The 57671-nt window shown below is 68.5% G+C and carries 53 protein-coding genes (2 of these 53 running past the window's edge); 35 read left to right on the forward strand and 18 right to left on the reverse strand.

Features of this window, described 5'->3' with window-relative positions; genetic code table 11:
- The 28 genes from JNW91_RS00560 to JNW91_RS00695 form a co-directional block, all read left to right on the forward strand.
- Window positions 1-600, forward strand: the end of a protein-coding gene (locus JNW91_RS00560; RefSeq protein ID WP_203172965.1) for a ParB/RepB/Spo0J family partition protein. It extends 1167 nt beyond the left edge of the window; only the last 600 of its 1767 coding nucleotides appear in the window; its start codon lies beyond the left edge, outside the window; the stop codon is at window positions 598-600.
- 1187 nt (window positions 601-1787) lie between these two features.
- On the forward strand, window positions 1788-2477 hold the full coding sequence (locus JNW91_RS00565) for a winged helix-turn-helix domain-containing protein (RefSeq protein ID WP_203172966.1): 690 nt from the start codon (window positions 1788-1790) through the stop codon (window positions 2475-2477).
- Between the two features lie 59 nt (window positions 2478-2536).
- The gene (locus JNW91_RS00570; RefSeq protein ID WP_203172967.1) at window positions 2537-2899 is read left to right on the forward strand and encodes a hypothetical protein; all 363 of its coding nucleotides are present in this window, start codon (window positions 2537-2539) and stop codon (window positions 2897-2899) included.
- 581 nt (window positions 2900-3480) lie between these two features.
- Entirely contained in the window at window positions 3481-4407 is a 927-nt protein-coding gene (locus tag JNW91_RS00575; protein WP_203172968.1) for a PP2C family protein-serine/threonine phosphatase, read from the forward strand.
- 124 nt (window positions 4408-4531) lie between these two features.
- Window positions 4532-5071, forward strand: coding sequence for a hypothetical protein (locus JNW91_RS00580; protein WP_203172969.1), 540 nt, complete (start codon window positions 4532-4534; stop codon window positions 5069-5071).
- A gap of 264 nt (window positions 5072-5335) precedes the next feature.
- Entirely contained in the window at window positions 5336-5527 is a 192-nt protein-coding gene (locus JNW91_RS00585) for a hypothetical protein (protein ID WP_203172970.1), read from the forward strand.
- Between the two features lie 12 nt (window positions 5528-5539).
- The gene (locus tag JNW91_RS00590) at window positions 5540-5860 is read left to right on the forward strand and encodes a hypothetical protein (RefSeq protein ID WP_203172971.1); all 321 of its coding nucleotides are present in this window, start codon (window positions 5540-5542) and stop codon (window positions 5858-5860) included.
- Window positions 5861-6117: 257 nt separating this feature from the next.
- Complete coding sequence (locus JNW91_RS00595; RefSeq protein ID WP_203172972.1) at window positions 6118-6705, forward strand: hypothetical protein; 588 nt, start codon at window positions 6118-6120, stop codon at window positions 6703-6705.
- 484 nt (window positions 6706-7189) lie between these two features.
- Complete coding sequence (locus tag JNW91_RS00600; RefSeq protein WP_203172973.1) at window positions 7190-7573, forward strand: hypothetical protein; 384 nt, start codon at window positions 7190-7192, stop codon at window positions 7571-7573.
- A gap of 359 nt (window positions 7574-7932) precedes the next feature.
- Window positions 7933-8589 carry a hypothetical protein gene (locus JNW91_RS00605; RefSeq protein ID WP_203172974.1) on the forward strand — a complete coding sequence of 219 codons (657 nt, stop codon included), beginning with the start codon at window positions 7933-7935 and terminating at the stop codon, window positions 8587-8589.
- A 724-nt stretch (window positions 8590-9313) separates the two neighbouring features.
- Complete coding sequence (locus JNW91_RS00610; RefSeq protein ID WP_203172975.1) at window positions 9314-9859, forward strand: hypothetical protein; 546 nt, start codon at window positions 9314-9316, stop codon at window positions 9857-9859.
- On the forward strand, window positions 9856-10569 hold the full coding sequence (locus tag JNW91_RS00615; RefSeq protein WP_203172976.1) for a hypothetical protein: 714 nt from the start codon (window positions 9856-9858) through the stop codon (window positions 10567-10569). Before JNW91_RS00610 ends, JNW91_RS00615 begins: the two co-directional genes overlap by 4 nt.
- A 76-nt stretch (window positions 10570-10645) precedes the next feature.
- On the forward strand, window positions 10646-13117 hold the full coding sequence (locus tag JNW91_RS00620) for a hypothetical protein (protein ID WP_203172977.1): 2472 nt from the start codon (window positions 10646-10648) through the stop codon (window positions 13115-13117).
- Between the two features lie 82 nt (window positions 13118-13199).
- Window positions 13200-14096: a phosphoadenosine phosphosulfate reductase domain-containing protein gene (locus tag JNW91_RS33380; RefSeq protein WP_203172978.1), complete on the forward strand. Its 897-nt coding sequence runs from the start codon at window positions 13200-13202 to the stop codon at window positions 14094-14096.
- Complete coding sequence (locus JNW91_RS00630) at window positions 14093-15025, forward strand: Mom family adenine methylcarbamoylation protein (RefSeq protein ID WP_203172979.1); 933 nt, start codon at window positions 14093-14095, stop codon at window positions 15023-15025. Before JNW91_RS33380 ends, JNW91_RS00630 begins: the two co-directional genes overlap by 4 nt.
- 197 nt (window positions 15026-15222) lie before the next feature.
- Window positions 15223-15792 (forward strand): hypothetical protein, encoded by a 570-nt coding sequence (locus tag JNW91_RS00635; RefSeq protein ID WP_203172980.1) that lies wholly within the window; start codon window positions 15223-15225, stop codon window positions 15790-15792.
- 140 nt (window positions 15793-15932) lie between these two features.
- Window positions 15933-16241, forward strand: a complete 309-nt coding sequence (locus JNW91_RS00640) for a hypothetical protein (protein WP_203172981.1) — start codon at window positions 15933-15935, stop codon at window positions 16239-16241.
- 268 nt (window positions 16242-16509) lie between these two features.
- On the forward strand, window positions 16510-16671 hold the full coding sequence (locus JNW91_RS00645) for a hypothetical protein (protein ID WP_203172982.1): 162 nt from the start codon (window positions 16510-16512) through the stop codon (window positions 16669-16671).
- 642 nt (window positions 16672-17313) lie between these two features.
- Entirely contained in the window at window positions 17314-18528 is a 1215-nt protein-coding gene (locus JNW91_RS00650; RefSeq protein WP_203172983.1) for a DUF932 domain-containing protein, read from the forward strand.
- 134 nt (window positions 18529-18662) lie between these two features.
- Window positions 18663-19163, forward strand: coding sequence for a hypothetical protein (locus JNW91_RS00655; RefSeq protein ID WP_203172984.1), 501 nt, complete (start codon window positions 18663-18665; stop codon window positions 19161-19163).
- Window positions 19164-19235: 72 nt separating this feature from the next.
- Window positions 19236-19460, forward strand: coding sequence for a hypothetical protein (locus tag JNW91_RS00660; RefSeq protein ID WP_203172985.1), 225 nt, complete (start codon window positions 19236-19238; stop codon window positions 19458-19460).
- Between the two features lie 321 nt (window positions 19461-19781).
- The gene (locus JNW91_RS00665; RefSeq protein ID WP_203172986.1) at window positions 19782-20672 is read left to right on the forward strand and encodes a hypothetical protein; all 891 of its coding nucleotides are present in this window, start codon (window positions 19782-19784) and stop codon (window positions 20670-20672) included.
- A 647-nt stretch (window positions 20673-21319) separates the two neighbouring features.
- Window positions 21320-21745: a hypothetical protein gene (locus JNW91_RS00670; RefSeq protein ID WP_203172987.1), complete on the forward strand. Its 426-nt coding sequence runs from the start codon at window positions 21320-21322 to the stop codon at window positions 21743-21745.
- A 133-nt stretch (window positions 21746-21878) separates the two neighbouring features.
- Complete coding sequence (locus JNW91_RS00675; protein ID WP_203172988.1) at window positions 21879-22523, forward strand: GGDEF domain-containing protein; 645 nt, start codon at window positions 21879-21881, stop codon at window positions 22521-22523.
- Between the two features lie 66 nt (window positions 22524-22589).
- Complete coding sequence (locus JNW91_RS00680; RefSeq protein WP_203172989.1) at window positions 22590-23039, forward strand: hypothetical protein; 450 nt, start codon at window positions 22590-22592, stop codon at window positions 23037-23039.
- Window positions 23040-23187: 148 nt separating this feature from the next.
- On the forward strand, window positions 23188-23589 hold the full coding sequence (locus tag JNW91_RS00685) for a hypothetical protein (protein ID WP_203172990.1): 402 nt from the start codon (window positions 23188-23190) through the stop codon (window positions 23587-23589).
- Complete coding sequence (locus tag JNW91_RS00690) at window positions 23586-23987, forward strand: hypothetical protein (RefSeq protein WP_203172991.1); 402 nt, start codon at window positions 23586-23588, stop codon at window positions 23985-23987. Before JNW91_RS00685 ends, JNW91_RS00690 begins: the two co-directional genes overlap by 4 nt.
- Before the next feature lie 206 nt (window positions 23988-24193).
- Window positions 24194-24871, forward strand: a complete 678-nt coding sequence (locus tag JNW91_RS00695; RefSeq protein ID WP_203172992.1) for a hypothetical protein — start codon at window positions 24194-24196, stop codon at window positions 24869-24871.
- Between the two features lie 31 nt (window positions 24872-24902).
- Here the strand turns inward: JNW91_RS00695 and JNW91_RS00700 are convergent, their stop codons facing one another.
- A complete protein-coding gene (locus JNW91_RS00700; RefSeq protein WP_203172993.1) occupies window positions 24903-25319 on the reverse strand; it encodes a hypothetical protein in 417 nt (138 codons plus the stop codon).
- 236 nt (window positions 25320-25555) lie between these two features.
- Here JNW91_RS00700 and mobF point away from each other — a divergent pair, with 236 nt between their 5' ends.
- Window positions 25556-29815, forward strand: coding sequence for a MobF family relaxase (gene mobF / locus JNW91_RS00705; protein ID WP_203172994.1), 4260 nt, complete (start codon window positions 25556-25558; stop codon window positions 29813-29815).
- Window positions 29815-30882 (forward strand): hypothetical protein, encoded by a 1068-nt coding sequence (locus JNW91_RS00710; RefSeq protein ID WP_203172995.1) that lies wholly within the window; start codon window positions 29815-29817, stop codon window positions 30880-30882. Before mobF ends, JNW91_RS00710 begins: the two co-directional genes overlap by 1 nt.
- Window positions 30883-31581: 699 nt before the next feature.
- Here JNW91_RS00710 and JNW91_RS00715 read toward each other — a convergent pair.
- From JNW91_RS00715 to JNW91_RS00725, 3 genes are all read right to left on the reverse strand, one after another.
- The gene (locus tag JNW91_RS00715) at window positions 31582-32520 is read right to left on the reverse strand and encodes a hypothetical protein (protein WP_203172996.1); all 939 of its coding nucleotides are present in this window, start codon (window positions 32518-32520) and stop codon (window positions 31582-31584) included.
- Entirely contained in the window at window positions 32477-32788 is a 312-nt protein-coding gene (locus JNW91_RS00720; protein WP_203172997.1) for a hypothetical protein, read from the reverse strand. The genes JNW91_RS00715 and JNW91_RS00720 overlap by 44 nt, the downstream gene beginning before the upstream one ends.
- A gap of 154 nt (window positions 32789-32942) precedes the next feature.
- On the reverse strand, window positions 32943-33398 hold the full coding sequence (locus JNW91_RS00725) for a helix-turn-helix domain-containing protein (RefSeq protein ID WP_407664222.1): 456 nt from the start codon (window positions 33396-33398) through the stop codon (window positions 32943-32945).
- Window positions 33399-34222: 824 nt separating this feature from the next.
- On the opposite strand from JNW91_RS00725, the gene JNW91_RS00730 reads away from it, so the two are divergent.
- The 5 genes from JNW91_RS00730 to JNW91_RS00750 all read left to right on the forward strand — a co-directional run bounded on the left by JNW91_RS00730 (window position 34223) and on the right by JNW91_RS00750 (window position 44067).
- Window positions 34223-35497 (forward strand): hypothetical protein, encoded by a 1275-nt coding sequence (locus JNW91_RS00730; RefSeq protein WP_203172998.1) that lies wholly within the window; start codon window positions 34223-34225, stop codon window positions 35495-35497.
- Window positions 35498-35959: 462 nt separating this feature from the next.
- Complete coding sequence (locus JNW91_RS00735; RefSeq protein ID WP_203172999.1) at window positions 35960-37321, forward strand: protein-L-isoaspartate O-methyltransferase family protein; 1362 nt, start codon at window positions 35960-35962, stop codon at window positions 37319-37321.
- A gap of 394 nt (window positions 37322-37715) precedes the next feature.
- Window positions 37716-40229, forward strand: a complete 2514-nt coding sequence (locus JNW91_RS00740; RefSeq protein WP_203173000.1) for a helicase C-terminal domain-containing protein — start codon at window positions 37716-37718, stop codon at window positions 40227-40229.
- Between the two features lie 216 nt (window positions 40230-40445).
- On the forward strand, window positions 40446-42809 hold the full coding sequence (locus JNW91_RS00745) for an nSTAND3 domain-containing NTPase (RefSeq protein WP_203173001.1): 2364 nt from the start codon (window positions 40446-40448) through the stop codon (window positions 42807-42809).
- 403 nt (window positions 42810-43212) lie between these two features.
- Complete coding sequence (locus JNW91_RS00750; RefSeq protein ID WP_203173002.1) at window positions 43213-44067, forward strand: hypothetical protein; 855 nt, start codon at window positions 43213-43215, stop codon at window positions 44065-44067.
- Window positions 44068-44227: 160 nt separating this feature from the next.
- On the opposite strand, the gene JNW91_RS00755 is transcribed toward JNW91_RS00750, so the two are convergent.
- The 14 genes from JNW91_RS00755 to JNW91_RS00815 all read right to left on the reverse strand — a co-directional run.
- Window positions 44228-44575 carry a PLP-dependent aminotransferase family protein gene (locus tag JNW91_RS00755; protein WP_203173003.1) on the reverse strand — a complete coding sequence of 116 codons (348 nt, stop codon included), beginning with the start codon at window positions 44573-44575 and terminating at the stop codon, window positions 44228-44230.
- A gap of 207 nt (window positions 44576-44782) precedes the next feature.
- Window positions 44783-45940 (reverse strand): MFS transporter, encoded by a 1158-nt coding sequence (locus JNW91_RS00760; protein WP_203173004.1) that lies wholly within the window; start codon window positions 45938-45940, stop codon window positions 44783-44785.
- An 85-nt stretch (window positions 45941-46025) separates the two neighbouring features.
- A complete protein-coding gene (locus JNW91_RS00765; RefSeq protein ID WP_407664223.1) occupies window positions 46026-47375 on the reverse strand; it encodes an APC family permease in 1350 nt (449 codons plus the stop codon).
- A 47-nt stretch (window positions 47376-47422) separates the two neighbouring features.
- Window positions 47423-47953: a MarR family winged helix-turn-helix transcriptional regulator gene (locus tag JNW91_RS00770; RefSeq protein ID WP_203173006.1), complete on the reverse strand. Its 531-nt coding sequence runs from the start codon at window positions 47951-47953 to the stop codon at window positions 47423-47425.
- Between the two features lie 194 nt (window positions 47954-48147).
- Window positions 48148-49230, reverse strand: a complete 1083-nt coding sequence (locus JNW91_RS00775; protein WP_203173007.1) for a M23 family metallopeptidase — start codon at window positions 49228-49230, stop codon at window positions 48148-48150.
- Complete coding sequence (locus tag JNW91_RS00780) at window positions 49227-49529, reverse strand: hypothetical protein (RefSeq protein ID WP_203173008.1); 303 nt, start codon at window positions 49527-49529, stop codon at window positions 49227-49229. Before JNW91_RS00780 ends, JNW91_RS00775 begins: the two co-directional genes overlap by 4 nt.
- A 197-nt stretch (window positions 49530-49726) precedes the next feature.
- The gene (locus JNW91_RS00785) at window positions 49727-49951 is read right to left on the reverse strand and encodes a hypothetical protein (RefSeq protein WP_203173009.1); all 225 of its coding nucleotides are present in this window, start codon (window positions 49949-49951) and stop codon (window positions 49727-49729) included.
- Entirely contained in the window at window positions 49948-50196 is a 249-nt protein-coding gene (locus tag JNW91_RS00790; protein ID WP_203173010.1) for a hypothetical protein, read from the reverse strand. Before JNW91_RS00790 ends, JNW91_RS00785 begins: the two co-directional genes overlap by 4 nt.
- Window positions 50193-50792 carry a hypothetical protein gene (locus JNW91_RS00795; protein WP_203173011.1) on the reverse strand — a complete coding sequence of 200 codons (600 nt, stop codon included), beginning with the start codon at window positions 50790-50792 and terminating at the stop codon, window positions 50193-50195. The genes JNW91_RS00790 and JNW91_RS00795 overlap by 4 nt, the downstream gene beginning before the upstream one ends.
- Window positions 50792-52645, reverse strand: a complete 1854-nt coding sequence (locus JNW91_RS00800; protein WP_238423979.1) for a type IV secretory system conjugative DNA transfer family protein — start codon at window positions 52643-52645, stop codon at window positions 50792-50794. The genes JNW91_RS00795 and JNW91_RS00800 overlap by 1 nt, the downstream gene beginning before the upstream one ends.
- A complete protein-coding gene (locus tag JNW91_RS00805) occupies window positions 52645-53661 on the reverse strand; it encodes a hypothetical protein (RefSeq protein WP_238423980.1) in 1017 nt (338 codons plus the stop codon). Before JNW91_RS00805 ends, JNW91_RS00800 begins: the two co-directional genes overlap by 1 nt.
- Window positions 53661-54218, reverse strand: coding sequence for a type IV secretory system conjugative DNA transfer family protein (locus JNW91_RS31580; RefSeq protein WP_238423981.1), 558 nt, complete (start codon window positions 54216-54218; stop codon window positions 53661-53663). The genes JNW91_RS00805 and JNW91_RS31580 overlap by 1 nt, the downstream gene beginning before the upstream one ends.
- Complete coding sequence (locus tag JNW91_RS00810; protein WP_203173012.1) at window positions 54215-55711, reverse strand: SCO6880 family protein; 1497 nt, start codon at window positions 55709-55711, stop codon at window positions 54215-54217. Before JNW91_RS00810 ends, JNW91_RS31580 begins: the two co-directional genes overlap by 4 nt.
- A 13-nt stretch (window positions 55712-55724) precedes the next feature.
- Window positions 55725-57671, reverse strand: the 3' portion of a protein-coding gene (locus JNW91_RS00815; protein ID WP_203173013.1) for an ICP22 family protein. The gene runs 102 nt beyond the window's last position; only the last 1947 of its 2049 coding nucleotides appear in the window; its start codon lies off the right edge, out of view; its stop codon occupies window positions 55725-55727.

Raw genomic sequence — 57671 nt, forward strand, 5'->3', positions numbered from 1 at the left:
ACGTACGGCAACGCCAAGGCCGCCAAGGTGCTGTACGTCCACGCTCTTCGCGCTGCGTTGACGAACCCGGCGCTGATCAACGGGGCGCGGGACGAGCACGAGCTGCTGACTGGGCTCGTCGGTATCGATCCAGAGAAGATCGACGTCAACGACGCAGGCGAGGCACGACTGATCCGCCTCCTGGTCGGTCGCTGGATCGCCGCCAACGAGGGCAACCTGAACGACTTCTACGCCGCCCGGTACCGCTTCCGCCGCGATGTGGCACTGAGCTGGCTCAACCGACTCGCTGATGCCGGCTACGGCCTGTCGGATGCCGAGAGTGAACTACGCGATCTGCTGACGCCGAAGCCCACCGATCAGGCCGACAGCGACATCGAGGATGACGAGGACGAGGACGCCGGGGAAGACGGCGACGAGGAAGACGAAGATGACGACACGCCGCGCCTGCAACTCGTGCCGGATGGCGAGCAGGCGGAAAGCGCGGCCGAGGACACCCTGACGCCGGTGCCCGCCCGATCCCGGCCCGACGTGACCGTCCAGCACCAGAGGCCCGACGATCAGTCGATCGAGCCGGCGGCTCAGGACCGCGCCGCCGCGTGACGAAGGTGAGGGTGCCCGGCTCGTCCGGGCACCCTCACCGGCTCGCCCTCACGCTTCACCACGCCCGACCCGTCGCCATCGCGGCGGACCGTCACCTCACGCGAGGAACACCATCGTGGCCTCCAACACTCGTTCAACGCACCCGCAATCCGACGCCAACGAAGCAGTGACCGAAGCCATCGCTGACGCCCGCCTCCGACTGAAGCGATCGTCGGGCCGATGCGCCCACGACTTGCGCGAACTCGCCGCTCATCTCATCAGCGCGCACCTTCCCAGCGCGCGCACCGCCCTGCTGTCGAAGGGGCATAAGCCGATCACCTTCGACACCGTCATCGCTCTCGTCGCTGGTTCGGCAGGTGGAGGGGACAGGAGCCTGGGGAGCGAATTCAGACACGCAGCTGTCCCCGGCAGGCGTCGGATAGCGTCAACCGGATCCACCCTCGCGCCTCGGGTCTACGAACCATCACCGCTGGCAAGTCGGCGCTGAGCTCTGGCGTCGAAGGCCTCTTCTATAGCGCCGTCGACCAGTCCGGCTGGCTGGCGCCGCACCTCGCCGACGTGGTACCCACCCCGCCCCCGCAGCCGCTCGAGGGCGGGCAGGGTAGCCGATCGCCGTCAGCGACCAGGCCGACGAATACACAGACGGCCGGATCGGACCCCAGCCGGCGGGCCGGTGACCGAACGTCCCAGGTCGTGACGGTCGGCCCGGACGCTGCTGTGCTCTTCGCCGACCACTACGTCGACGACGGCCAAGCCCACGCCGCGACGCTCCCGCTCAACGTCGAGCGATCACCGCCCAGTCGAGGGGCCAGGGCCCCCCGCGCTCACCGGAGACGCAACCGAGCAGCACCGCCACCAGCACCACGAGGGGCAGGCCACCGCCGGGTGACTTGCCCTTCGTGGGTCGACGTCAACATCGTCAGGCAGCAACCAACCGCCACCAGTCCAGCAGGAGAGCCATGACACCCGCATCGGGAACCCACGGCAGCAGGAGAGCGTCAAGGCGCACCGCTGTTACACTCGGCACCAATCTCACGCCGAGCACTCGCTCGTTGTCGAGGTTGTTGGTTGGCGGCCGGGGTGCTGCTGGCACCCGTCCGCGGGTGCATATCCCCGGCCGCCGCACACTCTGGCCCCCCACCCGAGCAGGAACAGACGTGAGAATTCGGGTTGTCGACGGACGCCGGATGACCGACCGCGCCGGCGCAGCCGAGTTCACCGGTCGCAGCGAGCACACCATCACGATCCAGACCAGCCCGAAGGCCCGCGCCGACGGATCCGGCTGGCCCGCCCCAGTCGAAGGCCCCGACGGCGGCCTGCTGTATCCCCTCGACGAACTCGCCGCCACGATCGAAGGCATCGCCGAAGCCGCCCGGGCGCGCGTCCATTCGATCACGCTCGACGGCGACCCCGACGAGCTGATCTCCGCCGTCGAATTCCGTGGACTCATCGACGCCACGGCCGGTACCTGGTCCAAGTATGTGGATATGAGCAAAGCAGCCTGGGAGCGCGGCGAGGACGGCTACCTGCCCCGCCCTGACCTCGAAGAGCCTGCTCGAACGCGCGGCGTCACCCGCTCCTGGGCGCGCCGGCGCGTCGAAACGTGGATCAACAGCCGTCCCGGCCGCAGTGCCGGGGCGGGCCCGCGTGTGCGCACCGAAGAGACCGGCCCGACCGCCGCCAAATACCGCCGCGTGGCAGCCGCGATCCGGCAGGACATCTCCAAAGGCGCCCTCACCTCAGGACAGCGCCTACCCTCCATGAACGCGCTAAGCACCCAGTACGACGTCAGCATGAGCACCATCCAACGCGCGATCGCCGAGCTCCGTAGCGAGGGCGTCCTGACTCGAGGCAGCGACGGCATCACCGTGGCGTAGCACGACCATCCTGCGACGGAGAGCCGCTGCAGGCTTGCGAACCCTGGGATACTCGATCAATGCGCCGCATCTACGATCCTGACCACACTGCGGACATCCGGCTCCTCCTACGCAAGCTCGTTATCCGCGGTGTCATCGGTCTTGTCCTCGTCAACATCTTTGCGGTGTTCCCGATGTTTGTGCTCGATGACAGCCGCGAAGCAGCGACGGAATCGGACCTCATCGTCTGGATCCTTCGGATCGCCTGGATCTTCATTGCACTGCTCTTCGTCGTTTCGATGGTGAGCCTGGCTTCAGCGGGAATCGGTTGGATTGCATATCGGAGGCGTCGGGCCGAGTTGGACGCCGCCGGGGCCGAAGCCGTTGGTGAAGTCAGGGCGCGCCTGGCCTACCTGCCCAGCGACGACGATCCGAAGTCGTGAACGGCACTGCCCCGGGGGTCGAGAAGCTCCGTCGGAGGCCGGGCCTGGCAACCCCTCGGCTGGGTGATACGTCGTGGAGGGCAACGCCTTGATGAACCTCGAATCAGCGACGGATGACGCCAAAGAATCACGGTCCGCACCTCAGCCGCCTCGTACCCCCATAGGAGCGAACAGCGCACTGTCGCCCCACAACAAGCTGCAGGTCGGTTCACAAGCGCCTCCGGCGGGGGCGCTCGGGCTCCGGGATGATCGACCGGAAGTTGCAGGTTCACGGGGGAGGGACGGTCGTCCCGCCCACCATCGACCCAAGGCAAGCCGAGCAGGTCAGGGGCAGGGTGGCAAGGTCGTTCGTCCGGCGGGGCGCTCCACCTTGCCACCCTGCCCCTGACCTGCTCCACAGGTGTTGGGTCGACGGCAGACGGGACGACAGCCGGACGTAGGTGCGAAGCCCCAGCACAGTAGCGCCCCTTATCTCAAGAAGCACCTTGGCCATCATCATACCCATTCCCGGTTCAATGCTGTATGATTATAGCATCAGGTCCACATGGCCCACGTTCGCACGAGAAGAAAGGCCTCGCCACATGGACGCCAACGACGTTGACCGCGACCCTTACATCCGATGGGACGACACCTGGCAGAAGAACATGACCCGCTGCATCGCCTGCGGGTTTGAATGGTTCTTCCACGTTCCCGAACGCCGCTGGCCACACCTGTGCGTGGACTGCGCCGATGCCGCAGCCCGCTACCCGGACAACCTCCTGCACTCGGCCGCAATCGCCTACGACCAGGGCCCCCGCCAGGTACACGCCGACGCCGCCGCGGTCTATCGCGACCCAAGCACCGGCCGGCAGGGTTTCTGCGTCACGGACGGCATCGGCGACGACTACGAGCCGGCCACCGCGGCTTACACGGCCGCATGGTCGGCGGCGGCTGCGGCCGCGACGGGTGGAGCCGCCGCCGGCCTGCACGCCGCCCGCGCCATCTGGCACCGCCACTACGACCACGCCCCGGCAGGCCAGGAGGGCAACGCAGTTGCCGTCGTCGCCGCCCCGATCGACACCGCCAACGGCGGAGGCTACGACATCGCCTGGTGCGGAGACGCCCGCGCGTACACCTACGAGGCCGCCACACTGACGCAGATCACCACCGACCACACCGAAGCGCAGCACATGCGCGACACCGGCATGCCCGCCGAATGGATCGGCCCGCGCGCAGAGAACACCATCCGCGCCTCGGTCGGGCGGGGCGAGATCGCCAGCGTCCGCGTCCTCGGCCCGATCGGCCGGCTACTGCTGTGCAGCGACGGCGTGCACCGTCAACTCTCCCCCGACGCGATGACGCGAATTCTGCGCGTGCACGCGAGCCCCCGCAGCGCCGCCACCCGCCTGATACGGGCCGCGCGCCAGGCCGGCAGCACCGACAACGCGACCGCCCTCGTGATCGACCTGCCCGCGAGCGCGAACAGCCGCTACCACCGCCCCGATGCCGACTCGCGCCAACCTAGCTAGTGCTGTATGATTATAGGTGAGAACTCCCTGCGACCTTAGCAGGGTGCAATTCAAGAGAGCGAACAGAACGACAGCCCGAAACGCTCACACCAGGAACCCCCAACCGGAGAGGACCCGACGCGAGATGACCAAGGACGCAGGCACGACCACCATGGAGCGCAAGACGGCCGTCGAGGAACTGCACCTGTTCCACTACCTGACCCACAGCCTGCTCGTGACCATCCAGATTGTCGCCGCCGATACCTGTCCCGAAGGGATCGACCACACCCACACGCCGGACGGGCAGCACCTGTACCGCCGCACCGAAATGTTCACCGTCCGCGACGACGCCGAGCGTCGCGTCTCGCAGCACCTCGGCGACTTCGTCGACGACCGGACCATCTTCGACGCCGTGACGCTCGTCCGCCACGAGACGGAGCCCAGCGGACGCCCCTACGCCGTGAAGATCGACGCCACCAATGGCGCGGACGGCAACCCCCGGCGCGGCTGGATGATCTACACACCCGCTGGCCGGTACCTCGGTTTCATCACCGAGACCACCGAGGACCGCGCCGGACGAAACCCGCTCGCGGCAGCCGGCGAGGCCCTGGAATTGTGCACCGTGCCCGCCACCGCCCGGTTTTACCAGACCTGCTTGCAGGAGCAGTACCCGCACGCCGGCTGACCAGCCTCCACCCCGGAGGCAGGTCAGCAAAGGGGCCGTTAGGCCCGGTTTGCTAGTAGGGCTCAATTGCATTCGAGCGCGACGGGACGCAGATTCGATCGCTCGCCCAGAACCCCACAGGGAGAGGCGCCAGCGACGCCGCTCGCGGCCCAATCCGCGTCCGCCGCGCCGCCGAGCGGCGCAGCCTGAATGCCTCGTCGCGTCGGCTTGGACCCCGACCGCCGACGAGGCCAGCCCACCCATCCCACACAGAAAGGGCAGCCCATGACGCTGACCAGCGACAGTCACCCGATCGACATCCCCGCGCGCTACCTGCGCATGCAGCTCGAAGCCGTGCCCGCCACACCCGCCGGAGGATGGGAGACGGGAGCCACCGAGCACGCCCGGAACCTTGCCGTCAGCCTGTGCGACGTTTTGAACGGCGCGACCTGGCAGGCAATCACCCGGTACCGCTAGGAGCCCCACCCCTTGGTAGAGCAGCGCTTTGACACCTTCGTCATGATCGACGGACGCCGCCTGGTCGCGGTGTCGCACCGGTGCCCACCCGGCACCGTGCGCGATCTATGGAACGTCCGCGTGAACGGGCGCGCGATCGGGCATCGGACGTTCCCCCACGAGGTACCGCACTCCGTCGAGGTCATCAGCCGCAGCGTCTGGCGACACCTGCACGGCATTGCCGTCGATGACTGCGACACTCCCGGCTGCCACGGCACCGCCACCATGGCCACCTGGGGCCACCAGTCGTGGTGCCACACCTGCGCAAAACGGTTCGCCCTCACCGGACAGTGAGCCTGACGACCACATCGGCCGCCCCACCACGACCCCGACCGAAGGCGTTCCATTCTCGACCTGCCCGACTTCCGGCGGCACGACGCACACGGCAATGGCATGAACCCGGCGGAGACCCTGCGCACCGCCGGGGACGCGAGCATCTGAACCATCGTTGCGCCATCCCCGCTTAGTAGGGTACAATTAAATGGTTGGAGCGAGGGACGGCAACCCGAACTCCGACCAGGAACCCACCGACCGACGAGAAGGAGCACGGCATGACCAGCATCGAGCGCGTCCGGATCCTGCACGGCCACACCAGCCCCGACACCGCCTACCAGGTCGACGACTACCCCTACAGCTACACGCTGCGCTGCACGATCCGCTACTGGATCGAGACGGCGACCAAGGGCGCCAAGAAGGGTGAGCAGCGATTCATGTCGCAGACCACCAACCCGAAGCGTCCGGGTGAGCCCTGGAACAAGCCCAAGGGCGACACCTACAACCTGATGCAGGTGATGTACCTCGACGGGAACGAACACGTCCAGACGTGGGGCGTCAGCGCGTACGGCATCTCGCCGGAGGGCGACGCGGTGTTCCGCCTCAAGGGCCTGTATGACCAGCTCACCGACGCGCAGCGCGCCGCGTACGACCAGCTGATCGCGATCGCCAAGCGGTACCCGGACAGCTGGCAGAGCTGGGAGAACAAGGTGACCGCTGTCGCCGAGTACCTGCGCGCAGGCGGGGGCGAGCCTGAGCCGGTCAACGGCGTGTGGATCTCCCCGGACGGCGAGCGGCACCACCTCGGCAGCGAGCGCGACACCGCCGCGTGCCTCGCCATCGCCCGCCAGCGCCTCTCCTCCTGACCCCTCGCGTCGCGCCCGGAGCACCCCGGGCGGCCGACCCCGGCCCGTCGCGGTCGGGGCGGGACCGGAGCGGCACGCGCCGCTGCGGGAGGCCGATCCGACGCGCATCGAGCGCGCCGAATCCGGACGAGGGGCGCTCACGCTCCCCCTCGCCTCCCCCGGCTACCGTGCCCGGCGCCGTCCGCTGCTCACCCCTAACCACCACGCCAGGAACCCATGAGGCCACACACCCCGGCGTCGGCCCCGGCAGCCGCCGAGCGTCGCCTGCCGTTCCGGCGCCCGCCTAGACGCACGGGATGCGCGAAGTACGCCCCACACCAGCGACCACCCGCAGACGAACTCAGCAGCCCGCCGGTAATCGGCCGAGCCCCGAACCATGAACTCCCACCGAAAGGGACACGCCATGCCCACGCCCCCACCCACGCCGCCCGCCAGCGCCCAACCCGACCCAGCAGGCCTGCACGTCGTCCACTACTCCGGGAGCATGAACGACGGCACGAACGCCAAAGTTCCCCCCGCTCGCCTGCCCGACGTCTCGGGTCGCTGGGCCGGCGCCACCGATGCCGAGCAAAAGATGCTAGTCGGACAGGCACACGCCGAGGCCATCGACGAGGACGGCGACCGCAACGCCCGCGAGTTCGACCGGGTCCAGTACGTCTACAACGAGGCGGTGGGCTACCGCGGCGAGGTTGCTGAACACGTCGACGCGCGCACGGTCAGCGTGGTCTTCTCGTTCCCCGCAGACGGCGTTGGCCGCTCAATGCCGATTCGCGACGAAGCAGGCCGCATCCGCATCTGCGAAACGGACGGCAACCGCGTCGGGTGGGCACGGCTGACCGAGTTCGAGTGGACCGACACACTGCCGTGAAATACATCGCTGGCTGCGACACTAGATAGCCGACTGTCTCACCGAATCCCGCGCGGTCGAATGTTCTCCTCTCCCGGCCGCCGGCTCTTTGATCAGCGCCGCCGAGGCGTACCGGCAGCTCGGCCATCCCGTTGGAGGTGACCAGTCCCAACCGAAGCCGGCCGGCCTGACCGCGACACAGCCCCTACCCCTGCCACCAGCACACGCCCAACCGCTACCATCGAAAACTCCTCGACCGGATCCTTCCGCGTCGGGGGTTCCTGAGGACGGCCGGGGCTTTGCCGGCCCTCGGCCGCAAGGCCAAGGGTTTAGCCCCGGCCATCCGCGGTATCGGGGCCGACCCCGCGAACGGGGGCACGATGGAGATCCGCACCGTCAACGGACACCGCGCCACCGACCGCGCGGGCGCCGCCGAGGTGCTGGGCCTCTCCACCCAGACCATCGGCCTGTACGCCTCGCCCAAACAACGACCCACCACCGGTTTCCCCGCACCCATCGAAACCGAGGATCGGCGCGACTGGTACACCCTCGACGACCTCGACGCCTACGCCGAAACCCAGCACCAACGCGCCACCTCACCCCGCCGGGCCCCCGCCTGGCTACGCGATGGCCACCCCGACGAGCTGCTTGCCGCCACCACCTTCCGCGCGGCCGCCAAGGTCTCGCAGGGCACCTGGAAGCGATACGTCCAGCTCTCCCGACCGGACTGGGACGCCGGCACCGACGGCTACCTACCCAAGCCCGACGACGAAGAGGACTACCGCGGCACCGGCAAGCTGTACTCCTGGACCCGCCACCGCATGATCCACTGGCTCGACAACCGCACCGGCGAACGCCACGGCGCCGGCCGTAAACCCGGCCCTACCCCCACCGTCGACGACGCAATCGCCGCCATCCACGCCGCAGACACCAAGATGACCGGCGCGACACTCGCCCAAGCCCTCGGCGTCAACCTCCGGTCAGCGCAGCGGCTCCTACGGCTGGCCCGCGAACGCCTCGCCGCCACACAACGCTAGCCGGCCAGGCCAGGCGAAGCCACGACCCGGTCGAGCTCTCCCCCTGGCCCTCCAACCTGGCGCCACATCCACACCCGCACGGCACCAGGAACAGTGCGCATCACATCACGCACGCGCCGGCAGCACTGGCAACGCGACGGCCTCCGCGATCGGCCTCCCCGCAAGCGCGAACAACCGATACGAACGCCCAGTCGCCGATTCGCAACCACACCCCAAATAGTGTATGATTAGAGTGTAAGCAGTTAGCGCGCAGCGACCTGAACGGAGACCCCTCCACCCATCCGCAACGACCAGACGACCGCATGACAGAAGACCGTTTCAGCTACCGGCCGCACGCACGCAGCGCCGACCGCAGCGAGGGCGCGGACCCTCTCCGCAGCCGACGCAGCACCTGCCCGCGCCCGACAGTGCGTGCCGGTCGAGCTGCCGCTCAGCCGCGGAGCTGGCACCGGACAGGTATGCGGTCACCGCCGATGTCGAACCAACCGATCCACGTGCCCGACTACGGAGCCGGCCGGACGGGCCAATGAAGATCCACGACCCGCCTTGCAGACCCTTCGCAGTGCTGCATGATTATAGGTCTTCGGCACTGCTAACACCCCCCGCATGGCGGCGATGCCGGACCCCACCAGCGTCGCTCACCCACCTGGCAAAGGACGTGACCGGCCGCCGCCTCTCACCCGCAGTCGCGCATCAGCCACCAGATCACCGAGGTGTTCCCCCTATGACCAGCCAGATCCACGACGATCGTGGCCCCACCCATCAGAGACCCGGCGCGGCCGTCACCGCGATCCGCAAGAACGACCGCATCACGATCCTCGACGCGAACACCGAGTACGCCATCGACATCGGCGTAGTCCACCCGCCGCGCCAAGACGGCACCGTCTACGTCTCCGGACGGAGGTTGAACAGCCGAGGCAAGCCGTACGCCACCTCGGCGATCGGATTGCACCTCGCCGGGCCGGCCGGTGACACCTGGGACTGGTACCACCTGCGTAAGCCCGTCCGGACCGAACGCACCGGCCGCCGCCGGATGATCATGGCCGAGGGCGACGGCAGCGCCGTGTACCGGACTGCTCGGCACTTCAACGCTAGCGCCACGATCACCGTCGCTCCCGACGCGAAGACGCAACCCGACATCTTCCTGCACCCGCGGCTCACGCTCACCGTCCACCCGGACGGCCAGTGGACGGTCGAACGGCGAGACCACGCAGGCGTCGGCGCCGAGCTGGTCATGCTGGCCACCGGTCACGTGGACGGCCCGCGATGATCGACCCCGCTGCTCTGTACCGACACTTCCGGGTCCGCGTGATCGCCACCAGCGCGATCGTGTGGGTGGCCGCGTGGGACACGCGGTACGACAAGACCGGCACGGGAGTGTGGGACTACCGGCCTTCACCGGCCGGTCACTACTTCCTCGCCCGGTCGCCGGTCCACACCCACCCGTGGGGATACCCGCTGCGGCTGGACGAGGTAGACCCCCTGCCCAACGGCAAAGGCATCTACCACCCCGACTCGCTCATGCACTTCTCGTTGAGCCTTGAGCGCAGCTATCCCGGCTCGTTCCGCGAGTTCTTCGAACATCAGGCCCTCACCATGCCCGACCTGGCACGAAAAGTCAGCTGGTACGCCGGGGAACGAATGCCGGAGTACGAGGCGCACATGGAGCGCCGGCTGACGCTCGACGAGCAGCCGGATCCGCGTCAGGCGGTCATCGCCGAGATGGACGCCTGGGCTGAACGCGACGCGCAGATCGCCGAGAGCGTGTTCGGTGGCCACCTACTTCGCGCTGCCGAGATCGACCAGGTGACGCGGGGCATGCCCGTGTTCAGCGGCTGCACCAGCGTCTACCTCGCCGAGTGCTATGGCGACCGCGTCCAGCACGTGATGGGCGTCGGCTGGTTCCTCGACCTGCCCGCCCCTGACGAGCCGGATCCGTGGGGTCCGGTGCTCGACGCGCCACTGCCTGACCAGGACTAACCCCCTGAGCCGTTGCCCGCGCCGCCCGGCGCGGGCAACGGCCCACCCTCGCCGCGCAAGAAGGGACCACCCATCCATGCGATCCATCGCCGACTTCAAACGAGCTGCCACCCCCGGTAGCCGCTGGATGTGCATCAACCGCACCTTTCCGATGGTGTCCGGGCTGCGCACCATCACCGCCGGTAAGACGGTGCTCCACTACGACGCCGTGAAGGCCGACGGGAAGACCGTCCGCAACGGCCGCCTGGAGTGGCCGAAGTCCACCGAGTGCCGTATCGACGGCGACAGCGTCCACTTCCTGCCCGGAGGATCCGACACCGACCGGATCTCGCACACCTGGACGCTGCTGCCCGACGACGCGCCCGCCGAGGCGCTGCGCCCACCGCGCTTCATCGCCGCCCACCCGCTCAACCACGACCACCAGGGCCCGAGCGACACCCCATGGTGCATCTTCGACACCGAACGCGCCCGGGTGGTCAGCACCGCCGGACCGGACGCCGACGGTGACGGTGACGGCGCCTACTTCGCGACCCAAGCCGATGCCGAGACAGCGATTGCGAAGCTCGCCCCGCCGGCTGACCCGGAGGGCACCACGGCCCACGGGTGGGGCGTTACCCCGCCGGCCGGCGATTGGGCGTACGAGGTCGACGACCCGGGGGTGGTTTACGGGGCGGGCCCGTGGCCGTTCCACTGGGAGGGGCGGCTGGCCAGCGTCCGGCTCGCCCCGAACACCGCCTACCAGTCGTGGAGCCACGAATACGTCACCGTGTGGCCCGGTCACGTCGCCGACCAGGCCAGCACGGATCTGAATCTGTACGTCCGGAAACAGGGCATGAACGCGATGATTTGGCGCTGCCACGGTGTCACGTTCGACCTGCTGGCGGGCACCTTCACCGTGCCGGACCGGTGCCCGCCCTCGCTGCGGGGGCAGGCTGAGGCGAAGGCACAGCGGATCCTTGACCTGATCGTCACGGCAAGGGCGGAACGCGACATGTACGTGCGGCCGTGGACTGCCCACGATCGGTACAACGCCGAGCAGGCCGCGCAGAACGGTAAAGAGCCGTGCGGCCGGGAGCGGCGCGAGCAGCCGCTGCCGGTAGCCGACCGCAGCCTCCCGACCGAGGTGCACACGGTGCGGCAGGGCGATGACTTCTGGCAGCGGGTCGGCCCGGACGAGTGGCTGAGCGCTTGCCGCGCCGGAGTGGGGCCGCGGCCGTGCTTCCACCGAGCCGACACCCCCACGATGCTCCTGTTCGGCCCGGCCACCACCGTGCCGAGCTGGCCGGTTGACGAGTTGCAGCGCATCGCCGCTGCGCTGGTCGGACAGCAGGTGACCATCCGTGCAGGAATCCCCGGCACCGGCGGCACGGTGCTGCACGTGCAGCAAGCCGAGGGTGGGTTCCTTTACGGGAAGGTCGAGCGTCCGGCACGCTGGGCGACCGGTTACCCCCTGGTCGCGGTGCACCTGACCGAAACCGGGCTGCTGCCCGACCGGCCACGCCCCGGTATGACCGACCGGGCCGGGCAGCCGATCGCCGTCGGCGACCTGGTCAACGAGTACACCAGCGGCCGGATCGGACCCGAGCCGGCAGGATGGCTCGTCGGCACGGTCCGGGTCGTCGCGGTGAACGAGCCCGAGGGGGTGCTCTTCACCGACCGGTACGCCGGCCGCGGCCTGGCCGAGGCGGTCGCGTTCCCCGCCGACGTCGAGCGCGTCGACCAGGCGGCCGCCGCCAAGTCGCAGGTGCAGATCGTCAGCAACGGCGTCACGGCGCCGCTGGTGCGGATCACGAAGACCGAGGCCCGCAAGCGGTGGGCCGCGAACGATTACGTGGCCGTCACCAACGACCGGTACGACGACGGGCACCCCGGTTTCGCGATGCTGCCCAGCGCGATGCTGGAGGACTTCCCGACGTTCGACGCGATGGTCGCCGCGTCCGTCGACGGGCGCCGCCCGTCGGCGCTGCACTTCTCGAAGCCCGACCCGGCCGTGCTCGACGGGGACGGCCTGGCGCTTGAAGCGAAGCGGGTCGTCCGGCAGTTCCAGCGGTACACCTCGGAGCAACGTGCGGACCGTGCAGCCTCGCGCGGGCTCGGGCACCGGCAGAAGGCGGCGCTCGGGGAGTGGTTCTACACGCACCCCGACCTGCCCGGCCTGGCGTTCGACAGCCGCAAGCGGGCCGCCGAGATCGCCCACAAGAAGAAGCTCGGCCAGCAGCCGGCAACGGGCGTGCAGGTGGTGTCCGGGCCGCACGCGCCCTCACCGACGGTTCGGCACTGCGACGTCGGCGGTGAGGCGTTGCCCGGCAACGCGCGGTGGTGGCTCGTGACGGCACCCGGCCGGGGATGGGAAGCCAACCACGGCGCTTCCTGCGCCACCCACATCAGCCTGACCGACGCAGCGTCCGCCGCCGAACCCGCGGCACGCAGCCCTCACGGCGACGCCGCAGCCGCCGCCGCAGCCGGACAGGCGGCCGACGACGAAATGCAGGACCCGCGGGGGCAGCTGCTCGACCAGATGGCGCTGGACCTACCCGCCCAGAGCTGACCCACCCGGGCGCCCGCGCCAAGGCACTGGCACGGGCCGCCCCCAGCACCACCGGTTCCCCACTTGATCGGAAGGACGCACCGTGCAGCGCAGTAAGTACCCGGTCCCGCCGACCACCGACGACTACCTCGTGCCCCGAGACACTGACCCCGACCTGACCGAGTGCGACGGGATCGTCGCCAACCATTCTGGCGGCAAAGATGGGCTGGCCACCGTCATCGTCACCGCAGCCCGGGCCAAGGCCGCCGGGGTGCTGGACCGCGTGGTCGTCCAGTACAACGACCTCGGCCGGGTGGTGTGGCCCAGCACCCGACAGGCCGACGCGGAACTCGCCGCCGCCGGCGTCACGCCGTGGCTTGTCGACGCGTTCGGGGACCGACCCGGCTGCCGGGACCTCGCCAAGGCGCACGCCGAGCACTTCGGGCTCCGGTTCGAGGTGCGCAGCAAGGACGGCCACGACCTGCTCGACGAGGTACAGCGGCGCGGGCAGTTCCCCGACGCGGCGCGCCGCTGGTGCACGGCGCGGCAGAAGCGCGAGCCGGGGCAGAAGTTCCTCACCGAGCTGACCCGCGAGCTGAACCTGGACCGGCCCGCGCGGATCCTCTACGTCTTCGGATTCCGTGCGCAGGAGTCGCCGAGCAGGGCGAAGAGGATCCCGTACGCGCTCAACACCGCGGCGTCGAACAAGACCCGCCGGCACGTCTGGGACTGGTACCCGGTGCACCACTGGACCGAAGAACAGGTGTGGGCGCAGATCCGGGAGTCCGGGCTGCCCTGGGCGTGGCCGTACGACGCCGGCATGAGCCGCCTGTCCTGTTCGCTGTGCGTACTCGGCTCGAAGAAGGACCTCCTCACCGCCGTACGGCTGCGCCCGGGGCTGGCTCGCGAGTACGCCCGGGTCGAGGCGGAGACCGGACACTCGTTCCAGCAGGCGCGCACAATCGCGTCGGTGCTCGCCGAAGCCGGGGTGAGCCGATGACGCAGCTCGCCCTCCTCGGTCGGGACATGCTGCCCGAGGCCCCTACGTTGTCGCCCTGGTGCTTGCGCTCCGAGATCGGGCACCGTCAGAAGTGGCAGCTCGCCCGCCCGGGTGAAGAGTTCGACGCCAGCAATTACACCGTCGAGCGGATCAAACGCGACGTCGCCGCCGGCTTTGTGATTCCCCGGCACTACGCCGGCTCCCACGTTGTCTGCTGGCAATCCTTCGGCCTCTACCGCGCCCACAAGCTGGTCGGGGTGGCGTCGTACTGCGTGACGAGCAAGAAGGCGCTGACCCACGCGTTCCCTGAACTCGAACCCGGCGATGAGGCGTTGGAGCTGGGCAGGCTGGTGGTGGCGGACCCCGAGCCCGGGAACACGGAAACCTGGTTCCTCGCCCGCTGCGAGGAGATGTTGCTCGCCTCCGGCGTGCACGCGGTCCTGTCGTTCGCCGACCCGGTGCCGCGCCTCGACGCCGACGGCGTGATCAAATTCAAGAGCCACGTCGGGTTCGTGTACCAGGGCGGCAACTTCTTCATCGCCGGCCGCAGCGCCAGACGCACACTCTGGCTCCTGCCCAACGGCACGGTCCTCAACGGGATCACAATGCAGAAGATCCGCCAGCAGGACGCGGGCCACGAGGCCGCCGAGAAATTACTCATCTCGCTCGGGGCGCAGCCGATCCGGGCCGGACAGGATCCCGCCGCATGGCTGCGCGAAGTCCGCGACGACCCGGCAGCCGGGATTCGACTACTGCGCCACGGCGGTTGCCACCGCTACGTCAAACCGCTCGGCCGCACGAAGCGCGACCGCAAGCAGATCAAGATCAATCGGAAGTTGCGCCCGGACTGGGCCAAGCTCGCCAAGAACGCTCCACTGCCGTTCGGCCCCTACCCCAAGCAGCCCGACGCGCTTGCACTGGCGGCATGAGCGCCCCGCGCGCCGGGGCGGACACGCCCCGCACCACAGACGCAGGTGCGGTCGGTGGATCACGTCGACGCCACGCCACGCGGGTCGGGCAGGGGGCACCCGCACTTCACACCGCCGCTCCAATGCTGTATGATTGTAGTAGAACGGCGAGGTTGGCAGCCCTCGCCCTCCACCAACAACCTGGAGGTCCCACGACCATGCTGTCCGCGGCAACCGCGCGCGCCATCGGCGAAGCCCTCATCGACACCGAACGCGCAGCCGAACAAGCCGGATGGGACGCCCCGCCCCAGTTGCTCGCCATGTTCATCCGACCCGGCACCACCATCGAGATCGCCCCAGTCCCCCTGCACCCGGCGACCTGGCGCGACAGCAACCCCGCACAGACCGGCCCGTACATCCCGGCCACCGCCATCCTGGACGCGCTCACCGCCTACTTCACCGCCACCCGGACGCCGGACTGGCTGCGCACGTGGCTGCGCGACGAAGGCCGGACGCCCGTCGGCTTCGCGTTCCTCTGCGAGGGATGGTCAAGCCCCCGCACCGCCGGCTACCGCCACGGCGGGATCCGACTGTTCCCGTACTACGAGGACGACATGGTGCGAAGCCTGAGCGCGTTCGACACCGACGGCCGCTACTACCACGTGCTTCGACGGCGGGGGGCCGATACCGCGTCGGCGAGCACCGACGACGACCCGGCGCCGCTGATCCGGCAGACCATGCTCGGATCCTGCCTCTACCGACTGCGGCACCTCGCCTTGCCCGCGTAGCCGACGCCCGACAGCACGGACCGCCCGTGCCCCGTCCACCGCCTCCGCCGAGGGACGGGGCCGGCCGGAGCCCTCCAACCAGTGGGCCGCGCCAGCCCTGAGACGACGCGGCCACGGCTCACACAGAACGGCAGCGCACCATGTCCGACAACAAAGTCTGGAGCGCCGCCTACGGCGCGCCCGTCGTCTACGGGCCCGACGATCCGTGGTGGCACGACCAGCAGGGCGACGACGACGAACCGAACCCGAGTCACAGCACCGCGGTGGTGCTCGGAGACATCTGCAACGCCGGCGGCGTCGTCCTGTACGACACCCCCGCCGCTCTTCGCCGCTACCTCCACGACGCCTTGCGACTCATCGACCTGGCAGAGACGACACCACCACCTACCGGGGTCATCAACGGCAGCGACGACCAGCCAACCGTCACCGACAAAGAGCCCCAGCCCTGACGAGCCAGAGGACGCCCCGTGCCTGAGCGCCGGCCCCTGTACCCCGACATCGATCAACGAGACGACTGAATACCCCATCCGAATCCTGCGCGCCGCCGACAACAAAAATCCCGCCGGAATCGTCCTCTTCGAAGGCCTCACCCGCTTCCGACTGACGCCACTACCCCGAGTCCGCAGCATCCCCGGACCCCGGTACGAAGTCACACCACTCGCCTACGACCGTGACCAGGGCTGGCAGTTCCCCACCGACTACCACAACGGCAGCGAAATGATCCACGACTGCCGTGACATCATCTGCATATTCCTCGACCGCTACCGCGACCCGAGCAAGCCGTACGGCCCAGACGGACCCACCGCCCGCGAAGCCCTAGAGATGAGCGTGGACACCTTCCTCCTACAGAACGGACTCAACGGCATCGAGTGGCAATAGCAGCGAGCAGCGCCGCGCCGGCAGACACGGAATCAAGCAGCAGCGTCTTCAGCGCGCAAAACCACAACCCCTGCTATTCCTCGGTTCGTGGTGGTGGCGACCGTTGCTCCCGCGAGCACCGGGCGGTCCGGACGCTCGCTGCGCTCGCCCCGAGTCCGGCCCGCCCTGCCGACTCCGCGTCCAGTCACCCTCGCGCCTCAAGGCCGGCGCAGGGCCAAGACATTGCCGGAGCGGCCTACGGCCGCGCTGCCCTACCCCTTTTCGGCCGCCGGCTGCGCCGGGATTATCGGTATCGAACGTCGGAAGTAAAATCCGCCACGGGCTCAGAAAACATCATGCACAAACCGCATGATCTTTTCCTCGAAACCCCCGCGTCGGATTTGACTGCCGCCGCCCGACACCTGGGCGAGCGAGCTCGCCCCCGGCGGCCAAAAAAGGGGTTGGGCCGTGACGTGACGGAAACGTCCAGGTGATCGCGGCCGGCACGGTCCGCCGAGTGATCTTGACGAAAACCGTCCCAGGGAAATAGGTCCCAAGTGGACAGCTCAACCCTTAATGTTGTATGATTATAGATGTGAGGGAGGGGATAGCAGCCCCCAACCACACAACCAACAACCCCACAACGAAGGGCACCCACCAGTCATGACCACCCTCGCACTCCCGGACGTCAACCAGCAGTTCGCCGCCGAGAGGATCGCGCAGATCAACCGGGCCGCCGACAAGCAGGCCGGCATCGACGCTCAGATCGCTGACGGCAAGCTGCGCAGCCTCGGTAACGGCCGCTACTTGGTCACCGATCCGGATAGCTGGGATAACGGCGAAGTCCTCACCATGAACCAGGGCGAGTTGCTGCCCGAACACGGCCTGGACGAGACCACCGGGCAGGTCGCTCTCTACACCACCACGCCCGCGTGGCACGCGCTCGGCAACGTGGTCCCCGGCGGCACGACCGACATCGACAAGGTGCTCACCCTCGGCGGTATCAACTTCCCCGTCAGCCGCCGCCCCGTGCTCTACCAGGCCAACCCGACCGATCAGCCCCGCATCGTGCCGGACCAGTTCGTCAACATCCGCGAGGACACCAACGCCGCTCTCGGCGTGGTCGGAGCCCGCTACGAGGTGCTCCAGAACCGGCAGGGCTTCGAGTTCCTTCAGGACCTCGTGGACGACTACGACGTCACCTGGGAGTCCGCCGGCGCGCTGCGCGACGGCCGCAAGGTCTTCATCACCATGCGTCTGCCGCAAACCGTCAGCGTCGACGTCGAGGGCATCAACGACACGATCGTGCCGTTCATCGTCGCTCTCAACAGCCACGACGGATCCAGCCTCTTCCAGGTCGTGGCGACCCCGTGGCGGGTCGAGTGCGGCAACACCGAACGATTCTCCGTCCGAGACGCGCTCACCCGTTGGGGCGTCCGCCACACCCGCAACGCCCGCGACCGCATCGAAGAGGCCCGCCGCACCCTGCGCCTGTCGGTCGACTACTTCGACCAGTTCGCCGCGGAAGAGGAATCCCTCGCCCGCACCGATCTCGCCATCGACGAGTTTCACAAGGTGATCGGCGACCTGTGGGCAACCCCCGACGAGGACGCGCCCGTCCGCACGCGCAACAAGCACGCCAAGCGGGTGGAGATCCTGACGGACCTCTACGACACCAACGCCGCCCGCCTGGGCCGCACCGCCTACGCCGCCGAGCGCGCCATCACCGAGTTCGCCGACTGGAAAACCGCCATCCGGCCCACCGGATCCCTGCGCGGCAACAACCTCGCCGCCCGCGCGACCGCCGTCATGGAAGGCAGCGCCGACGAGCTGAAGAGCAAGGCCCACCGCCGCCTGCTCACCCTCACCCACCGCTGACCCCACCGGGGGCGGGCACCGAGCATTCGGCGCCCGCCCCTCGCGGCCCGAGACCGCGTCGGGGCGCATCGAGCACGCCGACCCGGGCTGCCGCGCCCGCACCTCACGGCCGCACCCACGCGCAGGAGGGGACCATGCAGAAACCCATCGGACTTCCCCACGGCGTACGCCTACCCCGCACCTTCACCGAAACCGACGCCCGCGACGTGTTCTCCGCCTTCGCCCGCGCCTACGGCTGGACGGGCTACCTGATCGGCCGCGCCGAAGTACAGGCCCGGATCAGCCCCCTCAGCCTCACCGACGCCGAATGGCAACGTCTGCACACCAGCGACGACTGGAACCGCGTCAACGCCACCGCAAGCCGCGCCATCGACCACGCCGACGCCATCGGACACGCCCTACGACAGGCCGGATTCGGCTGCACCACCTGCACCTCAATCGTCACCGGCCCGCCCGCAGCAACCTGGCGACGGTGCCCACGTTGCCTCGCAACCACCACCCTGACCGAGCTGCAACACCAACCCTGCCCCGCCGCCGACCCGCCCGCCGCCCACACCTGGGACGCCGGACGATGCAGCGCCTGCACCATGCCCGCCCCGACACCCCGCCTCACCGCTGTGCCCGACGCCGCCTAACCACCGGGGGACACCGGCGGTTGCCGGTGTCCCCCGGCCCGACGCTCAGCGGTCCGAACAGCAGGAGACCCGATGGCCAGCCAGCCACACCAACCCATTTCCGGCGTCCTGGACGACCTCACCCACGCCCTACCGCTCATCGGCCGGCACTTGACCGCACCCGCTGTCATCGGCACCGGCGACCAGGCCACGCCAGTCGTCGCCATCACCGGACCACACACCACGATCACCGTCGAGCGTGGCCCCGAAACCAGCCACCGAATCACCATCGACATCCACACAGCGCGCGCCGCCTGACCGCCAGTCGGATTCCCCCTGGGACTCCCCCGATCTGCTCCCCCGATCCACGGCACGGCCACCGCGACTCCCACGAGCACCAGCCGGCTCGGATGCTCGCCGCACCTGTCACCCGTCCGGGCCGGCTGCCACCCGCGTGCGCAGTCGCCCTGGTGCCTCAAGGCCGGCACAGGGCCAAGACATTGACCGGAGCGGCCTACGGCCGCGCTGCCTAACCCTGCACGGCCGCCGGCTGCGCCGGCGACCAGCCCCCGTCAACTCCTGCCCTGACCGCCAGGGACGCACCCGCAGTTTCCCAGCACAGAAAGGACCTCCACAGTCATGCGAACCATCGCCGATTTCCGACGCGCCGCCGTACCCGACAGCATCTGGTTGTGCATCAACCGGCGTCTCATCGGCGGGTGCCACGTCGTCGGGTTCAACTCGGCGGCCGGTGTGCTGTTCACCGACCGGTACGCCGAGCACGGCCAACCCGAAGCGGTCGCGTTCCCGGCCGACGTGGAAGTGGTCGACCGCACGTCGTCCACCACAGTCCACCCGCACGGCATCACCGCCCGGGTGTACCGCATCACCAAGACAGAAGCCCGGCGCCGCTGGCACCTCGGCCAGTACGTCGCGGTCAGCAACGAACGCCACGACGACGGCACACGCGGATACGCGATGCGCCCCGGGCACTACCGCGAGCGGTTCCCCACGTTCGACGCGATGGTCGAGGCGTCTACAGACACCCGGCGGCCAACGGCGGTCCACTTCTCCAAGCCCCTCCCGATGTTCGACCTCGTCGCAGACGCAAGCGCGGCCGAATCCACCGACGGGCGATTCTGGATCCGCGTCGCCGTCGACGCGTGGCTGTGGATACACCCCGACGCCACCGGGCGGCCCTGCCGGCATACCCACGACACGGCCACGATGCTTCAGTCCGGCGACCTGCGGGCAGTCAACACCCACCACACCCCGGCCGACTGCGAACGCGTCACCGCCGAACTCATCGGCGGGGACCTCACCATCACCGGCACCCCCGCCGGCACGGTCCAAATGAACGTCGCGGACAACACGGGCGGGTTCCTCACCGGCATCGCCGAGCGGATCGGTCCGTTCACCGTTCACCTTCTCCGCACCAGCCTCACGCGGCCCTGCAACACCCGCACCGGCAAGCCGGACCCGCGCGCGGCGGAGCCACCCGCCACCACCGACATAACGCCCCGCCACTAATCGACCTGTCACAGCTGACAACCACCGCACCCGCACGCAGCAACCGTCGGCCGCCTCCGCCGCTGAGCCTTCAGCCCGTTTTGGTTCCCCGGTTCGTGGTGGTGGCGACCGTTGCTCCCGCGAGCACCGGGCGGTCCGGACGCTCGCTGCGCTCGCCCCGAGTCCGGCCCGCCCTGCCGACTCCGCGTCCAGTCACCCTCGCGCCTCAAGGCCGGCGCAGGGCCAAGACATTGCCGGAGCGGCCTACGGCCGCGCTGCCCTACCCCTTTTCGGCCGCCGGCTGCGCCGGGATTATCGGTATCGAACGTCGGAAGTAAAATCCGCCACGGGCTCAGAAAACATCATGCACAAACCGCATGATCTTTTCCTCGAAACCCCCGCGTCGGATTTGACTGCCGCCGCCCGACACCTGGGCGAGCGAGCTCGCCCCCGGCGGCCAAAAAAGGGGTTGGGCCGTGACGGGACGAACACGTCCAGGTGATCGCGGCCGGCACGGCCCGCCGGGCGATCTTGGGTCAAAACCATTCGCGGAGAAATGGCTCCCAGATAGACAGCTCAACCCTTAATGCTGTATGATTATAGATGTGAGGGAGGGGACGGCAGCCCCCAACCACACAACCAACAACCCCACAACGAAAGGCAGCACGATGGGCGAAACTCCCGCCACCTACGAACAAGCCGACCGCGTCGCCAAGCTCACCCGCGAAGTCCGTGCCCGTCACCTCGCGCACCTGCGCCTCACGACCGAGGCGATGCGCGACATCCTCCGCATCGAGGACAACCACGAGCGCAACCGACGCACCGTCGTGATCTTCCTGCACCTGGTCCTCAGCAAGACCCACCCGGTCACCCCCGAGTGCGCGAACCAGATCATCACCGCCGCCGCCTACGAGGTGAACGGCATCGACTGGGCAGCCACCGAATACACGGTCCGTTGGATTGACAGCGGACGGTTCTACCTCGACACCATGAGCGGAGGGGCGGGCTTCTGTATGCCCGTCAACCTCACCGCCGACCCGGTCAACATCGAGCAGCACCCGAACGTCTACCTCGCCCCGGTGAGCAAGGGCTGACACGCAACCGCCAGCGGCGGCCGGACAGATTCCGCGCCCCGGCCGCCGCTGGCGACGCCTGCCAAATCCCCTCACGCGCCCGGCCATTTTTCGCCGACGACGCGCCCAGGTGCCCTCACCGGAAGGCCCCGCCATGCTCGTTTACACCCTCGCCACGTTCAATGTCGCCCTGACCCTCGCTGTGCTTCTGCTCGCACGCCATCAGCACCGCGTCCTGACCACGCTTCACACCCGGTTGACCATCGCCGAATACCGCGCCAGCCACGACGACCTCACCGGGCTACTGAACCGACGCGCCATCCTCGCGCACCTGCAAACCCAGCTCGACGCCAGCCGCCCAGTCACCATCGCCGTGCTCGACTTCGACGACTTCAAAGCCATCAACGACAACCACGGCCACGACGCCGGAGACAAAGCGCTCATTGAAGCCGCCCGCCAGCTCAAAGCGCTACCCATGACCGCCGGTCGCCTCGGTGGCGATGAATTCCTCATGGTGACCACGGCCGACCCCCGCACCGGGTCCGCTCACGCCGTCGCCGCGCAAGCCGCAATAGCGAGCGCCTGCATCGACGCCGCCGGCCGCACCGTCCGACTGGCCGTGACCGCAGGTGTGGCCCACGCCCCCGCCGGCATCAGCCTCCCGGACCTCATGCGCCGCGCCGACCGCGCGATGTACGCAGCCAAGCGCACCGGCGAACCGCTCCAGACCTACCACGACGAGATCCCCGACGTGCCGGCCCCCGGCCCCCAGCACCACCGCCGCACCTACCGCCGCTAACCCACGCCGGGCCGGTGGCCGGGCAACCCCCACCCGACCACCGGCCCCACCCGTAGAGGAGTCCGGATGACCGCGCTCACCGCACCGACGATGAAGCTACGCACCCTGCCCGCCACCGACCGGCGACGCGACGTCTACACCCTGCTCGACGGCGCGACCCGCACCGTTTCCGTCGCGCTGGCCCGGCTCGACCTGTGCGACCACGTCCCGGCATGGCCAGCCGACCCCGAAGCGACGGCCTACCCGCCGCGCACGGTCCGAGCCGCCGCCGCCCAAATCGCCCAACACGCACGCGACGACCGATGCGACCGATGCGTCACCCGCCACCACCAGATGCGCGCCGCCGCCCGACTCGCCGAACTCTGGTTGGACCTGTGGCGCGCGTGCATCCGCTACATCACCCAGCCCCAGCGCTTCCCGTTCCACCGCACACAGCGCGCCGCCGCATGGCTGGCCGACTACGTCGCATGGGTCATCACCGGGCGACCGCACTACCTCCTAGGCCAACCCGCCTAGCCCCGGTGCCCGGCCGGCATCCCACCGGCCGGGCACCGCACGCGGGACGCGTCGACGCGCATCGAGCACGCCACCGCCGGCTGCCGCTCCCGCCCCTCACCCTGCACACCTCAAACAGACCCATCACCAAGCCGCCCGGAAGGCCCCAATGCATCCGCACATCCGCCACCCCCGCGACCCACGCCAATCCGTCTGTGGCATACCCGCCACAGACGTACAGCGATGGGAGACCGAGCACCCGCCACGCAGCTACTACACCTGCGAGGACTGCTACACCCTCCTACCCGAGGCAACCCGACCCGACGACGCCACCCACCCAACCGGCGACGCCACGCTCATCGACACCCTGCGCCAAATCGTCGCCAACCGCCAACACGCCAAGATCAACGGCGTCATCGTCGACATCTGGTCGGCCAGCGTCACCGTCCTCATCTGGGACAACATCCGCGACGACAAACGGCAAAGACTCCTCACCCTGCCATCACACGAACTGATCCTTCGTTGCGTCGCCATTTACACCCACCTCAACGCAAAGACCAACAACCAATGACCGACGACCAGCGACGGCAGCGGTTCGTCTTCGGGCCGTGGGTGTTCGACATCAGCGCCGCACTAACGCTGATTGCCGCGCGACCGCGCGACGCCCAACCCCTCAACGTCACCGCCTGGGCGAACGCCTACGGCCTGCACCACCTCGACAACCCGAACCCCTGGGCAACCAACCTCATCGGCCCAACCACCAACACCCTCCACCGGGCCTACGCCATGACCACCGACCTCACCACACCAGTGATCGTGTGTCAGATCCCCATCACCGGACAGCAGCCCGCCCCGCTGCTCATCGACGGGACACACCGGCTCTACCGCGCATGGCGCGAACAGGTGCCGCAGCTCCCCGCCTACCTGCTCACCCCAGCAGAGACCCAACAGATCCAGACACCGCGCTAACCCTGCCTCACCGGTCCACCGCCCCGGCCCCGAACACGCTCCTGAACGCCTACCCCACGCAGCGCCCGGCCGCCGACAAAGCGGCCGGGACAGCGCACCCCAGGCGTCACCGACGCGCATCGAGCGCGCCGCTGCCGGCTGCCGCACACCTCACCCAGTGCCGCACCCCGCAGCGCAAACCCTCGCACCGCATGAGAGGCATCCGCATGAGATTGACCCGCCCTGAACTCGTCATGATCGCCCATGTCTGCGACGACTGGGCACCCAACTATTTCCACAACCCGATCCACGGCGGCAAGGACGCGGCCGTCCGCTACATCGCAGACCACCACCTTGACGGATTGCTCATGAAATACGGTCGCCCCAAGATCTGGGATGCCGTTGCCGCTCACCTCGACGCCAACCCCGACATACTCACCGCGCCACGCACCACCAGCGCCGAACGCAGCGCCCGCGAGCACGCCCGCAATACCCGCGCAAACAACTTCCTCAGCGCGGCGCTGCACCACCACCAGGCCGCCCAGCCGTACGAAGCGCTGTCGCTCATCGATCGCGCGGAATTGGCCTCGCCCACCTTCAAGGACTTCACCCAGTACCGACGCGCCGTACGCAGGAAGCCACCGCTCTTAACCCCGACCGACCTCACCGGAACCAACCTGCGCCACCGCGCCATGCTGCCGCTGGCTGACCCACATCCGGGGCCGCCCGTCATGTATCACGGCAGCCAGGCCAGGGGACGGGTTCACCCCGGCCATTTGGTCATCGAAGGTGACTGGCCCGCCGCCATCCCCGAGCACTGCACCGCCACCGACGACGAACTCATGGAATGGATAGGCGAAGGGACGGTTCGCGTCTGCACCGGATGCGGACTCGACTGGACCTAACCATGGTGCCCGCAACGCTGGCCCCACCAACTCAGGACAGAGCGCCGCGCGAGACATCACCAGCGGAAGCCGGCCTGGCACTTCCGGGCACCGGGACAGCCGTGCGCCGACGACGAGGCACCAACTCGCCCAGCTCAGCGATTCGGGCGCGCACCGCAGCGCCATCCGCGCTCCGCCGATATGCCCTCACCCGCGCCACGTCCACGCCGGTCAAGTCCGCCGCCAGGCCGTCATCGCGCAGCACCGTCGCCAGGACCGCCACGGCCAATTCGTGTGCCGCCGCAGCCGTCCCGACTTCCTGATCCAGGCGCGCGACGACCTCACGCCGACGCCGCTCCGCGTCCTGGACCGTCCCGGCAGCCTGCTCGACCGCCCGCACCGCGCGCAGCTCCAATTCCTGCCGCCGCCGCAGCGCCCGAGTCGCGTCATTCCCCGTTTTGCTTGCCATTCCCCGACCGTAGCGACCACCCGGACCAACCCACCAGATAACGCACCAGGCCAATTCGTCTATTCGTTCGATGCTGGCCGCAGTTCGTCATCTTCCCCGACCGGTCGTTCATCCTCAGCCACGCACTCTGCGGCCTGCCTAAACGGCTAGCGCTTCGTTTCTTGCTCGCTTACGGGGGATACACCCCCTTGCATTCTCGGCCACCGTCCGATTAGTTGATCTTCTACGGTCGAGTCATGTTGTCCGTCACGCGCATCTCGCCCGGCGACGGCTACCGCTACGTGATGGAGCAGGTGGCCGCTGGCCGCCATGACCTGCGACCACTGGGAGATGGAGGGCCGACGCCCTACTACGTCAACGACACCGCGCGGGGGGAGAGCCCCGGCTGGTGGGCCGGTGACGGCGCCGCCGTCCTTGGCGTCTCCGGCTGGGTGAACGAGCGGCAAATGCGGTATCTCATTGGCCAAGGACGGCACCCGATTGCCGGTTATCGGCTCGGGCAGAAGTGGCGGATCTACGCGCCGATGACCGACGAGTACCGCGAAGAGGCAGTCCGGCGGGCGTTGGCGCACCTGCCCGCCGACGCCACGGTGGAGCAGCGCGACAAGGTATGGCACGACATCATGAACGCGCCCGAGCGGCGGGCCGTATCCGCATACGACGTCACCGTCTCCCCCGTCAAATCCGTATCGCTGCTATGGGCGTTCGGCGACGACGCCGTCAAGCAGGACGTTATGGCCGCGCACCACGCCGGCGTGCGGTCACTCCTCGATCACCTCCAGCGCCACGGTGCGTTCGCCCGCGCCGGCGCGGGCGGCGTCCGCCAACTCGACACCGCAGGGCTGGCGGCATTGGTCTTCGACCACCGGATGAGCCGCGAGCGCGACCCGCAGCTGCACTCGCACGTCGTCGTCTCCAGCAAGGTCCAGACGGTAACCGCGGACGGCGACCCGCAGTGGCTGGCCCTCGACGGCAAGGCCTTCTACCGCGCGACGGTCGGCGCCCGGGTCGCCTACGAACGCGCGGTGGAAGTCGAACTTCACCGCCGCCTTGGGGTTACCTTCGGCGCCCGTGATGACTCGGGGATCCGCGAAATCGCCGGTTTCAGCGACGCGTCGCTGCGCCACTACGGCAAGCGCCGCGGCGCGATCACCGAGGAGATGAACCGCCGCACCGACAGGCAAGCACCGGCGACACGATCAGTGGCCGCGCAGTGGCGCCGTCGCGCGCAGGACGCGACGTTGCGGACCCGCCGACCGCACAAGGGCGCCGAGTCCACCCAGCAGGCCGTGCAGCGCTGGCACGCTGAGGACCGCGCTGCGCGGCTCGACACCGCCGGGCAAGTACGCGGCGTCCTCACTGACGCCGCCCGTGACGACACCGCCGTCACCGCGCGGCGGATCCTTCGCCGCGCGTCCCGACTACACCCCGACGGCGTCGACGAAGCAGCGCTCCGTGCGGTCGCCGCGCAGCTCGGTGTCCCCGCCACCGACCACGACCGCGTCATCGACGCGGCCGTGCGTGCCGATGTGCGCCTCGCTCTCGCTCGCGCTCTGCGTAACCTCGGCCGCGAGCGGGCCGTTTTTGGCCGCGAGCACCTTGAGCTGGCCATCGGCCGGGTCCTCGACATCACCCCCGGCCATTCACCGGAGGCGGACTGGCAGCGGGTGCAAACGCTCGCCGGCCGGGCCATCGCCGATGGTCTGGGTGGGCTGCGCGTGCTCACACCGCCAGCGCTCGTGCAGTGGGGGCCGAGCCTGCTGCGCGGCAGCGACCGGCACAGCGAATACACCCGGCACCGCGACCTGCAGATGACCACTCACACGGTCCTCGCCGCCGAGAAGGAAGTCCTCACCTACGCCGGCCGCCGCGGAGCCATCCCCGCTTCAGCGGCAGCGATCACCTCCGCGACAGCGGCCCTGCGGTTGTCTCCCGAGAAGGAGGCGGCGCTGCGCTGGCTCGTCGGCGACGACCGGCGGGTCACCGGCGTCGTCGGACCGGCCGGCACCGGCAAGACCTACCTGCAACGCGCCGTCGTCACCGCCGCACGCGACAGCGGTGTGCCGGTGCTCGGCCTCACCGTCGGACAGTCCGCAGCCCAACTGCTCGCCGACGCCACCGCCGCGCCCGGGCAGGTGCTACGGACCGAGAACATCGCCCGGTGGTTGCACGCCCAACACCGGCCGCCACCCGGCGCCAACGCCACGGACTGGCAGTTCCGACCCGGGCAATGGCTCATCATCGACGAGGCATCACAGGTCTCCAGCCACGACCTCGCCCGCCTCGTTACCCACCTCGACAAGGTCAACGGCAAACTCATCCTCGTCGGTGACCCCGAGCAGATCTCCGCGATCGGGCCCGGCGGGTTGTTCCGCTACCTCGACAGCCTCGGCACCACCACCCACCTCACCGCGGTCCACCGCTTCACCCAACCGTGGGAAGGAGCCGCGTCGCTGCGCTTGCGCGGCGGCGACCTCACCGTCCTGGCCGAATACGACCGCCGGGGCCGGTTCATCGGCGGGCACCGGGCGCAGCTCGTCGGCCAGATGCTGGACCGGTGGGCAGGCGACATGGCCAGCGGTCTGCCCAGCATGATGCTCGTCGAAACCGGCGACGAAGCCGCCGATATCGCCCGTCGTGCCCGCGGCATCCTCATCCACGCCGGCCTCGTCCGCGCCGGCCCCGCCGTGCGCCTGCGTGACGGCAACCACGCCAGCGTCGGCGACATCATCGTCACCCGCCGCAACGACCGGCGCATCGCCGTTGGCGGCACGTTCGTCGCCAACCGCGACCGATGGCGCGTCAACGCCGTCACCCGCAGCGGCCAGGTGCAAGTCACCAACCTGCGCACCGCGACGACCACCGTGCTGCCCGCCGCGTACATCGCGCAGCACGTCCAACTCGCCTACGCCCTCACCGTCGACTCCGTTCAAGGCCAGACCGTGCACACCACCCGCGCGCTCGTCGACGACAACACCTCCCTGGCCCGCCTCTACGTCATGCTCACCCGCGGAACGACCCTCAACGAGGCGTACATCGTCACCGACGATCACCCTCGCGAAGGAACCCCACCGCAGCCACCCACCGCCCGCGTCGCCATCCTGGCCGACATCATGCGCCGCGCCACACCCGACCGCTCCGCCACCGAAACCGAACAACAACTCTGGGCCGACGTCGACGCCCTGCACGCCTGGGCACCCATCTACGACGACCTGTCCGCCCGCGCCCGCATCCCCGAATACCTCGCCATCGTCCGGCAGATCAGCGGACGGCAGCTAGCCGACCGGCTCGCCCGAGACCTCGCGCTGCCCGCGCTCATCGCCCGCCTCACCACCCTGCACGAAGCCGGCCACGACCCCACCGACGTCCTGCGCCGCGCCATCCGCCCCCGCGAAATTGACTCCGCCGACGACATAGCCGCAGTGCTGTCCTGGCGCATCGACCGCATCATCGGCCGCGCCACCGCCGACCCCACCATCGCCACCACACCGGAACTCGCCGCGACCTACACCGAACGCATGCCCGCCAGCCTCACCGGCGACATCGGAGACGCCCTGCGCCAGGTCGCCAACATCTGCGACCGCCGCGTCCGCGCCCTAGCCAATCTCGCCGCCGATCAGCAACCCGCCTGGGCCCGCGCCCTGGGACACGTCCCCAACGACGCAGCCGGCCGCGACCAATGGCTAGCCCGCGCCGAGGTCGTCATCACCTACCGCGACCGGCACCAACTCACCAGCGAACACCCCATCGGTCCCGAACCGTCCACCAGTGACATCGCCCGGTGGAACGCCTGGCACCGCGCCCGCGTCGTCGTCGGCACCGCCACCCTCACCGGCCACCTCACCACCACCGACGACCAAGAACTCACACGCCTGATCACCGCGCAACGCACCGCCGACGCCGCGGCACCGCCCTACGTCGCCGACCAGCTACGCGACGCGCACCTCACCCTCACCGACACCGAGCAGCGCCACCACGACCTCGCGCTCCTCCTCACCGCCGTCGACGCCGCCGGCCAACGCGCCACCGCCCACGCACAACAGCTGCGCCCCCGCTGGTGGCAACGCGGGCCATCGCGCACCCGGACCCTCAACACCCAGCACGAAACCCAACAGCGGATCGACGCCGCCACCGGTCGGGCTGCCAGTCTGCGAGCGAAGTTGACCAGCTTGCGCGAGGTCATCGACCAGCGCCAGGCGCGGGTCACCGACCTCGAGTCCCAGCACCGCACCTGGAGCCGCTGGTACACCAGCGCCCTGCCCACCCGCTACGCCGGACTCGCCGCCGCAGCCGAACAAGCCCGCCGCACCACAACCCGCCGCACCACCCTGGCCGACGCCATCGCCACCACCACCGCACGAGTCCGAGCGATCGACGAAACCCGCCCGCAGCCACAAACCACACCGATCACCGGGAGCCTGCCCCAGCACGCCGCCGCCCGGGAACGCACTACCGCCCGTGACCTGGGGACCTCAGAGGGAGCGGAGATTGACTAATGGCCACTCACCCGAGCGCGTTCGTCGACGAGTCCTGGTTCCAGCACAAGCACTCCCCTGGCGCCTACCTGATGGCCGCCGTCATCATCGACCACGACAGCGTTCCCGCCGCAGAGACCGCCGCGACAGAAGCCGCCGGCATCCACGATGGCTACCATTCCACCGCGCTCTACCACCGCGGACACGTCGGCACCATCGAAGCGATGCTCGACGTCGTCGCCGAACACTCTGGCTGGTCCGTCGTCTCCGCCCAAGTACCCATCAACCCAGGCAACATGGCCGCCGTACCGAACAACCCACGCCACGTACACGCACACCTGGAAGGCCAGCGGGAGCACGCCCGACAACTCAGCCTGGAACGGCTCCTGCGCTACCTCAACGGCCAACGAGTCCGCGACGTCTACCTGGAAACCCGGGGCAGCCCTGCAGAGTGGCGCGACGCTCGGGAGACCGGCAGCCGGCTGCCCAGCATCGACCGCAACGACATCCGGGCCTACCGCCGGCTCCTCGATCAAGGAGCCATCAGCCACCGCATGCGACTCGTCCACGTCGAAGGTCGCACCGACCCCGGACTCTGGATGGCCGATGCCGTCGCGTGGTCCGCAGGCCGCGCCATCCGCACCGACGAACCGCAATGGTGGAACCGAATCGGCGATGTCGCCACCATCCTCGAAGCGAGCACCGGTACCGAACTTCGCCTCAACGAGAGAGGGGCCGCTCCACCAGATGGCGAACGCGACCCCCACAACCTGAGCCAAAGCGCCCAGACCATGTCCTCACCCATATTGTACTCCGCCTCGCCAGAGGACCACCAGGTCGGTGCCATCCTCACAAGCCTCGTCGCACAGGCCGAACACGCGCGAACGCCGTCTACGAATCAGCTCACCCGCGAAGTCCTCGGCTACGTACAGCAGATCGCCGAACGTGTCGAGCGGTTGACCGACACCGTCAACAACATCATCCCGCATCCGGCTGGCGAGGCAGCCCCACAGCACGGCGCACCTCAACCCCGTAGCGCCGAGTACGAGAACCCCAGCCCACAGAACTCTCGCGAAATCGATGATTAACGCCGGAGGACAGCCGGCGCCACGTCCATCACAAAATGCGCGTCCTTGCGCTCAGCGGTCGCCACGAGATGGGTGGAGCACTCCCGGCCACGAGTTCGTCGACTACGGGGCCAGCCCGTCACCGACGACGGGGCGGCTTCGCCACCATCGGGCGGTGGGGCCGCTGGCGGGCCGTTCAGCGTGTCGGGGGCAAGGTGGCCTTGCCTCCGGCGACGCGGGGCGCGGATGGCGGTGAGGCCCGCGACAAGGGTGGGGAATTGGTAGCGGTGCTTCTGAGACCATGGGGTTACGGCATGGCAGTGCAGGCGCTGCTCGCCGCCGAGGTCGGAGCGGAGGTACGCGTTCGCACAGATGTCGCAGATGAGCAGGCGCTCGCGATCGTGCTCGGCGCCGAGCTGGGTGGGTGTGGTGTGGCAGCGGGCCCGCCAAGGCGGCCGGGCCCAGACGCTGCCGACCGGTTCGTCGCGGACCGCCCAATGCTCCTCAAGACCGCCGTTCTGGCCTGCCGCCCTCCCCCACAGTCCCCTGCATGGCCACCACCACGGTGACACAGACAGTGTCAGTCGCCTGTCGACCGGAATCTGTCGCAGCGGGGCTGCCTGCGCTGTGAGTGCTCTCCGCGTTGCCGTTCGGTCCGAAGCAAACGGCAACACAGCAGGCCGCGCGGCGGGCGGCCACAAGGTCTGTCACGGCTTCTGGTCAGTACAGCGCTGGTCGGTGGGCCGCTAGCTTTGCCTGTCGCTGGGCACGGGCGTAGAGCTCCTCCCGGGCGACCATGGGCGGCGACCAGCCGTCGGCCCAGTTGGTCAGGAACCGTTCAGCTACCTGTTTGCGTGCGGCGGCTGATCCGGCCCGCTGGTATGCCTGATCAGCGAGCAAGTCTGTGGCGAGTTGCTCGTAGTGATCGTCGATGTCGGCGTACCGCTGGCGGGCCATCTCATCGGCGCGCTCGCAGGCCAGCCGCACGGCCGTGTGCGTGGCTCGCTCGTCGAGGTCGGCGGGTAGGTGCTGCTGCGCGAACCGATACCGGCCGCCGCCGGGTTTCTCGGCCCGGAACTGCGCCATCGCAAGCAGTGCCCGCACAGCGGGCTCGGCCAGTTCCTCGCGCTCGTTCTCGCTCATCCAGCGCGGCCGGTCGTCGTCTTCATCACCGAGGCCACCGTGGTTAGCGGCGAGCAAGCTCTCCCACTCGGCGTACCAGGACGCGATGTGCTCCCAGAAGTGCACAACGCCGCCGGCGACGAACGCCATCTCGATGCCCTGCAACTGCCCACGGCGGGCGAGTAGGTGCCGTGGCGGATCGTCCACCGAGTCCCCGTCCGGATCGAACCGGTCGACCTCCAGGTACAGGGCAGGCGCACACATCCGCTGCGCCAGGTTCAGGAAGCCCGGCAGGTCAATAACCTCCCCGTCGAGTTGCACCTCGGGCCCGAGGTCGTGCAACGGCACCGCGGGCACCACAGTCAGGGCGTTCTGCTCAGCGAAGGCGGTCGCCGCCGACCGCAGACTGCTCACCTCGTCCACGATGGAGAACTTATCCGCCGCCACGACTGCCCCGCGCCCGCCACGCTGGCCGCGCCTCTGGCGCAAGCGATCAGCTGCCCAAGGTCGCCACGCGGATGCCGACGCCTGCGTCACGGAAACTCCTGAGGTAGTCATCGAGCCAGTTCAGGGCTGCCTTCTGCGGCTCGTCGTCGTACTCGTAGATCGTCCACGTCTGCGAGCCCACCCGGACGCGCTGCACATCCATCCGCCACTGCCCGGCGGCGCGGCCCAACGCCGGATCGGCGTCGAGGACTTGCTGCACCTCGGCGTGCGCCTCGTCGCGGGTGAGGTAGCCGGGACCGATTGCCGGTCGGGCCAGCAGATCGTCCAACGACACATCCACGTGCAGCGTGTTCCACATGCAGATCAGGAGATCACACCGCCGCCGCACGTTAATGCAGCCGGCAGGGTCAGAAATCAGTCCGCGGCTTAGCGTGCTTCCATGCCGGCTGGTGCGGGTGACTGCGCGACGTCGGGCCAGCCACTGCTCAGGATGGGAGTTCATCAGTGTGCCGTCAGCCGGCGCGCGAAGTTGTCCGTCGCGCGAGTTGGTGCAAGGCGGCAAGAATGTGCTCTTTCTCGGCGGAGGTGGTGCGGGGATCGATAAATCGGTCGCGCACGGCCATAAGAAGCACCTCCATCGCCGTCGCCTCGGGCACCTCTGGCGACGGCGGTGTCTTGTAGGTCAGCGGGGTGAGGGCGCGCAGGGCAGCACCGAGCGGGAGGTCCAAGGCCGCACAAAACGCCCGCACCTTGGGTAGCTCTGGATGGTGCTGCCAGTCACCGGAGAGCCACCGAAAGATGGTGGAGCGTCCGACGCCGCTACGTGCCGCCACGTGCGTGATCGACCAGTCATGCTCGTCCTGAGCGGCGTCAACGGCGTGGCGCACGAACTGAGCGAACGCGTCCTGCACTGCCCGATCGGTGGCACCCATCTCCTGGCCGTCGCCGTCCCCGTAGTCGGTACCCAACTGACTTCTCCCACCCTCCCTGCTGCCGTCTGCAACGCAGTCGCACGAGTGTGCAGACGGCCATTCTGAGCGCTCGCGCCTGAGGGGCCAGGTCCGCTACCAGGTAACGGAACCCGGATCTCCGCACCAGGCGCGGCAGCCCATCGCTGCGCGTACTGCCGTCGCATCGCTGTCGCCTTCACCCGACGTCGAAGGCCTGATTCACAGTACGACTGGGGGCAAGCGGGCCCTATCGAAAGGCCTGGCAGCTGACGGAGACCGAACCTGCATGATCAGCGGACGGTCGCGTGATCCGGTTCGGCTACCGCCCATAGCTGCTTCGCTGGGCGCGCCGCCCTCAACGCTGGACGCGAAACGTTCGGGCCTCGCGATCGCCCGGGGGCGGCGCGCGTCACCGGTGGTTAGCGCGGTGGCTCGACGACCCTGCCGCGCCTAGGGACGTCGCCGTCGTGGGCGCCGCGGCCACGGACGTGGACGACGGTGCTTGGGATGATGACGCGCCGGTCGGGTTGGACGACTGGTTCCGCCGGCCCGGCGATGCCAAGCCCGCACAACTAGTGCGCCAAGGGTGGCCGTAACCCGCCGAATGCTCGTTGAGGGCTGCACTCTGTCACCGCCTTCTCGCATGATGTATAGATGGCGGGTGCTCCGCGCTAACCCGGCGCTCAACCAAGCAGCACGGAGCACCCTGACCGACCAGCCAGTCAGCACCGATCGGCGCGGATTACTTTCCTCGACGTCCCTAATGTCGGGAAAGGAGTCCGGACCAACTCCCGACAACATGGACCGCTGTCGGGCCACCCTCGTGCATCAAGGACGACCGCATGAGCACCGGCCAGCACCCCGCGCCGCGCCGCAACGCCCGCCCGTACGCCGTTGACGAGGTCACGATCCGCCAGCGGTGCGCCAACCCCGACGCCGCCGAGTACACCCTCTACGTGCGCGGGCTCATCGACGCCTACCTGGGCGTCGGCGGGCAAGCGAAGATCCTCGAGCACGCCCGCAACAGGGGGCTGCACTACCCCGGTCTCAACCGCCAGAAGCTGTCTGAGCAGCTCAGCCGCTACCGCCTCGGCCCGACTTGGGAGATGACCGAACTGATCATCGCCTGCCTGCCCGACAGCTGCGACACCGCCGGCATCCGAGCCCTCGCCGCAGGCTGGTACCAGTGCGCCCGCGGCCAGCTCCCTGACGGCTACAACGGTCCGGTCAGCCGCCCGCCGGGCAAACCCGGCCAGCGCAACGTCCCAGAAAGCGAACCCGCCATTCCGGTCCTGCAACGCCGAGTCGCCCGCTTGCAAGAACGCCTCAAAGCGGAAACCGATCGCCACGTCAGCAACCTGCGGGCCTCGGAGAACGCCCGCAACGAAGCGGTCCGCCAGGCCAACCAGCTCGAAATGCAGTTCCACCAGACACGCGATGAGCTGCTGCGCGTTCGTACCATCGCCGCGGAGGTCGCGACGATCCGCGAGGAGTACGCCCGCCAGTGCGTCGCACTCGAACTCGTGGCCGCGCCCGGCCTGCGCTCGACGCCGATCATCGACCTGCCGGAACTGCCCGCCACCCGCCGCCGGGTCCGCTTCGGACTCCTCGTCGCCGGAATCGACACGCAGGCACCACCGGCGCGCCGGGCGCTAGCCCGCTATCTGTGCGTCTACGCCGAGCTCACCGGCGTCTCCCCCACCGAGCTCGCCAGCAGAGCGGACATCGCGACCACGGTGACCATGGACATCCTCGCTGGACGCCTCGTGCCCACCGCCGCTCACGCCACCCGCTTGACCACCGTGCTGACCTGCGAACCAGACACCTTGCGCCACCTCATCGGCGCCGCCAGCAGCGCCACTGCCGTCGACGAACACTTCTGGAGCATCGCCGGCACCGTCGACACCACAACCTCCAGGGGCAGTACGCCGATCGTCGAGCACGTTGTCGGGATGGATCCCGACAACCCTGTCGCGCATCCCCACCCCGACCCGACAACTGCACCACCCAGCCCAATCGCCGATCGGCTCCGCCAAGTCGCCGCCGTCTATCAGCAGGGGTTGATCAGCGATGGCGAGTACGCCGAGCAACGCACTCGCATCCTGGGCGAGCTGTAAGGTGCCACTCGGTTACGCATGCGCGAGCCGACAGAACCGCTCGAAGGGGTAGACGCGGCGCGCCCTCCGACGCGATCGCGGTTCATCGCCGGCACGACCGTCATCTTCGGCCGCGCCCCGACCGAGCGCACGGGGTGGTCTGGGATTCTCGGCGACCTCAGCGCCAGGGGCACGCACTTGCCCTCTCGAACCGGCTGTTGGCGACGCCGGCGGTGCCTGCGACCGAAAACGCGCGGGCGGCAGCGGGTAGCCGGTGTCGGACTGCTCTGGCACTCTGGTGCGGCAGTGACACAGGGAATTCACTCCGTTACGGAGGATCGCGGGCGTGGATGAACCGGAGGGTCGTCGGCGGCTCGGCATGGGCGCGATGGGGCAGCTGCTGGGTGCGCCCCGGCTGAACGTGTGGTGGTGGCCATCGAAGCGTGCTGTGGGCAAGCCGCCACACGTCGCGGAAGGAGTCCGGTGACCGTCCCCGATCCACTGCTCGATGCCGTGCCGGAGCACTACTACGTCGACAACGAGCACCGCGGTGAGACCCTGCACCGGTCCGCCGCGCAAGCCATCCACCGGGATGTGATCGCCCTCAACGTCGGCGACGGCGCGCGCGTGCTGGAAATCGGCACCGGCACGGGATACTCCGGCGCGTTACTCGCCGCGCACGCCGGGTCCACTGGACACGTAACCAGCATCGATATCAGCGATCACCTGATCGGCTGGGCGAACCGGCTGCATCACCAACGCGGGGTCACCACGATCACCTGCCACGTCGCCGACGGAATGGCCGGCTACCCGCCGCACGCCCCCTACCAACGACTCGTGGCCTGGTGTACACCCCCACGGCTTCCCCGAGCGTGGGTCGAACAGCTCACCCCCAACGGACGGATCGTGGCCTGCCTGCCCATCGCCGCCCAGCCTTCCACCACCCTCATCGCGACCATCACCGTCACGGCGGGGCAACCGCACATCGAGTCGATCACTTTCGGCGGATACGCCCAGAGCACCACCGTCCCCGTCGACGACGCGCTGACCATCCCCGGCCGCTGGGTGGACTACTGCATCCAGCAGCCCGAGCCGACGTGGATATCCATCAGTTGGCGCGACCGCGACGACCAGCATCACAGCGGCGCCCGCACCGCCCTCAACCTGCTTCTGAACCCTGGTCACACGGAAACCTACGCCCATGCACCGTTGGATTGGCTGTCATGGACGGCCTTCTCCGTCATCGTCGGCGGCCACCACCGCAGCATCGCCGCTCTCCGCGACGGCATACGCGGCATCGGCCACACCACCGCAACCTCAGCCGCTGTGATCCTGACCGACTCGACCATCATCGCCGACAGCCCGCACTCCGCATCCCTGACAGCACTGCGGACGTGGCTCGGCCGATGGGAACAGGCCGCACGGCCCGCGGTGGATTGGTTCACATCCACCCTCGCCCTCAACGAGGACGATGATCTTCCAGCTGGGACCTACGACTTAAGAACAACGAAAGTACAGCGTCCGTGTGAACTAGTCGCGCAGGCGGTCATCAACCTGCGGGGACGCCTCCCCGCAGTTGATAGCGCCCGCTTTGGGCGCGGCCGGAGGTTCGGCGAGGGCACGGCGGAACCACCAAGCGGCCCCCGCTTGGCGAGCATCAAGCGACCGGAGCACCCGGCGGCGCGTACTTGTCGCCACCCCACCCGTAGCGAACCGCTTCATCCACCACCCGCTGAACCGCATCCTCAATCAGCACCCGCGACTCCACGTCGGCCTCAACCCTGCAGCCGTACCGGGAGGTCTGATCCAACAAGAGCACGATTGCGTCCACCACCACCGCGCTGACTTGTACCACGAGCGACCATGACGGCCCATGCACCTGCACGACCACGCCGCCGGGCCCGGACCGACCCACAACACTTCCGGCCCACCCCGCTCCACCACCTCCGGGGCCTCCATCAAGGGCCGCCGCACCGCCGGATTATCCCCGACCCGCGTCGGGAACAGACGCACGGTGATCACGTCCGCCGCGCTGTACCACGTCTCAGGCGGCAACGAATTCGCAGGCGATCGACGAGCCTGCGGTGTCGAGCGGGCTTGGTCCGTTATCGCCGCCCTGATGCACATGCAACGTTCCGTTTCGTACTGGTTGCTGATTGACCTTCCATCGACACCCTGAGTCCCGTGCCGATATGGCAGGATCCTGGCTCGGATCCTCTGGCCTACGGAAGGGCTCGACATGGGTTTCGACTTCGAGGAACTATCGGCCGGCGACACGATCGAGACGATCACCGATCCAGTCACGCTCTTCGACGCGCTTCCGAACAAGAAGCCAGGCTACGGCTATCTACGCGCCGTCCAGAAGGAGGTTTTGGACGCCTGGGGTAAACGTCGGGACGAACACGATCTTGTCGTCAAGACGAACACCGGCGGCGGAAAGACCGTTGTCGGCCTGCTCATCCTTCAGGTGTGTCTGAACGAGGGGAAGGGTCCAGCCCTGTACCTCGCGCCAACCGGGGACCTGGCCGGTCGGGTTCGCGAGGAGGCCCGCTACCTCGGGCTGGACGTAGTCGAGGACCCACACGATCCGCAGTTCCTTCGCGGTGAGGCCATCTGCGTCACCACGATGAACCACCTGATCAACGGCAAGTCCCGGTTCGGACTGACGGTGCCAAGCAGCCGCCATCAGCCCATTCCGGTGACCTCCGTGGTCATCGACGATGCTCACGCCGCGCTGGTCACCACAGAGGAACAGAACCGGCTCAACATCCCCCGCGACAACGACGCCTACAACGCGCTCCTCGATCTCTTCGCTGATGATCTTCAGGGCCAGAGCCTCGCCCAGTTCAAGGACATCCAGGAGCGAGATCCAACTGCTGTGCTGCCGATCCCGTTCTGGGCATGGCAGGACAAGCAGCCCTCCGTGATGGAGGCCCTGCATCCACATCGAGAGGAGCCCGCGTTCGAGTGGTCATGGCCGTTAATCAGCGATCTCTTGCCTTGGTGCCAGGCCGTTGTAACCGCCGATTTCATCGAGGTCGTGCCCCCGTGTCCGCCGATCGAAAAGTTCCCGAGTTTCGCGCAGGCCAAGCGCCGGGTCTACCTGACCGCCACCCTCGCGGACGACAGCGTGCTGGTCACACACTTCGACGCCGACCCGGGCAGCATCGCCAAATCGATCGTGCCGGACAGCGCTGCCGACCTCGGTGACCGGCTCGTGCTCGCCCCACAGGAACTCAACCCCGACCTTACGCACGACGACATCCGCGCGCTTGCCGCCTCCGTTGCAAAGAGGCGCAACGTGGTGGTGCTCGTACCCAGCAAACGGCAAGCCCAGGTGTGGTCAGCGGAAGCTAACCTGACCGTCAGCAAGACGGAGCAGATCCAGTCGGCGGTCAAGAAACTGACCACCAACCATGTGGGCCTCGTAGTCATGATCAACAGGTACGACGGAATCGATCTGCCTGACGAGGCATGCCGACTGTTGATCATCGATAGTTTGCCGTTCGCCTACACCGGGGTCGAGCGCCGTGAGGCGCTTGCGCTGCAGGACAGCAAGGCGATGGTCGGCCGGCAACTTCAACGTCTCGAGCAGGGCATGGGCCGCGGCGTCCGCAGCCGGGATGACCGGTGTGCCGTATTGCTGCTCGGCCCACGCCTCACTCATCTACTCGCGCGGCCAGGTAACGCCGAGTATCTGTCCGCCGCGACCCGGGCCCAATTCGATCTTTCTCGCAAGGCTGCCCGCAAGCTCGGTGCGCCGGACATCCCGGCGATCCGAGAGGTTGTTGACCTAGTTATCGAAGGCGACCCCGGCTTCCGCAAAGTGTCGCGACAAGCGCTACTCGGAGTCACCTACAGTCCAGCCAAAATCAGCCCCACCGCGACCCACCTACGAGCCGCCTACAATAGTGCCGTCAACTCTCGAGCTGCCGAGGCCGTCCAGCATGCTCGGGCAGCAATGACTGCGGCTCGCGAAGGCGGAGACGCACCCCTGGTCGGCTGGCTCGGCGAAACATGCGCGGCGTATGAGCACGCAGTGAACCCGGTCGCCGCCCAGAAGACGCTGGACGACGCCCGCCGCTCAAACAACGTTGTGCTGCGCCCACGGGCCGGCGTCGAATATGAGCGGCTGCTGCCGCCCTCGCCGCAATCCCAGCAGGCCGCCAGCTACCTCACGAGCCTCTATCCATCCGGGCACGACCTCACCCTTGGTCTCGACGCGATCATGGCGGATATCGACTGGGATAGCGCCCGAACGAAGGAAGCTGAAGCCGCTCTTGCAGCCCTCGGCCGGCATCTCGGGTTCACTGCTCACCGCCCCGAAGACGAATTTGGCCGCGGCAGTGATGTCCTATGGAGCCTCGGTAGCAACACCTATGTGGTCATCGAGGCCAAGACCGGCGCAGATGCGCCAAAGATATGGAAGAAGGACATCAACCAGCTCGCTGGCTCGATCAACTGGTGCCACCAGGTCTACAGCAACGATGCCAAGGTCATTCCCGTGATAGTTCACCCGGCCCACGTGGTGGAGGGTACGGGGACTCCGCCGCAGAGCACCCGGGTCATCAACGCTGCCAAACTCAAAGCGTTGAAGGCGGCGATCCGTCAGTTCACACGAGCAATCGCTAGCGACGGCCAGTACCGCAACCCGGCCGATATCGAACTTCATCTCGACTACCACAAGTTGCTCGCCAGCACCGTGTTCGCCACCTACACGCAGACTGCCTACCAGGAGCCACCAAAACCCTAGAATGCGGTGCCGGGGCTCGGGGCGAGCCCCACCCGCGCACACTCTTAGCAGGTCTGGATGTGGGTGTCCTGTCGCGGATCCTCCACCATCGCGCGGGCCAGGTGGCCGTTCGACCGCCGGGACTCGCTACGGTGCCGACTCTGATCACGGCCGTCGGCGTGAGGCCAGGCTGCCAGGCGGGTCTGCGGTGGACTGCTCGCTCGATATGGTCACTACATGTACAACGAGCCGTCATCTCGCGCGATGGTAATCGCACCCGGGCCGCCTGACTTCGAGTTGCACTCGCTGGGATGGCGGGCGTTCCAGGATCTGGTCGGCGTGATCATGAGAGAGGTCCTCGGCCAGTCGTTCCAAGTGTTCGCCGACTCGAACGACGCGGGTCGCGACGGGGCTTACTGGGGCACGTGGCACGGCAAGGACTCCACTATCGGAGATATACCGGACGGGCCGTTTGTCGTGCAGGTGAAGCACATGAATCGCCGCGACACGACACTAAGCCTGTCGCACTTAGCCGACGATCTACAAAAGGTTTCCGGCCTCGTCGCACGCGAAATTTGCTCTACATACATTCTTGTCACCAATGCGCGCGTCACAGGCGCAATGGACGAGAAGATCCGAGCGGAGCTAAAACATCGCGGCGTCGTGAACCCCCTAGTCCTCAACGGCCGTTGGATTTGCCAAAGCATCGCCCAAAGTCACGCTCTCCGAATGTTCGTGCCCCGCGTCTACGGTTTAGGAGACCTGTCCCAAATCCTTGATCAGCGGGCGTATGAACAAGGTCGCAATTTGCTCGGATACTTGAGGGACGACTTGGCCACCTTCGTCATCACGGACTCTTATCGAAAGGCCGTAGGGGCAGTCAGGGATCATGGATTCGTGCTACTTCTCGGCGAGCCCGCCGTGGGGAAGTCCGTAATTGCTGCGACGCTAGCGATGACAGCGCTGGACGGTTGGGGCTGTGTAACGGTCCGGGCAGATTCGCCAGCCGAGCTGGTTAGGCACTGGAACCCGAACCAACCTAACCAGTTCTTCTGGGTGGATGACGCCTTCGGAGCCGTGCGCCACGAGCAAAGCCTTACTGACGAGTGGGCACGCATGATGCCCAAAATTATGGCTGCCATTCGCGACGGCGCAAAGGTGGTCTTGACATCACGGGACTATATTTATCGTGACGCCCGCCGCTCGCTCAAAGAATACGCTCACCCTATCCTGCGCGACAACCAAGTCGTCGTCGATGTCGGCCAGTTGACTTCAACCGAGCGAGGACAGATCCTTTACAACCACATAAGGCTGGGAGACCAGCCCCGCTTTTTCAAAACGGCCGCGAAACCCTTTTTAGAACATGCAGCCAACGCGACCCCTTTCAGGCCCGAGGCTGCCCGAAGATTGGGGCTCCGAGCCTTCACCCGAAGCCTCGAAGGCGCCCCTGACAAAATCCGATCGTTTATGGAGCGCCCCGTTGAGCTGCTTACGGACGTCTTCGGCCAACTCTCGACGGAGCAGCGATGTGCGCTCTCGCTCGTGTACGCAAGCAAGGATCTAATCTTTCCGCCGCCACCGGATCTGCCGTCCGACGACATAACCCATCGCCTAATTAAGAGATTCGGAATCAGTATTGGAGTTCTAAGCGATAGCCTCTCAGCCCTGGAAGACACCTTCCTTCGCTACGCTGCCACCCCTGGTGGCGACCCTGTCCCGTCGTGGTCATTTCGGCATCCGACACTGCGCGAAGGCTTCGCGGCGCTCATTGCAGCAGACGCTAACCTTGTCGAGATATTCTGCCGAGGGCTAGATGACCGTCAGGTTCTCACCCAACTCGATTGCGGTAGCCGAGAGGCCAGAGGAGTGCTCGTTTCGGTACCAGAGAGGTTGTACAGCGAGGTCGCCCGCCGAATTGTGTCGATGGAGCCGACATTCGAGGCAAGTGGGCGAGACTTTAGTGCGTACTATCTTGCCAGAGGAGCTTGGTATTCGTTCTTTATAGAGCGGTGCGGGAGGGCATTCCTTGAACGGTATCTCGTCGTCGATCCAAATCTGACTAGTCGCTTACTCCAGTTTAATCCTCTTCTCTCTGCGTCCCGCGAGCCTGCAGTGCTGGCCCAGTTACATTCATGTGGCCTACTAAGCGAGGAGGACCGAGTGGCCGCCGTAGAAAAAGCATCAGGGTTCGCTCTTGACATTCCCGATGCAGGGTGGCTGAAGTTTCCTGAGTGGGCGGTGCTGATGCTTCCGGAGGAACGGCTGGACCTTCTTGACGAGGTACGGAATGAATTAATTCCTAACTTAGATTACGCGGTATCGGAGTGGCAATTTAGTCGCCCATCAGGAGTGGATCCGAAATCACATTTTGATCCACTCATCGAAACTCTCGGCTACTACAAAGATGCACTGTCTGATCACGATGTCGGCTTGCTCATTGATAACGCCCTCAGCTCGATCGAAGACGCCATAGCGAGCGACGAGCGGGAAAGGTGGGAGGAACCGCGAATAGGGCGGAAGGAAAGTTGGTGGCCGCGAACGTCACAGACAGGCGCACAGCCGGCAGGTCGTAGCATCTTCGATGACATTGACGGCGAGTAAATACCAACCGCTCTTTGACGCACTAGGTGTGCGGGCTTGGCAATGTGGAACCGATGTAACCAGCCGACCATCCCAACCGGCGCGCAATCATCCCAAGCACCGTCGTCCACTACGCTGGCCACGGCACCCACGACGGCGACCTCCTTAGTGCGCGGGTACCTTCCGTTTGTCTGCGTTAAGAGGCGCGGTGGGCGAGGGTCTCGTCGACGGTCTTTGGTCCAGCCGTCCGGGCGTGGCTGTTCCTCCCTCACTTACAGCCACGCCCATATGACTTTACCGAAAGCGGTGAGGCAGCGGCGGACGATCGGTCCGCTGATTTGAGCAGCACCACGACGGCAGCCAGCCGAGGATAGTCGGGCGTGGCGCTTCGTTGGTCTCGACGCGGTGGCTCACCCTGTTGACCATGAGCGTCACTACTGTTTTCGTCGATCTGACACCCGTGCTGCCCCAACTGGTCACCGGCGTCTGTACCGCCGCAGGAGCGGTCACCGCAGGTCTCGGCACCGTCATGCTTTCTCATCGGTACAACGAACACGAACGAGCTCGTGAGCGCGAGTCAGCGACTAACACGAACATCGAGGAGACGACTCGGGAGCTATTCGACGCTGTCACCGAGCTGCATCTAGCCGTGAGTACCCATCAGCCGATGCACAATGCCTGGCTGCCGCGGATGATGCCGCTGGGTTCCAGCATGCTCGAGTTCATGGCCGGCAGCCAGAGCGGTGGTTGGGCCGTCGGCGCCGTGCGATCAAGCCGGATTGCGGTCGAGGCCACCAACAGCCAGAACCTCGCCGCTCTGGCGTTGATAGCACCAGTGCAGCGCGTTGTGGCGGCGGCTGCCCGGGCCTCGCTGCTGCCGGATGGCAGCGTCCGTAGCGCTGCATTGCGCCTGGGTGAGATTGCCGTCGAAGCAGCGCATGCGTACGGGACGGACAACCTGTGGAGTCGGCAGAAATCCGTGGCGGCACGGGCCGCGGCCGACGCTGCGCTGTTCGCCGCGTTACGAGATCTGGTCGACACAGCCAGCAGCCACCTGCATCCGCAGGCTCATCCCCGGCGGCGGTGGCCGGTGCGGTGGGCCTTGCACCGGCGTGACGGTAGGCGGCAGGCCGCCTCGGCGCCCCCGGTGGCGGTGCCGCAAGCCCGCGACGACGCCCGCAACACCATCCCGGTCGCCGCCGCGTCGGCGGTCGGGCCAACCAGCGCCGCTGCCGCGGCTGGTGCCGCACCCGAGTCTCGCATCCGCCATCGTCCATGAGTGCATCGTGACGACCGTTTACTTACTGGAGGCCCGGCCATAGGCCGGATCCAGACCGTGGCCGGGGTCATGGCACATCAAGCAGAGACCGCCAGGCAGCCTCCAGAGGGCAACCATCGACCTGCGCGTGGCGGCGAAAGGCGTCGTTGATGCTGTCGCGTCAACAATGTCTTTCATACAGGTTGCTTTCGCTGCCGCCGTTGGTGATGTACCCCCACCAACGCTCGGGTGCGCGGAACAGGCCAGCGGGGAAGGCGAGCACTTCGCGTTCGAGGTCTTTGCTGTGGTTGGGGTGGGTTGGGTCGGCGTCGGGGTCGCCGACGTTGTTGAGCAGGTGCGCAAGCAGCGCCGCCACGTCGCGGTAATCGATGTCGGCGGCGGCGGGGAAACCGATGTTCGTGGCTTGCGCGGCAGTGAGCTGGCGCAGGAGGCGTCGAGCCGAGGGTCCTTTTTTTGGGCAGGTCCGTTGAGGGGAGTTGCTGACATTGTTCGCTCCTGTCAGGGCCAAGGGTGGGAGGTGCGGGGCTGTCGCCTAGGTGCTCGGTGCTGTCGCGGGACGTCTCTTAGAGGCGGAATCTCCAGGCCACCGCGGTGGCTATTGCCGGCAGCGCGGCCGTGGCGGCGAGCGCGGTGGGTAGCCCGAGCGGGTGCCACAGGGCCGCGCAGCCTGCTGACCCGAGCGCTCCTCCCATGAAGAAGATGAGGTTGAGCAGGCCTACGGCGCGGCCTGTGCCGGAGGGGCTGTGTGCGCTGTGATGGCGGCGGTCAGGGTCATCTGGGCGATGGCGGAGGCCGCGAAGCCGGCCGTGGCCGCGCAGGTCAGCACCGCTGGCCGCTGGTTGACGGTGGCGAGCAGCATGGTGGCGCTAAACAAGGCGGCTGCGCCGGCGAGGACACGCTGCGGCGGCAGTGCACGTATGGCGGTTGCGGCGAGGCGAGCCATCAGCGCCGCGGCGACTGCGCCGGGTAGGAGCAGCAGGCCGACGTCCTGGGCGCTGTGGCCGAGGCGGGTCAGCATCTGCGGTACGGCGTAGACGCAGGCGAACAGTCCGCCGTACACGCCGGCTCCGACGAGGCCAGCGAGGCAGAACCGTCGGCTCCCTACGGCGGCTGCCGGTAGGAACCCGGCGCGGTGACGCCTGCTGTGGACGATCAGCAGGATTCCGAGCGTGCAGGTGCCGGCCAGCAGGGCGATGACGGCGGGTTGTGGGATGTGCAGGGTGGCGGATTGGATCGTCAGCAGCAGCCCGGCTGCGACGAGCACCAGCAGGCCGGCACCCGTTCCGTCGACCCGCCCTGAATTGAGTCGGCGGTGGGTCAGCGGCCAGCACAAGGGCAGCGCAACCAGCGATAGCGCGGGCAGCACCAGTGTTGCTCGCCACGACGCGGCGGTGGCGAGCGCACCGGCCAACGGTGCGGTGGCCGAGAACAGGGCCATCATCGCGCCGAGTCGCGCCAGCACCATCGGCCGCTGCGGCCCGGGTTGGCCGGCGGCGAGCGTGAGCGCGGTCGTGGTCATCGTCCCGGATCCGGCGGCGAGTAGTGCACGGCCGGCGACGGCGACGATGAGGGTGGGCGCGGTCGCGCAGAGGATCGTGCCGGCGGCGAGGAGGGCGGCCCCGAGGGTGAGTACGCGGCGGGGCCCCCAGATGTCGGTGGCTCGTCCGGCTACGGCGGCGCCGATGCCGAGTCCGAGAGCGTGGATGGTCAGGATCCACACCGCAGCCGATGGGGTGGTGTGTAGTCCGGCGGCGGCGGCCGGGAGCGCTACGGCAGCGGCGCTGACTCCGTAGATGGCTGGCCCGTACAGGGCGCCCAGGCGCCAGCCCAATCCTGCTAGAGCGGGCCTGGTTGGCGCAGCGGTCACAGTCACGAGACGGCTCCTTTGCCGATCGTTCGGGCAGCAGCAGCAGGAGGCGGCGGTCGCCGGCCAAGGAAGTGCCGGCGACCGCCGCCGGTCAAGACCGCCGGACGCGCGGGCGGCTTCGGATAGGCGCAGCGTTGGGTGCGCCTGAGGCGAGGCGATCGTGTAGCTGCCGAGAGTTTCCGGCTAGCAGCCGGATCTGCTCGGACGTCGCCCGGACGGCGGGCATTGTCGGTGTGGCAGGGACCGGTGGTGCGGGTGGTCGAGGGTGGCGCCAGTGCCAGGCCCATGCCGCGGTGGCAACGACTACCGGGAGGATCACCAGACGCCCACCGAACGCTGCGACCGCGCCGACGACGACCGCTGCGGCGGCTGCGCCCGTGCGTATCACCGCAGATGAGAGCAGTCTTACTGCGGCGGCGAGTCCCAGCAGGGTGACCGATGCCACGAGCACCGAGAACGCGCGCATCAGCAGGTCGACGTCAACCAGCGCTGGCGCCCCCAGCGCTGCGGCCCCGACCGCCGCCGCGCCGCTCGCTTGTACGGCGAGGCTGCGCCTCGGCACCCCGGCGACACTGTTGGCGGCGAGCCACTTGGGTAGTGCGCCGTCGCGGCCCAGCGCCGCACCGGCGCGCGCCGCGGCGGCGATGAAGGTGAATAGCGCGCCGGAGGTCAACAGCAGCGCGCACAGGGCGGTGACCGCCATCGCGCCCGGCCCGGCGGCGGGATCGAGCAACAGGATCAGGGGCACTTCGGTTTCTCCGCCGGCAGCCCCGAGTACACCGACGGTGCAGATCGCGAGACCGGCGTAGAGCAGGGCGATGATGCTCAGGCTCGCGCCGGCGACGACCGGCAGCTGCTGGCGGGGGCGCGTGAACTCTCCCGCCAGGTTGGCGGCGGCTTCCCAGCCGCACACGGCGACGAACAGCACCGCGGCGGCGCTGCCGATTCCGGCGAGGCCCTGCGGGGCGAATGGTGTGAACCGGCTGGCTGCGACATGTGGCAGCGCCACGGCGACGACCGTCGCGAGGAGCGCGAAGAGCCCGCCGGTGAGCGCAAGGTGTACGCGGCCGGACACGTGCAACCCGAACAGGTTCAGCACGTACGCCAACCCCAAGACGCCCGCGGCGATCCACCCGGCCGCAGTAGGTTCCCAGCCCAGGGCGGTGGCGGCGTACCGGCCGCCGGCCAGTGCCCCGGCGACCATGCCGAGGGGCACTGCTGCGTAAAACCACCACCCGACGGCGGTGCCCACGGCAGGTCCGAACGCCCGCCGGGTGAACGTCGCCACCCCGCCTGCGTCGGGGTATCGCATGCCGAGGGCGGCGAACGCCGCCGCGATCGGGACCGACACCGTCAGCATGGCGGCCCAGGCCAGCAGCGACGCCGGCCCGGCAGCGTGCATGGCCAGCGCGGGGAGGATCAGGACGCCGGGCCCGAGCACCGCCCCGACGTACAGGGCGGTGCCGCGGGCCACACCGATGCGCCCGGTCACCGGGCCGCGTCCGGTTCGGTGGCATCGTCCTGGCGGGATCGGGTGGCGAGGGACCGCAGAACCCGGGCCAGGCTGTCTCCTGACGGCATGCCCGGCTCACCGAACAGGCGTGTCTGTTCGGCTTCAACCGGACCCTGGACGCGGCGGGCCAGGTCCATGCCGGCCTGGGTCGGGCGAAGGACCACCCGCCGCCGGTCATCCTCCTGAAGATCCCGGCGTACCAACCCACGGTCGACGAGCGACACTAGAGCGTTGGTCAAGGTGGCCTTGGCGATGCCAACCTCAGCGGCGGCCGTACGGGTTTCGACCGCGCGGCGCGCACAAACCAACACCAGCACGTCGTAGGTAGTCCAGGTCAGTCCCTCGTCGCGCAGGACGCCGCGTTCCACCTGGGCGCGAACGGTGTTGGCGGTGCGTACCAGCTGCGCCAGCGGCCCCGGCCGCGGTGGCGGCATGCGGGCGGCGTTGACCGGCGGTCGGTAGATGCCCGCGACTCGACGTGGCCGGCGGTCCGTGGCGGCGCTCATTGGATCCACCTGCGCCGTGCCGGGCGCCGGTTGGGCTTGCGGTTGCGGCGCTGCCCGACTTGCCCGCCGCGGTCCTGCGGCGGCGGCGGTTGCGGCGCCGGCCGGCGCGGACGCTCGATGCCTTCATCCTCGTCGTACATGTCTTCTCCCCCGTGCTGTTGCTGATGACCTACCTGCCGCCTCCTACCAACGCCTCACCCCCTCTCCTCGCCGAGCGGGGCGCCGCGTTGGCGCATGAACTCGACCGGGTTGGTGGAGTTGGAGGTGTCCAGGTCGCACCGCGATCCCGCACACACCCTCTGGTGGGTTTGGAAGTGCAGGTGCGGGCCCGACGAGTGGCCGCTGGTGCCGACCAGCCCAAGCCGCTGACCGGCCTGCACGGTGTCGCCTTCGCTGACGTCGGGCCGGCGGACCATGTGGCAGTAGCGCGTGCCATACCCGTCGGCGTGCACCAGGTCGACGTACCAGCCACATCCCTTGGCAGCAGGGCTGCCGTCGACGTCACAGTTGCCGGTGCTCAAGTCGCAACCCGCCCACACCACTCGCCCGGCGCTGGCCGCGTGGATGACCGTATTACGCGCCGCACCCAGGTCGACGCCAGCGTGGAATTTGCCGTCACGCGGCCCGTAGCGGCTTCCCACCGGAGCACCCAGCGGCACCGTCCACCCCGACGCCGCCACCGTCACCGGGTCTGATGAGCAGTCGGCGAGGCTGGCCCCGGGTAGGTCGGCGATCGTCGTGACGCCGACGACCGCGGCGACGACCTGCTCGGCGGCGTGCTCGTACGTGCCGTAGCGGTCGGGGAACGCGGAGACCTGAACGCGTTGCGCGGCGACGGTCAGCGGCAGGCTTTCCCACCGGCCGATGCGCTGCAGCTTCGAGTAGAACTTCGTGGCGGCGTAGACCGGGTCGATGATCTGCGCAGGTGTGCCCCACCCCTGGCTAGGACGCTGTTGGAACAACCCGAGGGAGTCGCGGTCACCGCCGTTCAGGTTGTGCAAGCTCGACTCGACCATGGCCGTAGCCACGGCGATGACCCACCCGCGGGCCGGCACACCATTCGCCCGCCCCACGGCAACGATCTGCGCGGCGTTGCCGACCTGCTCGGCGTCCCACCGTCCCACCGCCTCGACGGCCCCGATGGCCGAGCGCAAGGGGCCGGTGGCGGCACACGCCGACGCTGGCGCGGGGTTGTTGAGCACCACCGCCACGGGCAGCCCACACAGCAGCAAAGCGGCCACGATCACCACACCGAGCCCGATCCATCCGCGATTCACCGCGCCGCAGCCTCCTCGCGGACACCGAGCGTGGCCACCAGCCACCCGGCGTCGCTGCGCACACAAACCACCCGCAAAACCCCGGCGTCGGTGCTGACATCGACGTCGACCCGCTGCGCCGTGGCCGCCGCCGCCCGGCCCGAGCCAAGAACCCGGGTGGCAGGCACGTTGGCCGGCTCCACCGTGGCGAGCAGATCGGCGTAGGCGGGAACGGCGTAGGGACGCACCCCTGCCAACCAGCTTTCGGCGGGCAGGTCAGGGCGGGCCCAGGCCCGAACGAACCTCAGCGCGGTGGTCACCGCCGCCGGATCGGCCGTGCCTGGCGTGGCCGGCAGGACCCCGTCGGGATCCGCAGCCAGCGTCTCGGCCTGCGCCGCACCTTCGGGATGGGGGCCGGTGGCAGGCGTGCTACCACTCGCAGCGGGACCGCTCCCGGCACACGCGGTGAGCAGCAGCGTGGCAGCTCCCGCGATGCTCGCCCTGACGAAACGTGGTGTCACTGCCGCTCCTCGGGCGGGACCGACTCGTCTGGCGACCGAAGCGCGGCGTTGAGTTGCTGTCCCAGCAGGCGCACTTGGTGGTGGATCTCCACGAGTTGCGGGCGCGCTTGCGGCTGGCCAGCCACGACCTCGACCAGAGCGAAGATGTCGTGGCGCAGCTGCTCCAGGCCGACGCCGATGCGGGCCAGCGGAGCGCTGGCGGTGCGCACGGTGACACTCATTCGCCGACGTCGCGGGTGTAGTCCCCGTCGAGGTGCCCGTCGCTGGACCAGTCCAGCTCCGTCTCGCGCCGCGTCGTCTCGTCCAACTCTGTCCATTGCTGCCTGTCCTCCTGTTGGTCGTGGCGCGCGTTGTGTATCTCGGCGATGTATTCCTGGAGCGAGTCGACGCCCTCGCGCAGCCCGAACAATGCGGCTTCGAAGCGTTGCCAGTCCCAGACGTTGGTGACCTCTGCCGGCTGAGTCATGTCGTCCCTCCTCCTGTGCGCGCCGGCACTGCATGCTGCCGAGCTTCGATGTCGCCGGTGACGGCCTGTTCGGCGTCGTCGGGCCATGGCGCGGACCAGACGGCGTCGGCGCTGCGGGGTGTGTGGTTCCCGTGCCGACAGCGGGTGCTGTCCCATGCCTGCCACCGGTGCCGTGCCCGGTGCAGCGCCTCATGCCAGCGCAGCGGCGCGTCCGGGTCGGCTTTGCCGGAGTAGGCGTGGTGCCAGGACACGCTGAGCGCGGTCAGTTCCTCGACCAGGGCCGGGTGTGCTGGCCAGCACGCGCCGAGGTCCTGGGCGAGGCCGTAGCGGTCGACGAGCCACCGCGTCCAGGCGATCAGCCACGCCCACAGTTGCCGCGCGGCATCGGCGTCCACGTTCCGCCAGCAGTGGCCCGCTGGCGCCCACGCCGCGTCACCGTTGAGGGCCTCGACGCGTTCACCGAGCGCGACGTGCGCCTCGGCGAGGCGTTCTACGCTGACACGCAGCGAGTCGATGAGTTCGGCAAGCTCAGCGATCGCCCGTTGCTCTCCCGACGCCTCGGCCGGGACATCGAACAGGAACGCGCGGTCGGTCATCAGCGGCGCCGCCCTTCGAGTCGGGCGGTGAACGCGGCCTGGGCGGACTTGAAACGATGGGCGTCGGGGCGCTCCCACCACGCCGGTTGTACGACTTCGACCGGGGGCATGTTGCCGAGCAGCACCAGGGCGTGGCCGGTCGGCAGGGTCCGCAACTCGGCGAGGTCGAGCAGGTTCTCCCGTCGAGCGTTTTCCTGCACGCTGGCGCGCCCTCCGCCCCAACTGGCCGCTGACGACAGCTCCTGCACCTGGCCGAGCAGCGACTGCGCGTCCTTGAGGGCCGCCACGTCCTGCGTGCCGCCCATCACGAAGCGGGCGTTCGCACCGTCGCGCAGGGCTTGCCCACCGTCGCGGCCCCACCGCTCCTCTAGTTGGTGGGTGTTCTGGCAAGAGATCGACAAGGCGATACCGGCGCCACCGCCCTCAGAGGCCAGTGCGGGCAGCGACGGCAACGGCGCGATGTTCGTGATTTCGTCGCCGATGAGGTACAGGCAGGGCTCTACCCGCCCGCCCGGTGCGACGAAGGAGCGTTGCAGGGTGCGGTAGATGATGTCCTCGGCGATCGCGCTGAACAGCGGCGCGACCAGCGACTGCCCGCTGCGGGTGCCGACCAGATAAAGGGTGCCGGACTCATCCAGCCACTGCTCGGGCTGGAACTGCTCGCCGCGCGGTGGGGAGCAGGCGCGCAAGATCCGGGCGTTGCTGAACGGATCCAGCGCTCCGAAGACGACCGACTGAATACTCTCGCGGCCACGGCCGCTGGACTCGCGGTGGAATGCCAACCGGTCGGCCCACGCCGTTTGCTGGTGATGGCGCAGGATCCGCTCGGCCCGCGGGTCGCTGGGGTTGGCCGCCCAACTGGCCACGTCGGTCAGGGTGGCCTTTTCATCAAGAGCGGCGGCGTGCAGCAGACCACGGATGATCGATGCCGCCTGGTCCTGGAAGTATTGCCCGTTCTCGACATCACCTTTGAGGCCGGCACCGGCGGCGAAGCCCTTCGCGCGCAGCGCCGCGATGTCAGGATCGTGCGCCCCCTCGATCGGCGACCACCGCAGCCGGGGCAGTCCAGGCACCTGCCCCTGCGGTTCGAAGATCCATGTCGGACCAACCTCGGCGCGCAGGTAGTAGGTGACCGCCGCGACGTCGAGGCGGGTGGAGGTGGAGATCACTGCCCCTCGGGCGTCGGCGACCCGGGGCACGATGTAGCGCGAGGTCTTGTTGGCGAACCGGGCGGCTCCGGCGAGGAGTTCGGTGTACTCGTTGGCGAGGTACAGCGGCTCCCCGGTCAGCGCGTGGTGCCCCAAGAACCGCGCCACCTCCAAAGGGTCCTTACGGCGCTGAGTTTTCGAGTGCAGAGCCTCGGGGCGGTCGGTCGCCCGAATGGTCAGGCCAGGCCGAAGGATGTCGACGCGTCGAAGCACCGCCGACGCGGTCACCACTCGGTCGAGGTCCTTTCGGCTGGCGAACCCTCGCCGCTGCACCCGCCGCTGTATGAGCCGGACCGCCGGCATGCCGAGGCCAGCGAAGGCTCCAATGAACAGGCCGAACCACAGCACGTACAGCAGCGCGGTCGGCGGCAGGTCCGCCCGGGCCGCCGTGGGCCAAGCCGCCGCCGGGTCGCCGCCGTTGAGGATCATCCGCCCAGCAATGCCGGGCGCATCCGCCGGCGAGGTGCCCGGCCACACGGCGTGGGTAAGCACGCCACCGACCTGCCCGGCCAGCCACAGAGTGAAGGTGCCCAGCAGCGTGCAGAACACGGCAAGGCCCAGCAGCGTCAGCCGGGCCAGGATGTCGGCGCGGGGCATGCCGCGGCGCGGCAGCCGGCTTCCGGGGGACATCAGCGAGCCCGCCATCAGCGCACCTGCCCCACCGCGGCGGACTCCCGCGCCTCGTACTCGGAGTCGGTCAGCTCCCGCGGTTCGTTCTCGGGGTTGTCGCGCATCCGGCTGTCGGTGTCAACCATGGCCTGCTCGACACTGGAGAGCTGGTGCTTGACGACGTAGGAGCGCAACCCGACCTTCCACAGCCCGACCCCGCGGCGCAGATGCAGCAGCAGGTTCGTCTCTGTGTCGGTGGTGCCGAGGAACTCGCGGGCGGCGTCCAGCGAGCCCGGCGCCTGCCGGTACGAGACCCGCACACCGGTATCCTCGATGAGGCCCCGGGCGATACGGACCTGCTCGGAGTCGGCGCTGCCACTGGCCGCCAAGTCCGAGAATCGGTGAAACGCAAGGATGTTCTCCGTGCCCAACGCCCGGGCCAACTTCAGTTGCTCGCGCATCCGCCGTATCAGGCCAAGGTGACGGGTGACCAACGCAAACTCGTCGTACAGGCACACCCTCGGCGGGGCGTCGGGGCGGGTGAGCTCAGCTTCCAGCCACGACTGGGCGCAGGTCATCGCCATCGCCGTCATCTGATCCGAGGTCCGCACCGCCCGCAGGTCGAGGATCGCCCCCGGCTGCTCGAAGTCCACCGTCAGCGTCGCAGCAGTGGGTGCGTCGAAAATCCCGCCGAGGACGCCGGTAATCAGCCGCTCCAGCGCCAGACGGACCCGACGGCTGTCGGCGGCGAACTGGTCGACGTCGTAGTTCACCCCGGCGAGTCGGTGCGCCCACGCCCGCGGGTCACCCATCGCCGCGAGGACCAGCGACAGGGTCGGGGTGGCCAGCCGTTCGGCGCTGGTGCCGTCGTCGCTGTGGGTCACGGCGTCGAGGGCGTATTCGATCAGCGAACGCTCCGCCTCGCTGAGGGCACCACCGAGTTGAATTTCGAGGAGCCCTTCGAGCAGCAGCAGCCGGCGGGCCCGCTGGATCTGCAACCACTCCGGCTCGGCCTGCCCCGGCTGGCGGCGGATGCCCGCGAGGGGGTTCATCACGACACCCGCGCCAGGGCCGACGCGCACCGGCTGGATCCCGCAGCCTCAGCGAGGGCGTCGTACTCGCCCTTGACGTCGACGACGAAGAATCGGGTGCCGAACGGGATTCCCCGAAACGCGATGCTCTTGAGCAGCGACGACTTCGCCGAGCCGATCTCGCCGGTGACCACCATGTTCGGTGCACTGAGCAGCCCTGCCCGGTACAACTCCCGCATCGAGAACACGAACCCCGTCCGGGAGTACACCTCCTGACCGATCAGCGGTCCGTCCACCCCGAGGCCGGGGTCGGCGACGAACGGGTACACGCTGCACAGCTGCGCGCTGGTGGTCACCAGCGGCGGTAGCCGCAGCCGCCAGAACGCGCGCCCGGCGGCCCGCCCCAGAGCGCCGCGCCCGTCAACAGGCGGGGCGCCCAGGAGCCGCTCCGATGTCCGCCGCAGAGCGCGCCGTTCACGCTCCAGGTCCGCCTCGGCCGCCGCGAGATCCCGCCGGTCTGCGGACTGCGCGATGCGGTGCGCGAGCGATCCTTCTCGTTGCACCCGTGCGCGGCTCACGCCAACCATCCCCGCATCGGCTTGAGCCCACGGGCCAGGGGAAGCGCCCCGGCTATGAAACCCTGGTCCTGCTCGCCGTAGAGCACCACCGCCTGGCAGCCGGTACGGCCCAGCACCCGTTTGATCGCCCGCACGTCATGGCGGAGCTGCTCGTCGCTCTCGGCGGTGACGGTGACGACGATCGCGTAGCGGTAGCGCACGTGCCCAGCCGCCTGCTCCCGATCGACCTGCTCCACCGAGCGGGCCTCGTCGTCCTCCCGGGCGGTGCGCACCAACCGCATCTTGCGTTTGGTGATCTCGTCGCCGGCGCGGGCGACCTTGTCGCGGCGGGTCGCCAACTGGGCGAGCTGCGCGGGCACCGGCTCGGCGATGATCGTCACCGCGCGTCGACCCACCGTGCGCGTGAACAGGGCGGTCATCCACGTCATCGCCACCGGCTGACGCGGCATCTCATAGACCCACAGGCTCTGGGAAAACCCGGAGTCGTGGCGGTAGGACGACCAACCGATGTTTTCCGCGGCGATCGGACCCGCCATATGCGGTGCCACCCCCGGCGTGGTCGAGGCCCGCATGTCCACGTGCGGCTGGTCCTCGGGGTCGAACTGGGTACGCAGCACCGCCGCGTACTCCCGGGGCGTCAACCAGCCGACGGTGTCGACGCCGGCCTCCGCGACTGCGGCCTGCACCCCGCCGAGCTTGTCGAGCACGACTGTGGCGATGGCCGCGTCGGTGCCGCCCGCGTCGGTGATCTCCGCCGATAGCTTCTTGGTGTCGAACACGACGCTCAGGTACACCTCGTGGCGCTGCGTCGACGGCGCCGCCGCGGCGGTCAGTTCCGCCAGCGATCGGTACGCGCGAGTGTCGGTGTCGACCGCCTTCTGCACCAGGTAGCGCTGCGCCCGGTTGCCGGAGTCCGGGACGGCGCGGGCCGTCAGCGCCCACCTGGCCAGACCACTGTCGGCGTACTCGGTGCCGAGCAGGTTCAGCACGTCCGCCCACGCGGCCAGGCGTTGCTGTTGCACCGTCGTGTCGGCCAGGACCAGGTTGCTGCCCGCGCAGAGAAGGGACGCGGTGACGGTGTTCTCGCGGCGGTGGTGCAGCAGCCCCACCTCGGTCAATCCGTCGGCGGCTACAGCCGGCAGCCAGCGGTAGCCGGCGGCCGGACCGGGCAGATGCAGATGTGTGCTGCCGGGGGTAGCGGCGAAGGCACCACCGCGGTAGCGGTCCTGACGGGCGGCGCGCTGAGCGAGGGCCCCGGCGACGATGGGCGCCCACTCGGTGACCCGCCGCCCGCGCAGCCGCAGCAGGCCCACCGTGAGCAGGAGCAGCGCCGCGAGCAGCATGCCGCCGGCAGCACCCTGCCGGCCGGTCGCGAGCAGGTTCGCAGCGACGACCAGGCAGATCACGCCGGCGACAGCCGTGCCGATCTGCCCCGCCGAAAAGCCCATGATCGAGCCACGCGTGGACCGCGGCGGAAACTGGAACTGGGTCACCTGGACTCCTCACCTAGACCGGGACGATGGGTACTTCGGCGGCGCCACCCGCGGCGGCGCCCCCAGCGCGACCTGCCCCGGCGCCGGAGGCGGCACCACCTTGCGAAGGCTGGCCTGAGCTGGACGGCCCGCCTGAGCCGGCTGCCGGGCTGTGCCCGGACGTCTCTGACGTCGGAGCCGGTGAGGACGGCGAGTTGGCGGCAGAAGGTGCACCGGTCGGGTTGGTAGCGCCCCCACCGCTCGGGGCCTGCGGGGCGTCCTCGCCCTGCGAGCTGCCGGCTGCCGCGCCGGTGGCCTTCTCCCCGATGGCGTTCGGTGTGACCGGCAGCGCGGGCTGTCCGCTGGTGTCGCCGGGCGCACTGAACCGTCCCTCCGCCGCATCGTGTTGAGCGGTACGGGAATCGCGCTCGATCCCCTCAGCTTCTTGGCCGTTCTCTCCGCCATCGTGTTCATCTGCCGGTTCACCGCTCGGCTTTCCGACCTGGTCGCCGTCGCCGCTTCCTTGTAGGGCTTCCACCGCCTCGGGAATGGCGCTGGGTCGCGTGCCGAGGGGGCCAGCACCGCTGGTGGGGTTGGTCGGGATCGCGTCGGCGTTGCCCTGCATCAGAGATGCGGCGTCCGGGCCGCCACCGCTGTCGCCTCCACCGCTGAGAGGATCGGCCAGACGGCGGGCGGCGGCGTCCATACCGACCGCGCCAGCGGCGGAGGTCAGGAAACCCCTGGCGTCGACGTCGGCCAGGTAGCCGTCCCACATGCTCGTCAACCGCAGCAGAATCCACGGCGCGAGCACCATCAGAATGATCATGAACATGCCGCGCAGCACATTGAGGACGTTGTCGCTCTCGTAAGTGCTGCGCGTGCCGTAGATCCACAGGGCGGCGATGAAGAACTTCGAGCTGGCCAGGGCGTTGCAGGTCCAGAACCACTTACGACCCCACGAGCGCGTCTCGGCCATCACCTGACCGGTCATAGCCATCGCCCCGAACAACGCTGCCCCGGCGGCCAGCAGGGAGCGGAACAACAGCATCACGAACACCAATACCAGCCCGATCACGCTGATCACCGCGACGACGAAGGCCAGCAGGATCGTGCCGGTGTCCGCGGTCAGCGCGTTGAGCGCGTCCACCCACATGCTCGGCTGCCAGTCGCGTTCCTGATTGCGGGCGATCAGCGCCACGGTCGCCTCGTCCCACGCCCCCATCAGGATGTAGGCGATGCCGCCGGCGAAGGCGATCCCGAACATCGCGCGCACCAACCCGCCGAGGGTGGCCAGGGGCCCGGGGCCATTCATGCGCAATCCGTTGATCGCCGTGGAGATGAGGAAGATGAGCAGCACCATCAAGATCAAGACGCCGGAGATGTCGTTGTAGATGGCATAGAACGGCTCGTCCGGCACGGCGGAGGACTGCTCGAACACCACCTCGGCCAGCTTGCTTAACGCCCAGGCGAAACCCGCCACGGCAATGTCGGCCAAGCCCTCGAACCCGGACCGAGCGATATCCTTGGCCTTCTCGTCGACCCTGCAGCTCACACTGAACTTGCAGCCCTCGGGCTTGACCGACGAGAACGGCAGCAGCGACGCACGCAACGCGTCGCATCGATTCTTCTTCGCGGTCCACCGGTCGGCGTTGCCCGCGTCCTCGGCCGCGTTGTCGGCGAACCGCTCGCACCTCACGGGCGAAGCGCCGTCTTTCGGAGACCGATCGTCGAGCACCGACGCCGTATCCGCCGGCGGCGGTGACTGCACCGTGAGCGACACCGCGTCGCAGCGTTCCTGCTCCACGGCGCCGACAGCCTTACCGCAGTCGGTGATCCACCCGTCGCCGGATTCCCATTCCGCCCACGGCAGGCACCAGTTCACCTGCGGTCTCGCCTGCTCCTGGCCAGGCCCGGACAACTGCCGGTCAGACGACGGCGCTGGGCACGGCTTGGCCGGGGCGGACGGAGCAGGCGTCGGGGC

It is taken from the genome of Micromonospora parastrephiae (assembly GCF_016802865.1).
GTDB lineage: Bacteria > Actinomycetota > Actinomycetes > Mycobacteriales > Micromonosporaceae > Micromonospora > Micromonospora parastrephiae.

Excerpts from the sequence above, each read along its gene's own strand:
- mobF (WP_203172994.1), top strand. The coding sequence starts at position 25,556 with ATGTTGTCCGTCACGCGCATCTCGCCCGGCGACGGCTACCGCTACGTG.
- JNW91_RS00630 (WP_203172979.1), top strand. The coding sequence starts at position 14,093 with ATGACGCAGCTCGCCCTCCTCGGTCGGGACATGCTGCCCGAGGCCCCT.
- JNW91_RS00610 (WP_203172975.1), top strand. The coding sequence starts at position 9,314 with ATGACCAGCCAGATCCACGACGATCGTGGCCCCACCCATCAGAGACCC.
- JNW91_RS00685 (WP_203172990.1), top strand. The coding sequence starts at position 23,188 with ATGCATCCGCACATCCGCCACCCCCGCGACCCACGCCAATCCGTCTGT.
- JNW91_RS00635 (WP_203172980.1), top strand. The coding sequence starts at position 15,223 with ATGCTGTCCGCGGCAACCGCGCGCGCCATCGGCGAAGCCCTCATCGAC.
- JNW91_RS00645 (WP_203172982.1), top strand. The coding sequence starts at position 16,510 with ATGATCCACGACTGCCGTGACATCATCTGCATATTCCTCGACCGCTAC.
- JNW91_RS00585 (WP_203172970.1), top strand. The coding sequence starts at position 5,336 with ATGACGCTGACCAGCGACAGTCACCCGATCGACATCCCCGCGCGCTAC.
- JNW91_RS00565 (WP_203172966.1), top strand. The coding sequence starts at position 1,788 with ATGACCGACCGCGCCGGCGCAGCCGAGTTCACCGGTCGCAGCGAGCAC.
- JNW91_RS00720 (WP_203172997.1), bottom strand. The coding sequence starts at position 32,788 with ATGTGGAACACGCTGCACGTGGATGTGTCGTTGGACGATCTGCTGGCC.
- JNW91_RS00650 (WP_203172983.1), top strand. The coding sequence starts at position 17,314 with ATGACCACCCTCGCACTCCCGGACGTCAACCAGCAGTTCGCCGCCGAG.
- JNW91_RS00660 (WP_203172985.1), top strand. The coding sequence starts at position 19,236 with ATGGCCAGCCAGCCACACCAACCCATTTCCGGCGTCCTGGACGACCTC.
- JNW91_RS00730 (WP_203172998.1), top strand. The coding sequence starts at position 34,223 with ATGAGCACCGGCCAGCACCCCGCGCCGCGCCGCAACGCCCGCCCGTAC.
- JNW91_RS00655 (WP_203172984.1), top strand. The coding sequence starts at position 18,663 with ATGCAGAAACCCATCGGACTTCCCCACGGCGTACGCCTACCCCGCACC.
- JNW91_RS00800 (WP_238423979.1), bottom strand. The coding sequence starts at position 52,645 with ATGGCGGGCTCGCTGATGTCCCCCGGAAGCCGGCTGCCGCGCCGCGGC.
- JNW91_RS00620 (WP_203172977.1), top strand. The coding sequence starts at position 10,646 with ATGCGATCCATCGCCGACTTCAAACGAGCTGCCACCCCCGGTAGCCGC.
- JNW91_RS00805 (WP_238423980.1), bottom strand. The coding sequence starts at position 53,661 with ATGAACCCCCTCGCGGGCATCCGCCGCCAGCCGGGGCAGGCCGAGCCG.
- JNW91_RS00595 (WP_203172972.1), top strand. The coding sequence starts at position 6,118 with ATGACCAGCATCGAGCGCGTCCGGATCCTGCACGGCCACACCAGCCCC.
- JNW91_RS00640 (WP_203172981.1), top strand. The coding sequence starts at position 15,933 with ATGTCCGACAACAAAGTCTGGAGCGCCGCCTACGGCGCGCCCGTCGTC.
- JNW91_RS00615 (WP_203172976.1), top strand. The coding sequence starts at position 9,856 with ATGATCGACCCCGCTGCTCTGTACCGACACTTCCGGGTCCGCGTGATC.
- JNW91_RS00770 (WP_203173006.1), bottom strand. The coding sequence starts at position 47,953 with ATGAGCGCCGCCACGGACCGCCGGCCACGTCGAGTCGCGGGCATCTAC.
- JNW91_RS00785 (WP_203173009.1), bottom strand. The coding sequence starts at position 49,951 with ATGAGTGTCACCGTGCGCACCGCCAGCGCTCCGCTGGCCCGCATCGGC.
- JNW91_RS00690 (WP_203172991.1), top strand. The coding sequence starts at position 23,586 with ATGACCGACGACCAGCGACGGCAGCGGTTCGTCTTCGGGCCGTGGGTG.
- JNW91_RS00670 (WP_203172987.1), top strand. The coding sequence starts at position 21,320 with ATGGGCGAAACTCCCGCCACCTACGAACAAGCCGACCGCGTCGCCAAG.
- JNW91_RS00600 (WP_203172973.1), top strand. The coding sequence starts at position 7,190 with ATGAACGACGGCACGAACGCCAAAGTTCCCCCCGCTCGCCTGCCCGAC.
- JNW91_RS00665 (WP_203172986.1), top strand. The coding sequence starts at position 19,782 with ATGCGAACCATCGCCGATTTCCGACGCGCCGCCGTACCCGACAGCATC.
- JNW91_RS00745 (WP_203173001.1), top strand. The coding sequence starts at position 40,446 with ATGTACAACGAGCCGTCATCTCGCGCGATGGTAATCGCACCCGGGCCG.
- JNW91_RS00570 (WP_203172967.1), top strand. The coding sequence starts at position 2,537 with ATGCGCCGCATCTACGATCCTGACCACACTGCGGACATCCGGCTCCTC.
- JNW91_RS00680 (WP_203172989.1), top strand. The coding sequence starts at position 22,590 with ATGACCGCGCTCACCGCACCGACGATGAAGCTACGCACCCTGCCCGCC.
- JNW91_RS00750 (WP_203173002.1), top strand. The coding sequence starts at position 43,213 with ATGAGCGTCACTACTGTTTTCGTCGATCTGACACCCGTGCTGCCCCAA.
- JNW91_RS00700 (WP_203172993.1), bottom strand. The coding sequence starts at position 25,319 with ATGGCAAGCAAAACGGGGAATGACGCGACTCGGGCGCTGCGGCGGCGG.
- JNW91_RS00695 (WP_203172992.1), top strand. The coding sequence starts at position 24,194 with ATGAGATTGACCCGCCCTGAACTCGTCATGATCGCCCATGTCTGCGAC.
- JNW91_RS00795 (WP_203173011.1), bottom strand. The coding sequence starts at position 50,792 with ATGACCGACCGCGCGTTCCTGTTCGATGTCCCGGCCGAGGCGTCGGGA.
- JNW91_RS00580 (WP_203172969.1), top strand. The coding sequence starts at position 4,532 with ATGACCAAGGACGCAGGCACGACCACCATGGAGCGCAAGACGGCCGTC.
- JNW91_RS00605 (WP_203172974.1), top strand. The coding sequence starts at position 7,933 with ATGGAGATCCGCACCGTCAACGGACACCGCGCCACCGACCGCGCGGGC.
- JNW91_RS00710 (WP_203172995.1), top strand. The coding sequence starts at position 29,815 with ATGGCCACTCACCCGAGCGCGTTCGTCGACGAGTCCTGGTTCCAGCAC.
- JNW91_RS00790 (WP_203173010.1), bottom strand. The coding sequence starts at position 50,196 with ATGACTCAGCCGGCAGAGGTCACCAACGTCTGGGACTGGCAACGCTTC.
- JNW91_RS00675 (WP_203172988.1), top strand. The coding sequence starts at position 21,879 with ATGCTCGTTTACACCCTCGCCACGTTCAATGTCGCCCTGACCCTCGCT.
- JNW91_RS00740 (WP_203173000.1), top strand. The coding sequence starts at position 37,716 with ATGGGTTTCGACTTCGAGGAACTATCGGCCGGCGACACGATCGAGACG.
- JNW91_RS00575 (WP_203172968.1), top strand. The coding sequence starts at position 3,481 with ATGGACGCCAACGACGTTGACCGCGACCCTTACATCCGATGGGACGAC.